Annotated in this window: 43 protein-coding genes and 1 CRISPR repeat array (1 of these 44 cut by a window edge); of the genes, 15 read left to right on the top strand and 28 right to left on the bottom strand. The window is 60.2% G+C overall.

Annotated elements, in window-relative coordinates; genetic code table 11:
* The first annotated feature begins 777 nt into the window (after window positions 1-777).
* Window positions 778-2,618: direct repeats of the CRISPR family, unit length 36 nt; unit sequence GCCTCAATGAAAGTCCCTCCGAAAAGGAAGGGAAAT.
* A gap of 375 nt (window positions 2,619-2,993) precedes the next feature.
* Entirely contained in the window at window positions 2,994-4,049 is a 1,056-nt protein-coding gene (gene zapE, locus RM6536_RS00415; RefSeq protein ID WP_005506346.1) for a cell division protein ZapE, read from the bottom strand.
* 753 nt (window positions 4,050-4,802) lie between these two features.
* On the opposite strand from zapE, the gene RM6536_RS00420 reads away from it, so the two are divergent.
* From RM6536_RS00420 to RM6536_RS00460, 9 genes are all read left to right on the top strand, one after another.
* Window positions 4,803-5,519 carry a DUF6318 family protein gene (locus RM6536_RS00420; RefSeq protein WP_060823597.1) on the top strand — a complete coding sequence of 239 codons (717 nt, stop codon included), beginning with the start codon at window positions 4,803-4,805 and terminating at the stop codon, window positions 5,517-5,519.
* A 534-nt stretch (window positions 5,520-6,053) separates the two neighbouring features.
* Window positions 6,054-6,716, top strand: coding sequence for a hypothetical protein (locus tag RM6536_RS09120; RefSeq protein ID WP_060823598.1), 663 nt, complete (start codon window positions 6,054-6,056; stop codon window positions 6,714-6,716).
* A gap of 180 nt (window positions 6,717-6,896) precedes the next feature.
* Entirely contained in the window at window positions 6,897-7,634 is a 738-nt protein-coding gene (locus tag RM6536_RS00430) for a DUF6318 family protein (RefSeq protein WP_060823599.1), read from the top strand.
* 91 nt (window positions 7,635-7,725) lie between these two features.
* Window positions 7,726-8,436 carry a DUF6318 family protein gene (locus RM6536_RS00435; RefSeq protein WP_060823600.1) on the top strand — a complete coding sequence of 237 codons (711 nt, stop codon included), beginning with the start codon at window positions 7,726-7,728 and terminating at the stop codon, window positions 8,434-8,436.
* 42 nt (window positions 8,437-8,478) lie between these two features.
* Entirely contained in the window at window positions 8,479-9,189 is a 711-nt protein-coding gene (locus RM6536_RS00440) for a DUF6318 family protein (protein ID WP_060823601.1), read from the top strand.
* 199 nt (window positions 9,190-9,388) lie between these two features.
* Complete coding sequence (ybaK, locus tag RM6536_RS00445) at window positions 9,389-9,889, top strand: Cys-tRNA(Pro) deacylase (protein WP_005506356.1); 501 nt, start codon at window positions 9,389-9,391, stop codon at window positions 9,887-9,889.
* Between the two features lie 76 nt (window positions 9,890-9,965).
* Complete coding sequence (gene msrB / locus RM6536_RS00450; RefSeq protein WP_060823602.1) at window positions 9,966-10,427, top strand: peptide-methionine (R)-S-oxide reductase MsrB; 462 nt, start codon at window positions 9,966-9,968, stop codon at window positions 10,425-10,427.
* 213 nt (window positions 10,428-10,640) lie between these two features.
* Complete coding sequence (locus tag RM6536_RS00455; protein ID WP_060823603.1) at window positions 10,641-11,906, top strand: HRDC domain-containing protein; 1,266 nt, start codon at window positions 10,641-10,643, stop codon at window positions 11,904-11,906.
* Between the two features lie 220 nt (window positions 11,907-12,126).
* A complete protein-coding gene (locus RM6536_RS00460; RefSeq protein WP_060823604.1) occupies window positions 12,127-12,681 on the top strand; it encodes a Rieske (2Fe-2S) protein in 555 nt (184 codons plus the stop codon).
* Window positions 12,682-12,829: 148 nt separating this feature from the next.
* Here the strand turns inward: RM6536_RS00460 and dxs are convergent, their stop codons facing one another.
* The 3 genes from dxs to RM6536_RS00475 form a co-directional block, all read right to left on the bottom strand.
* Window positions 12,830-14,902, bottom strand: coding sequence for a 1-deoxy-D-xylulose-5-phosphate synthase (dxs, locus tag RM6536_RS00465; protein ID WP_081094628.1), 2,073 nt, complete (start codon window positions 14,900-14,902; stop codon window positions 12,830-12,832).
* A 225-nt stretch (window positions 14,903-15,127) separates the two neighbouring features.
* Window positions 15,128-16,789, bottom strand: coding sequence for a class I SAM-dependent RNA methyltransferase (locus tag RM6536_RS00470; RefSeq protein WP_060823605.1), 1,662 nt, complete (start codon window positions 16,787-16,789; stop codon window positions 15,128-15,130).
* Window positions 16,790-17,031: 242 nt separating this feature from the next.
* Complete coding sequence (locus tag RM6536_RS00475; protein WP_060823606.1) at window positions 17,032-19,167, bottom strand: APC family permease; 2,136 nt, start codon at window positions 19,165-19,167, stop codon at window positions 17,032-17,034.
* A 193-nt stretch (window positions 19,168-19,360) separates the two neighbouring features.
* Between RM6536_RS00475 and RM6536_RS00480 the strand changes: the two genes are divergently transcribed.
* The gene (locus tag RM6536_RS00480) at window positions 19,361-20,227 is read left to right on the top strand and encodes a potassium channel family protein (protein ID WP_049337398.1); all 867 of its coding nucleotides are present in this window, start codon (window positions 19,361-19,363) and stop codon (window positions 20,225-20,227) included.
* Entirely contained in the window at window positions 20,228-20,881 is a 654-nt protein-coding gene (locus RM6536_RS00485) for a potassium channel family protein (protein ID WP_005506372.1), read from the top strand.
* Window positions 20,882-20,994: 113 nt separating this feature from the next.
* Here RM6536_RS00485 and RM6536_RS00490 read toward each other — a convergent pair whose 3' ends face one another.
* From RM6536_RS00490 to RM6536_RS00510, 5 genes are all read right to left on the bottom strand, one after another.
* Window positions 20,995-21,783, bottom strand: coding sequence for a DUF3159 domain-containing protein (locus RM6536_RS00490; RefSeq protein ID WP_060823607.1), 789 nt, complete (start codon window positions 21,781-21,783; stop codon window positions 20,995-20,997).
* On the bottom strand, window positions 21,773-22,312 hold the full coding sequence (locus RM6536_RS00495) for a hypothetical protein (RefSeq protein WP_012903717.1): 540 nt from the start codon (window positions 22,310-22,312) through the stop codon (window positions 21,773-21,775). Before RM6536_RS00495 ends, RM6536_RS00490 begins: the two co-directional genes overlap by 11 nt.
* Entirely contained in the window at window positions 22,312-23,106 is a 795-nt protein-coding gene (locus RM6536_RS00500; RefSeq protein ID WP_060823608.1) for a DUF3710 domain-containing protein, read from the bottom strand. The genes RM6536_RS00495 and RM6536_RS00500 overlap by 1 nt, the downstream gene beginning before the upstream one ends.
* A gap of 77 nt (window positions 23,107-23,183) precedes the next feature.
* Complete coding sequence (gene dut, locus RM6536_RS00505; RefSeq protein WP_060823609.1) at window positions 23,184-23,630, bottom strand: dUTP diphosphatase; 447 nt, start codon at window positions 23,628-23,630, stop codon at window positions 23,184-23,186.
* Window positions 23,631-23,865: 235 nt separating this feature from the next.
* A complete protein-coding gene (locus tag RM6536_RS00510; protein WP_005506382.1) occupies window positions 23,866-24,165 on the bottom strand; it encodes a DUF4193 domain-containing protein in 300 nt (99 codons plus the stop codon).
* A 327-nt stretch (window positions 24,166-24,492) separates the two neighbouring features.
* On the opposite strand from RM6536_RS00510, the gene sepH reads away from it, so the two are divergent.
* A complete protein-coding gene (gene sepH / locus RM6536_RS00515) occupies window positions 24,493-25,653 on the top strand; it encodes a septation protein SepH (protein ID WP_171840164.1) in 1,161 nt (386 codons plus the stop codon).
* A gap of 171 nt (window positions 25,654-25,824) precedes the next feature.
* On the opposite strand, the gene RM6536_RS00520 is transcribed toward sepH, so the two are convergent.
* Window positions 25,825-27,105 carry an alkaline phosphatase family protein gene (locus RM6536_RS00520; protein ID WP_060823611.1) on the bottom strand — a complete coding sequence of 427 codons (1,281 nt, stop codon included), beginning with the start codon at window positions 27,103-27,105 and terminating at the stop codon, window positions 25,825-25,827.
* Between the two features lie 55 nt (window positions 27,106-27,160).
* On the bottom strand, window positions 27,161-27,754 hold the full coding sequence (locus RM6536_RS00525; RefSeq protein ID WP_005506389.1) for a DUF5998 family protein: 594 nt from the start codon (window positions 27,752-27,754) through the stop codon (window positions 27,161-27,163).
* 285 nt (window positions 27,755-28,039) lie between these two features.
* Between RM6536_RS00525 and RM6536_RS00530 the strand changes: the two genes are divergently transcribed.
* Window positions 28,040-30,565: a DNA gyrase/topoisomerase IV subunit A gene (locus RM6536_RS00530; protein ID WP_060823612.1), complete on the top strand. Its 2,526-nt coding sequence runs from the start codon at window positions 28,040-28,042 to the stop codon at window positions 30,563-30,565.
* Window positions 30,566-30,797: 232 nt separating this feature from the next.
* On the opposite strand, the gene RM6536_RS00535 is transcribed toward RM6536_RS00530, so the two are convergent.
* The 14 genes from RM6536_RS00535 to clpS all read right to left on the bottom strand — a co-directional run bounded on the left by RM6536_RS00535 (window position 30,798) and on the right by clpS (window position 51,256).
* The gene (locus RM6536_RS00535; RefSeq protein WP_231917972.1) at window positions 30,798-34,781 is read right to left on the bottom strand and encodes an ATP-binding cassette domain-containing protein; all 3,984 of its coding nucleotides are present in this window, start codon (window positions 34,779-34,781) and stop codon (window positions 30,798-30,800) included.
* 175 nt (window positions 34,782-34,956) lie between these two features.
* A complete protein-coding gene (locus RM6536_RS00540; protein ID WP_060823614.1) occupies window positions 34,957-37,191 on the bottom strand; it encodes an ATP-binding cassette domain-containing protein in 2,235 nt (744 codons plus the stop codon).
* A complete protein-coding gene (locus RM6536_RS00545; protein ID WP_060823615.1) occupies window positions 37,188-38,315 on the bottom strand; it encodes an efflux RND transporter periplasmic adaptor subunit in 1,128 nt (375 codons plus the stop codon). The genes RM6536_RS00540 and RM6536_RS00545 overlap by 4 nt, the downstream gene beginning before the upstream one ends.
* An 80-nt stretch (window positions 38,316-38,395) precedes the next feature.
* Window positions 38,396-39,328, bottom strand: a complete 933-nt coding sequence (locus tag RM6536_RS00550) for a hypothetical protein (protein ID WP_060823616.1) — start codon at window positions 39,326-39,328, stop codon at window positions 38,396-38,398.
* A gap of 229 nt (window positions 39,329-39,557) precedes the next feature.
* Window positions 39,558-40,628 (bottom strand): cytochrome d ubiquinol oxidase subunit II, encoded by a 1,071-nt coding sequence (gene cydB, locus RM6536_RS00555; protein WP_060823617.1) that lies wholly within the window; start codon window positions 40,626-40,628, stop codon window positions 39,558-39,560.
* Window positions 40,629-40,649: 21 nt separating this feature from the next.
* Window positions 40,650-42,221, bottom strand: coding sequence for a cytochrome ubiquinol oxidase subunit I (locus tag RM6536_RS00560; RefSeq protein ID WP_060823618.1), 1,572 nt, complete (start codon window positions 42,219-42,221; stop codon window positions 40,650-40,652).
* A 490-nt stretch (window positions 42,222-42,711) separates the two neighbouring features.
* Window positions 42,712-44,814 (bottom strand): DNA gyrase/topoisomerase IV subunit B, encoded by a 2,103-nt coding sequence (locus tag RM6536_RS00565; protein WP_060823619.1) that lies wholly within the window; start codon window positions 44,812-44,814, stop codon window positions 42,712-42,714.
* Window positions 44,815-45,142: 328 nt separating this feature from the next.
* Complete coding sequence (locus RM6536_RS00570) at window positions 45,143-46,372, bottom strand: peptidase E (RefSeq protein WP_060823620.1); 1,230 nt, start codon at window positions 46,370-46,372, stop codon at window positions 45,143-45,145.
* Window positions 46,373-46,692: 320 nt separating this feature from the next.
* A complete protein-coding gene (locus RM6536_RS00575; protein ID WP_060823621.1) occupies window positions 46,693-47,349 on the bottom strand; it encodes a non-canonical purine NTP pyrophosphatase in 657 nt (218 codons plus the stop codon).
* A 38-nt stretch (window positions 47,350-47,387) separates the two neighbouring features.
* The gene (gene rph, locus RM6536_RS00580; protein WP_060823622.1) at window positions 47,388-48,119 is read right to left on the bottom strand and encodes a ribonuclease PH; all 732 of its coding nucleotides are present in this window, start codon (window positions 48,117-48,119) and stop codon (window positions 47,388-47,390) included.
* A 90-nt stretch (window positions 48,120-48,209) separates the two neighbouring features.
* Window positions 48,210-49,103 carry an MBL fold metallo-hydrolase gene (locus RM6536_RS00585; protein ID WP_060823623.1) on the bottom strand — a complete coding sequence of 298 codons (894 nt, stop codon included), beginning with the start codon at window positions 49,101-49,103 and terminating at the stop codon, window positions 48,210-48,212.
* On the bottom strand, window positions 49,094-50,164 hold the full coding sequence (gene murI, locus RM6536_RS00590) for a glutamate racemase (protein WP_060823624.1): 1,071 nt from the start codon (window positions 50,162-50,164) through the stop codon (window positions 49,094-49,096). Before murI ends, RM6536_RS00585 begins: the two co-directional genes overlap by 10 nt.
* Before the next feature lie 154 nt (window positions 50,165-50,318).
* Window positions 50,319-50,936 carry a DUF2017 domain-containing protein gene (locus RM6536_RS00595; RefSeq protein ID WP_060823625.1) on the bottom strand — a complete coding sequence of 206 codons (618 nt, stop codon included), beginning with the start codon at window positions 50,934-50,936 and terminating at the stop codon, window positions 50,319-50,321.
* Window positions 50,936-51,256: an ATP-dependent Clp protease adapter ClpS gene (gene clpS / locus RM6536_RS00600; RefSeq protein WP_060823626.1), complete on the bottom strand. Its 321-nt coding sequence runs from the start codon at window positions 51,254-51,256 to the stop codon at window positions 50,936-50,938. The genes RM6536_RS00595 and clpS overlap by 1 nt, the downstream gene beginning before the upstream one ends.
* A gap of 240 nt (window positions 51,257-51,496) precedes the next feature.
* On the opposite strand from clpS, the gene RM6536_RS00605 reads away from it, so the two are divergent.
* Entirely contained in the window at window positions 51,497-52,795 is a 1,299-nt protein-coding gene (locus tag RM6536_RS00605) for a nicotinate phosphoribosyltransferase (protein WP_060823627.1), read from the top strand.
* Between the two features lie 87 nt (window positions 52,796-52,882).
* Window positions 52,883-53,509, top strand: coding sequence for an isochorismatase family protein (locus RM6536_RS00610; protein ID WP_060823628.1), 627 nt, complete (start codon window positions 52,883-52,885; stop codon window positions 53,507-53,509).
* 306 nt (window positions 53,510-53,815) lie between these two features.
* Here RM6536_RS00610 and RM6536_RS00615 read toward each other — a convergent pair whose 3' ends face one another.
* From RM6536_RS00615 to RM6536_RS00625, 3 genes are all read right to left on the bottom strand, one after another.
* Window positions 53,816-55,207, bottom strand: a complete 1,392-nt coding sequence (locus RM6536_RS00615; protein WP_060823629.1) for a hypothetical protein — start codon at window positions 55,205-55,207, stop codon at window positions 53,816-53,818.
* 467 nt (window positions 55,208-55,674) lie between these two features.
* A complete protein-coding gene (locus tag RM6536_RS00620) occupies window positions 55,675-57,108 on the bottom strand; it encodes a glycine-rich protein (protein WP_145974225.1) in 1,434 nt (477 codons plus the stop codon).
* Window positions 57,109-57,427: 319 nt separating this feature from the next.
* On the bottom strand, window positions 57,428-57,671 hold the 3' end of the coding sequence (locus tag RM6536_RS00625; protein WP_060823631.1) for a DEAD/DEAH box helicase. The gene runs 1,544 nt beyond the window's last position; 244 of the gene's 1,788 nt are visible here — the last part of the coding sequence; its start codon lies beyond the right edge, outside the window; its stop codon occupies window positions 57,428-57,430.

Below are 57,671 nucleotides of genomic sequence, written 5' to 3' on the forward strand. Positions count from 1 at the left end.
CTTCCCATAAGGAAGGGAAATGAACGTTGCCTGGGAAAAGGGTAACACCAAAGTGAACGCCTCAATGAAAGCCCTTCCCATAAGGAAGGGAAATCATGGCGGTGGTCTTGCCGCGGCCACTGCGGCCTGCGCCTCAATGAAAGCCCTTCCTAAAAGGAAGGGAAATCCTGTGCTACGCGCGCCGGGTCGCCGGGCTCCTTGCCTCAATGAAAGTCCCTCCCAAAAGGAAGGGAAATTGGTGTCTGAGCGGCCGTCGTTGGGGCCTACGGCGACGCCTCAATGAAAGCCCCTCCGAAAAGGAAGGGAAATCTGCGTTGGCTCGTGAGGGCATGCTCGGCGAATCTGACCCTCAATGAAAGTCCCTCCGAAAAGGAAGGGAAATCGTTGGTGGGGTCGGGGGTGCTGGGGCAGCTGGTGCCTCAATGAAAGCCCTTCCAAAAAGGTAGGGAAATTGATTCGCTGGAAGAATTCAATCGTCACTGCCTGGCCTCAAGGCAAGTCTCTGCTAAAAGGCAGAGAAGTCGTTAGGCAACGGTACGATTGACGAAGGCACCGGCGAGCCTCAATGAAAGTCTCTACAAAACTGTAGGGAAATAACCTGACTGGCGGCTACTTGATACAGAAACATCCGTGCCTCAATAAAAGTCTACACCTCAAGGTGCAGAACAAACGGTCCCACAGTCATCTTGGGGGGATATTGATCTGTCTTATTGAAAGCCCCTACAAAACTGCAGGGAAATTCGGCGCGTTCTTGATAAATTCATCCGGCGGTACAAGGCCTCAATGAAAGCCCTTCCCAAAAGGAAGGGAAATTTAGCACTTTGAATGTACCGCGGATTTTCTCCGCGGCCTCAAAGAAAGTCCCTACGAATAGGTAGGGAAATCTGCGTTGGCTCGTGAGGGCATGCTCGGCGAATCTGACCCTCAATGAAAGTCCCTCCGAAAAGGAAGGGAAATATCACGGCACGCTGAGCAAGCTCTGAATGTTCGTTGCCTCAATGAAAGCCCATCCCAAAAGGAAGGGAAATACCGGTAACATTCTGGAGCCGGCGGTAGCTGACTGGCCTCAATGAAAGTCCCTCCGAAAAGGAAGGGAAATGCTGGCCAGGTTACGACCTACTTGCACATTCCCGGCCTCAATGAAAGTCCCTCCGAAAAGGAAGGGAAATTGTTGCGCGTCATGTGGAGCGAGCACGCCGGAGAAGAGCCTCAATGAAAGTCCCTCCGAAAAGGAAGGGAAATCTAACCCACAAACTCATGGTCCGCACCCCGCAGTGGGGCCTCAATGAAAGTCCCTCCGAAAAGGAAGGGAAATCCACGCGGCGCGCCCAGTCTCCGTCTGAGTAAAGAAGCCTCAATGAAAGTCCCTCCGAAAAGGAAGGGAAATAGTGAAGGACAAGCGGCGCTTGAAGTCGTTGATGCGGGCGCCTCAATGAAAGTCCCTCCGAAAAGGAAGGGAAATTTAGCGAAAGCTTCGGCGATGTCGGCACGCAGAATCTCCACGCCTCAATGAAAGTCCCTCCGAAAAGGAAGGGAAATGAGGGCGAGACGGGCGACGCACACTACGTCATCGAGCCTCAATGAAAGTCCCTCCGAAAAGGAAGGGAAATGTGATTCATGTGGTGCCTTCCGATCAGGGCTACTCGCCTCAATGAAAGTCCCTCCGAAAAGGAAGGGAAATTCCGCTGCGGGCGAGAGGGGGAAGGGGTTGAGAGTGCGCCTCAATGAAAGTCCCTCCGAAAAGGAAGGGAAATGTGCAGATGACGATTCCACGCGATCCATAATGAGAGCCTCAATGAAAGTCCCTCCGAAAAGGAAGGGAAATGATGCCCTTAGATATGCCACTAGATATGCGCTCGGGCCTCAATGAAAGTCCCTCCGAAAAGGAAGGGAAATGTATCCGCGTTCGGCAGCACCGTCGCCTAGCATCAGGGCCTCAATGAAAGTCCCTCCGAAAAGGAAGGGAAATCGCGGATTGTGCGCGGATTGTGCGCATAGTACACCCGCGCCTCAATGAAAGTCCCTCCGAAAAGGAAGGGAAATCGTTTCGGTGGCTGTTTCCGCAGCGACCGCTGGAAAGCCTCAATGAAAGTCCCTCCGAAAAGGAAGGGAAATTCGAAAGCCATAGTCGCCGCGCGGCACGCCGGGGTGCCTCAATGAAAGTCCCTCCGAAAAGGAAGGGAAATTCGCGGAATGCGTCAGTGACACCTACGGTTTCTCGGGCCTCAATGAAAGTCCCTCCGAAAAGGAAGGGAAATGGCTGTTTTCGCGCTCATAGGCGGCGATGCGGGTTAGCCTCAATGAAAGTCCCTCCGAAAAGGAAGGGAAATTCAAAAACCACACACCGGCGGGACACTCCATCTAGGAGCCTCAATGAAAGTCCCTCCGAAAAGGAAGGGAAATACAGCTTAATCTTCTGTCCGTCGTTACCCAAAGTGCCTCAATGAAAGTCCCTCCGAAAAGGAAGGGAAATTTTGACAAAGCGTTAAAAGCTCTGGCATGATATTCACGCCTCAATGAAAGTCCCTCCGAAAAGGAAGGGAAATTGCGCCTGCACCCAGCACCGAAAAGTTCATCTCGGGGCCTCAATGAAAGTCCCTCCGAAAAGGAAGGGAAATCGCTACCCGAAACTAGCCCGCAACCATGCGGCAGAAACGGGTACCCCGCGAGAACCTCGCGGCAGGCCACACAAAAAGTATACCCAAACCAGCCTACACGCACCCAAACATCCGTGACAAGCCAAAACACCACGCGAGCGACACGCCATGTTCCCGTCACGTACCAGGTTCTCGCTCACACAAAGACCCCCGCCGGGTGCTTCCTAAGCGACCCGGCGAGGGTCCTCACGTATGAGAGGGGTTGGCGCGGTTCAGGTAAACCAGACTAACCAAGCTAACCATGCAAACCGGGCGAGCTTCGAGTCTCACGGGACTAGAAAGAACAGCGCATCAAAACCCGAGCCGGCCAAAGCTCGGCCCCAGCGAACAGCGGAACTAGCGCTCCGCCTCCTCACCCAGCATGCCCTCACGAGCCAACGCAGTCAAACGAGACACCGCACGGAAATACTTCTTCTGATAACCACCAGCCAGCATCTCCTCAGTAAACACCTTGTCAAAAGGCACACCCGAAGAAACAATCGGCAAGTCCTTGTCATACAGGCGGTCAGCCAACACCACAAAACGCAACGCCACCGACTGCTCAGTAATCGGGTGAACATCACGCCACGCAATACCATCCAGGCCATCAATCAGCTGACGGTAACGCGACGGGTGCACCTTCGCCAAATGCTCCACCAGGTCAGCGAAGTTATCAACACCAACAGTCTGGCCGCCGAACACTTCCTCAACCTTCGCATCAAACGCATCATCAGCAACAGGCTCCGGCGCAGCAGGCAGGCCACGGTGACGGAAATCCTCACCATCCACACGGTGCACCTCAAACTGCGAAGCAAGCACCTGAATCTCACGCTTAAAATCCTCAGCCGCGAAACGGCCCTCACCCAGCGCACCAGGCAGCGTGTTCGAGGTCGCCACAAGCTTCACGCCAGCATCCGCCAGCTCACGCATCAGACGAGACATGAGCACAGTATCACCCGGATCATCCAGCTCAAACTCGTCAATACACACCAGCTTGTAGCTGCTCAACGCCTCAACCGTCTTACGGAACGTCAACGCACCCACCAGGTTCGTGTACTCCACAAAAGTACCGAACGCCTTCGGGCCATCCACATAATGCCACAGCGACGCCAACAGGTGAGTCTTACCCACACCAAAACCGCCGTCAAGGTACAGGCCAGCCTTCGTCGAATCCTTCTTCTTGCCACCAAACAGGCGACCAAAGAAACCGGCACCAGCGCCGCCACCATTAATCTTGTCGCCAAAATCCTTCAGCTTCTGCACAGCCTCAGCCTGCGACGGCTGATTCGGATCAGGAATGTAGCTATCAAAAGACACTTCACCAAAACGCTCAGAGGGGCGGAAACCCGCCAGCAACTCATCAGCAGAAACGCGAGGGATGCGGTCGGTCAAGTGTACGGTCGTGGTGGGCACAAAAACTCTTTTCTTCAGTGACGGCGATGTGACTTCCGCTTTAAGTGTAGTACTGTCTAACACCCCGCGTGAGCGGCATGAGTTGCCCGCCACATTACGGGCGTGAGGAGGGGTGTATGCGGGGTGGTGGTGGAGTGCGGGGCTGCTCTGTTTTGCGTGGGCTGGGCGGGCCAGTGGCGTCCGAGCACGGAGGCTGAGGTGGTGTGCACCCCGGGCTGGGTCTGTCTTGGGCGGATGCAGTGTTCGATAGGTTAGTGTCTTCGCCGTGGGTTTTAAACCCGCGGAGGAGGCAATAGCCTATCGAATATTCCCTTAACCTATCGGCTATTACTCTGCCCCGCTATCTACTCCCCTAGCTTGCTGTTTATTCTTTTGGCCCGCGGCCCTCTCCCCTGGTCTGCTGCGGGAATTCGATCATGGGTTACGGATTTGTGCCATAGGTTAATGTCTTTGGTCGTAGTTAAAAACCATGGCACAAATTCTGCTGAGGCGGCACCTCCACAAGTGCAGATTATTTGATGTATAAAGCAATGAGGTGTTCATATGGTGATGTTTAGTCACTGTTGCACCCAAAAGAATGCAAATGACCGCAAACATGCGGTAGGGTAGTAACTGTAGTGTTCCATGGCGCATTGATGCGTTTGAGGGGCGCGCTACGGGGCTGTTTTTCTTCCGGCAGTCAATGCAACCTGTGAATAACGGCTTGACATGCACATATGTCACACCATCACCGACGATAGGAGCGCATCTTCTATGGATTCGACCATCTTTACTCGCCGTACCCTGCTGGGTAGCGGCGCGCTTGTGGGCCTTGGCGCCCTGCTTGCGGCGTGTGGCCAGCAGGCAAATAATGAGGCGGCAGCCACCGCATCTGCTACCCCGACTGAAACGACTTCGGCATCCGCGGCGGCATCCGATGCCACTTCTGCTTCCGCTACCCCGAAGCCGGTCGTTACCCGCGGATATTCAGGACAGTCCAAGGCACCCGACGGTGAGTACCGTAAGGCAGACGGATATGGTCCAGCACAGAACGTTCCCAAGCCTCGTAATGAGCCCGCCCAGTACCCTGAGACCGAAGAAGGCCTCCATCATATGATGGAGGATTGGGTCATTGCCCATAACTACGCTATTCAAACTGGCGACTGCTCATATGCATTCAAATATGTAACAGAAGATTCTGAGGAATACGGGTTTTACGTTTACATTGAAGAACTTTACGATAACGGTGGCTGGGTTATAAATGGCCTTGATTCATATCAGGCTGAGAGCGCTCTAATATATGATGATTCCCAAAAAATCTACCGGATGAAAGTTCGTAGGTTCTGGACGACTGCAATGTATGTTGAATCAAATGGAAAAATGACAAGAAAAGCGAACACTAATACCGATGATGATTCATTCTACTTCCTTTTCAATTACTCAAACGGATATTGGAAGATTACTGACACTAAGTATGAAAATGATTTGTAGGAACTTTTCATGAAAAAGATCAATAGCTTCTCTCTAACTTTTTGTGTAGCGCTAACCCTATTTACCCATAATCTACACACTCTACCTTCTTCAGGTAGCGAATGCACTACAAAAAATGACAAAGGTCACTGCATTAAGACTTCTAAGAATAAACGTTACCCAGAGTCAGAACGTAGTGGAGATACCAGTCAACGAAATACTCAAAATACAGTTGCAGTCAGTTCAGACCCCTCAGCATCTGAGGCATCTGTAGCAAAAATGGCTCAGGAATGGGAAAAAGAGCATCCAGAGCAACTCGATGGAGCAAAGCAACAGTACCTTGCAAGTAGTGCCGAAGCTCGAAAAGCTGGAGATGCAGAATGCTACACGAAAGGAGACCGACGTCCTGGTCACTACGTTATAGGATCTCTGCCTCTGGGAGATGAAGCTAACAGAATACCCAACCACGTTGGCGGCCGCTACTGCGTACCCAATGACGCTAAAACCCTCACCTCCAACGACCCCGCACAGCCTAAGGGTCCTTCGCCTGAAGAAATGCTCCAAGAAATCGAGGACCAATTCGCTAAAACCGATATTCAGGCCCCCGTACTGAAGCAGTCCTACAACCTCGGCACCGGTCTGAGCGAAGACAACCCCAACGTCTACAAGGGCGACCAGATTAACTTCTACGTCGACGCACCCACCGCACGATGGGAAGGCGACCTCATGATCGGCCACGTAGAGATGGAATCCTACCCCACCCAGATGACCATCCAGTACGGCAACGGTGACGAGGGCAGCTTCTACACCATGGGCAAGCCAGTCAGCAGGGCACGCGGTAAAGAATCACGCAAGACCGCAACGAGTTACGCCTACCAGCGCTCGGGCAATTTCCACGCCTACGCAACAGTGTCTTATTCTGGCCGTTTCCGGGTGAACGGCGGCGACTGGCAGGCACTGGATGTCGTGTTGACGAAGGAAACTGTCGACCCGCTGCTGGTGCGCGTGTGGTGGACCGACGTGGGCCGCGTCGCAGGTGACTGCAGCTACGACGACACTCGTTGGGGCTGCAAGAACGATCCCACTATGGGTAAGAAGGATAATCCGAACCCGCGCCTGCGCAAGGCCGATATCCGCACCGGTCAGCGCTGGCACCTGAACGATAACGGCGACGGGGATACGGAGTATTCGTTGCACCGCGACTGGCCCGACATGTAAAGCCGTACCCGTGGGTCTTACGTTGAGAAGCCACATGTTCGCCGAGAAGCCACGATAATGGTGGCTTTTCGAAACACATGTGGCTTCTCGATAGCCTGGTCTTGCTTTGTGCTGGTTACTCTTCCGGTTTCTGACCAGCCCCCTATTCACACACCACACCGATACGAGGAATGTATTTCCATGACTTCCGTTTTTCTTACTCGCCGCGCGGTGCTGAGCGGCGGCGCACTCCTGGGCATGAGTGCCCTGCTTGCGGCGTGCGGCCAGCAGGCGGCTAACGAAGCAAGCGTTTCAGCTTCTTCGAGCGCTACGCCGAGCGAGACTGCTTCGGCGTCTGCAACGGCTACTGAATCTGCATCAGCTTCGGCAACTCCGAGCCCGAGAGTAACCCGCGGATATTCGGGCAATTCCAAAGCCCCTGACGGCGAATACCGTAAGGCAGACGGCTACGGCCCCGCACAGAATGTGCCTGAACCTCGTAAGGAACCCGCACAGTACCCTGAGACTGAAGACGGTATCGACCATATGATGCAAGACTGGTTGACTGCCCATAACTATGCTATTCAGACGGGTGATTGCGCTCCGGTTTTCCGGTACGTCGAAAAGACTTCTAAGGAATACCCGTTTTATGAGTACATTGATGATCTTTATAAGCGGGGTGGATGGGTTGTTGATGGGTTGGATGCTTATCGAGCTGAAGGTGACTTGATTTATGACGATCAGCAGAAGTTCTACCGTATGAAGGTTCGTCGTTTCTGGACCACTGTTATGTATGTGGATTCAAATGGAAAAATTACAAAGCAAGCAAACACCAATAAAGATGATGATAAATTCAATTTCTTCTTCAGCTACTCTAATGGTTATTGGAAAATTATTGGTAGCGGTTATTCGGATACCCCTGAGAACAATGAAGAATAAACCAGCATAATGCTGCTCATGCTGGCTAATTTCCGGTTTATAACCAGCCCACCCCATTTACACACAACACCGATATAAGGATTCTATTTCTATGACTTCCGTTTTTCTTACCCGCCGCGCAATGCTGAGCGGCGGCGCGCTTCTGGGGCTTAGTGCCTTGTTTGCGGCGTGCGGCCAGCAGGCAAATAACGAGGCGGCAGCTACTGCATCTGCAGCACCAAGCGAGACCGCTTTGGCTTCTGCGGCGGTATCTGAAGCTGCTACATCTACTCCGAGCCCGGTCATTACCCGCGGCTACTCCGGTGGTTCTAAAGCACCGGATGGGGAATACCGTAAGGCTGACGGCAAAGGCCCTGCGCAGAACGTCCCGGAACCTCGGAAAGAACCTGCTCAGTACCCTGAGACAGAAGAGGGTCTTATGAAGATGATGCAGGACTGGATCGTTGCGCATAACTACGGTATCCAAACGGGAGATTGCTCATACGCTTTCAAATATGTTTCCGAGGAATCTGAAGAATACGGGTTCTACAAATATATTGAAACACTTTACAAAAATGGCGGTTGGGCTGTAAATTCTCTAGATTCGTACCAGAGCGAAAGCACCCTATTCTATGATGAATCTCAGAAAATCTATCGCATGAAAGTCCACAGAATTTGGTCAACTGAAATATATATTGAATCAAATGGAGATATAACAAGAAGAGCAAATACTGATACAAGTGACGATACTTTCTATTTCCTTTACACCTACTCTGACGGATACTGGAAAATTATCAATAGTAAATATGAGCACGAGCTATAAGCACAATTATCTTTAATTTATCGATATGAGGAATACATTTCCATGACTTCTGTTATTTTGACCCGCCGCGCAATGCTGAGCGGCGGCACGCTGCTGGGCCTTGGTGCCCTGTTTGCGGCGTGTGGCCAGCAGGCAAGCAATGAGGCGGCTGCCACCGCCTCCGCGGTGCCGAGCGAAACCACTTCGGCATCTGCAACGGCGTCTGAGTCGCCTTCGGCGAGCGCAACCCCGTCTACTGTCCGCGGTTATTCGGGCGGCTCAAAGGCCCCCGACGGCGAGTATCGCCCGGCTGATAAGTACGGTCCGGCGCAGAATGTACCGAAACCCAGCGCACCTGAAGAGGGCTATAACGAAAAGTCGTTGGAAGGCATGCGCAAGACGATGGATGCCTGGATCTTGTGGGGTAATTACGGTACTCAAACTGGCAATTACTCGATGGCTTTCAAGTTCATGTCCCCTACTTTTGAAGACGAACGTAAGGCTTATACAGGCGTCGAGGACCTTTACAAGAGAGGCGGATGGGTCATTGGCGGTATAAACCACTATCTAGCTGACGGTAACCCCTGGTCCGAAGATGGTGAAACCTACTTCTGGAAAGCCTATCGCGAGTGGGACTACGAGACTTATGTTGAATCCGACGGTAGCTGGCGCAAATGGAGCAATGACGATAAAACCGATGACACCTTCAAATTTGAGCTGAAGCACAACGGTCAGAAATGGGAAATTATGAATTATGAGCCCGTCGATGACTAGCCCCTCCACGCGAGCCTAAAATTTCGCATCCCGCAGACATCGTGCTGACATGCAGAAGGCACATAGGTAGATAGGCGCACAGGTAGGTAGGTATCTGCGCAGGCTTGCCGGGGCACGTGTCCGGGACCCCGCCTCATAACCGGCTGCAGGCCCATAACCCCACCCCACAGCTGATGGTGACTTCCGTAAAATGGTGTCTATGGCTAAGAAAACTAAAGGTAAGAAGAGCGGCGCAGCAACCGCCGCCGTAGCGCTGCTGACCGAGACGAACACCCCCTTCCAGATGCGTGAATACGAGCATGTTGAGGGCGTCACCTCCTTCGGTGAAGAGGCCGCGAAGAACCTTGGCGCCTCCGAGGAGCAGGTGTTCAAGACTCTGCTGATTGTGCACGAGAAGGATTTCGCGGTCGCGATTGTGCCGGTCTCTGGCAAGCTGAACATTAAGGCTGCCGCCGCCGCGCTGGGTTGGAAGAGCGCCTCCATGTGTGACCCGAAGGTCGCTGAGCGCCGCACCGGCTACGTGGTGGGCGGTATTTCTCCGCTGGGTCAGAAGACCCCCTCCCCCACCCTGCTCGATGAGTCTGCGCAGCTTTTTGACACGATCATGGTTTCTGGCGGTAAGCGCGGCCTGGATGTTGAGCTCGCCCCGGACGACCTGCTGAAGCTCACCAACGGCAAGTACGCTGATATCCGCGCGTAGCGGGAATAACCTGCCCGGCCGCGGCGTTATATGAGCTGTAAGAGCCTGGGCATGAGAGCAAAGTGAAGGAGTCATGATGGGCAACTCGCTACCCGGCGTGGGTGCTATCGCCAAGAACTGGCGTGAAGTCCTCAAGCCTGAAGAATACGCTGTTCTGCGTGAGGGCGGCACCGAGCGCGCGTTCACGGGCGAGTATTGGAACACCCACACGGAGGGTGTGTATTCTTGCCGCGCCTGCGGTACGGAGCTGTTCCGTTCCGATCAGAAGTTCGATTCGCATTGTGGCTGGCCGTCGTTTTTCGCGCCGCTGGCTGAGGACCGTGTGCGTTACCTGGAGGATACGACGTTCGGTATGCGCCGTGTGGAGGTGCGTTGTGCCGCCTGCGATTCGCATCTGGGTCACGTGTTTGAGGGTGAGGGTTACCCGACTCCCACGGATTTGCGGTATTGCATTAATTCGGTGTGTCTGACGCTGACCCCCGCTGGTGAAGCACAGCTTGGCGATACCCCGGTTGACGAGGCGGAATCCGCCGAATAGACCCCGCCGATGATCCCGGCGGGCACGCCGGTGAACCCCTTATTGTGAGTCTCTCTAAATTCGAGGCTTTAAGCTCGGACGGGTAGAATGGCGTAGTGCCTTCGCGGGCACGCCACCCCGCCCGGGCTCGTGTTTGCTCGGGCGTACGCCTACCCGGGCATTTGGCGCATCGTATGGCCGCGTCGAACCAGACAGAGGAAAAGGATTGAGTGCATGAGTACCGCAGCTGAACAGAATGCCGCAGGCACCCCTCAGCTGACCCTTCACGGTATCGAAGTTCCGGAGGTTGTTCCTCTGGAGGCCCCTTCCTCACCGATTCCGACTCTCATCACCACTGAGAGTGGTCTGCGTCGTGCCGCTGAGCAGTTGGCGGCGGCGTCCGGCCCGGTGGCTGTTGATACGGAGCGTGCCCAGGGCATCCGCTACGGTGCGCGTGCCTTTTTGGTGCAGCTTAAGCGTGAAGATCAGCTGTACCTGATTGACCCTGAGGCGTTTAAGGATTTGCGCATTATTAACGATGCTTTGGCGGATGCTGAGTGGGTTATTCACGCCGCGATTCAGGACTTCCCGAGCCTGGACATGCTCGGTATGCGCCCGAACCGCCTGTTTGATACGGAGCTTGGTGCGCGTCTTGCCGGTCTGGAGCGTGTGAACCTGGGGGCGACCGTTGAGGAGCTGCTCGGCTATAAACTGGCGAAGAAGCACTCGAAGGAAGACTGGTCGCGCCGCCCCCTGCCGGAGTCCTGGCTGAACTATGCACTGCTGGACGTTGACGTGCTCATTGATTTGCGTGACGCGTTGGAGGATTTGCTCCGCCAGCAGGGTAAGCTGCAGTACGCCCTGGAGGAGTTCGAGTACCTGTGCAAGACCCCGGTGAAGGATCCGACGGATCAGCCGGAGCGTTGGCGTAAGACGAAGGGCCGCACGATGCTGCGTTCGGTCAAGCAGCTGACGGCGCTGCGTAACCTGTGGCATGAGCGTGACTCGCTGGCACGTAAAAAGGACGTTGACGCGAAGCGCCTGCTGCCCGATTCTGCGATTGTGGAGGCGGCACGCACCATGCCCCGTAACGTGCCCGCCATCATGTCGATTCCCGGTTTTCAGACGCGCGGTCTGCGTCGTGAGGGCCCGCGCTGGGTGCGTGCTATTGCCGCGGCGGCACGCGGTGAGAACGCCGTACCGTTCACTTTGCCGTCGACTGCCCCGCCGCCGTTGAAGGCGTGGGAGTCCAAGCGCCCCGAAAACTTGGCGCTGTTCACCGAGGTTCGCCAGGCAATTGATGAGCTCTCTGAGAAGCTGACCATTCCGGCGCAGAACCTGATCACGACCGATTATGTTCGCCGCCTCTGCTGGGAGCCGCCGGCTCGTTTTGACGAGCAGACCCTGCGGGATGCGCTCGCCGAGTACGGTGCGCGTTCGTGGCAGACGGGTCTGGTTGCCCCCGTGATTGCGCCGATTTTTGCCCGCCACCTGGGGTAGATTTCACTAACGCTAAATAGACGTGTGCCGGTTGGGTGTGTTGCTGATGCAACCACCCGACCGGCATTTTGTGTGCGGCGGGTTTTTGCTTCGGGTTTTTGTCTCTGCTTTTTCTAGAGAGTTTGCCTTGAGAGCAAACGCGAACAAAGCTTAGCCTGCTCTCATTCGATTTTTATCTCAAACCGGCATAGGGTGGAGAGAGTACACGAAAGGAACCACCATGCCCGCACCCAACGGATGCTGCCGCTCTCAGAAGGCATGCACCTCCCCCACTGCATCTGCAGCAGTCAAATCTAACGCTACCGAATCTAATGCCGTCGACACCGCAGTCGATACCGCAGAGATTGAATCTGCTTCGCGCGTCTTCTCCCGCCGCGCAACCCTTATCACCGGTGCCGTCGCATCCGGTGCGTTGCTCGCCTCCTGCGCTGAAGGTGACTCCAACGTCACCGTGCCCGAAGGCAGCGTAGAGATGGGCGCCGCCTCCGCAGTGGGCGTAGGTAAGGCGGCTAAGCTGACCCACGGCTCCACGACCGTTATCGTCTCCCAGCCCTCTTCGGGCGAATACAAGGCGTTCAGCACCGTCTGCACCCACCAGGGCTGCCAGGTGCAGGTGCAGGACTCCAACCGTATCGTGTGCCCCTGCCACGGCTCCGAATACGCCGTAGCTGATGGCTCGGTCATTCACGGCCCCGCTGAGGAGGCGCTGACCAGCTACCCGGTGCAGGTGAAGGGTGGCAAGATTTTCGTCGCCCACACCAATAAGGACTCCTAAAACCCGTAGTTCAGAAGACGTACGGCAAAGCCCCGCCCATCACAATGGGCGGGGCTTCTGTCTGCCTATACTGTACTTGTCATTGAGCACCTGCTATTGCGGCGCGCTACTGAGAGAAGCTCAGGCGGCACATTTCAGGTACGACCGCTTAGCGGGTGTGGCGCGGCTTCTGGCCCTCTTCACGAGCGAACGGCACCTTATCGCCAGCCAGCTGCGCACGCAGATCCGCGATAATGGTTTCCGCGGTCAGGCCGACCTCCTCAAGAATCTGCTCGCGGGAAGCGTGCGGAATGAACTCCGCAGGAAGACCCAGCTCGCTCAGCGCGGTATCCACGCCAGCCGCACGCATTTCCTGGCGGATGCGCGAACCCACGCCGCCGGAACGCACGCCGTCCTCAATGGTCACCACAATGCGGTGATCACGAGCCAACTCAATAACCGAAGACGGCACCGGCATCACCCAGCGCGGGTCAACCACGGTGGACTGGATACCCTCGGCGGCAAGCACCTTCGAAGCTTCCAGAGCCACACGAGCCATCGCGCCCACGGCAACGAACAATACGTCACGCTGACCGGTCTCCGGGTGGGGCTCACCGGTGCGTGCCAGCACGTCCACACCGTCGCTGCGACGCTCCAGGGCGGGAATGTCCTCGCCCACGGAGCCCTTCGGGTAGCGAATCACGGTCGGTGCGTCGTTGATAGCTACAGCCTCACGCAGCTCTTCGCGCAGGGTCGCGCCATCACGCGGAGCCGCCAGGTGCAGACCCGGGATGAACTGCAGCATCGCCAAATCCCACATGCCGTGGTGGCTTGCGCCGTCCGGGCCGGTAATGCCGGAGCGGTCCAGCACCACGGTCACGCCCGCCTTGTGCAAGGCAACGTCCATGAGCAGCTGGTCAAAGCCGCGGTTCAGGAAGGTTGCGTAGAGGGCAACCACCGGGTGCATGCCGCCGTACGCCAGGCCGGCACTCATCGCCACGGCGTGCTGCTCAGCGATACCCACGTCAATAACGCGCTCGGGGTGGCGCTTCTGGAATTCGCGCAGACCCACGGGAATGAGCATCGCGCCGGTAATACCGACGACGTTCTCCTGCTCATCCGCAATATCTGCGATTTCGCGGCCAAAGACACCGGTCCACGACTCGGAGGTGCTGGTCGAAACGTCCTCACCAGTCAGCGGGTCAATCTGGCCCACCGCGTGGAACTGGTCGTCCTCATTCGCGCGGGCGGGCGCGTAGCCGTGGCCCTTCTCGGTAATAGCGTGCACAATCACCGGGCCGGCGTAGTTCTTCGCCGCGGTCAGTGCGTTCTCCACAGCCTGCTGGTCGTGGCCGTCAATGGGGCCCACGTACTTCATGCCCAGGTCTTCAAAAATGCCCTTGGGTACGACGACGTCCTTAATGCCCGCCTTCATGCCGTGCAGGCCGCGGTACACCATCTGACCGACGGGGCCGCCACGCTGCAGACCGATGCGCACCGCATCCAGGGCGTGGTCGTAGCGGTGGTCGAGGCGCACACGATCCACCTGCTGCTGCACACCGTGCTTCAGCTCAGAAAGCTGGTTCGCGAAACCGCCAATGGTCGGCGCGTAGGAGCGGCCGTTATCGTTGACCACAATCACGACCTTGCGGGTGCGGTCGGCAGCAATATTGTTCACAGCCTCCCACGCCATGCCGCCGGTCAGCGCACCGTCGCCAATGAGAACCACGGTGTAGCGGTCATTTTCACCGTTGAGCTTGTGCGCGCGAGAAATACCGTCAGCCCAAGAAATCGAGCTGGAGGCGTGCGAAGAAGCAATAATGTCGTGCTCAGACTCGCCGCGATCCGGGTAACCCGACAGGCCACCCTTCTGACGCAGAGTCTTAAACGCGTGACGACCAGTCACCAGCTTATGCACATAGGACTGGTGGCCGGTGTCGAAAAGAATGTTGTCCTTGGGAGATTCGAAGACACGGTGAATGCCGAGGGTCAGCTCCACAACGCCCAGGTTCGGGCCCAGGTGACCGCCGGTCGCCGACACATTCGTCACGATGAACTGGCGGATCTCCTTAGAGAGCTCCTCCAGCTGCTCGTAGCTGAGGTTCTGCAGGTCCGCCGGAGACTGAATACCCGGGAGCAACTTGGCAGTGGCACCATCGCCAATGCTGTAGTCTGCGGTGGGTGCGCCACCGGCGGCGCTATTCGGGGTCTCCTCCTGCGGCAATGCGTTTTCAGCGGGCATACACCCACACTCCTCAAGGTTGGGGCACGGCTCATTCCGTGCGTTGGTTCTTCAATGATTCTACCGTTTACGGTGCTAAAAAGCAGATTTATGCGCCCGCAGAGCAAGACGCACCGGGTTGAGCGAAAACGGCCTGAAATAACCCCTAGTGGGCAGGCTGGTGAACAGCCCAACCCGCCCAACGCTGCGATTATTTGCTTCTTTGTTACGGCAGCTAGCTGCGCGCTACGTGGTGCGGCGGCGGCGCGGACGAGGCTTCGCCGGGGCACGCTCAAAAAGCGCCACCGACTCCACATGATGCGTATTCGGGTACATATCAAACGCCCGAAGCTGCACCATGTCCCAACCCAACTCACGCAAAATACCGGTGTCACGACCCAGGGATGCCGGGTCGCACGCCACGTACAGAATACGCTTGGGGTCCAGCGCATCCAGGCGTTCCAGGGTGGTTCGGTTCGCACCCTCACGGGACGGGTCGAGGACCACCGCATCAATGGCGGGGATTTCACCAAACTCAAGGGCGGTCTTCAAATCCACCAGGTGGCGTGCCACGTCGCCGCGAATCACCTCAATGCGGGTGTTCGCCGAGTTCTCGGTGCGGGAGCAGCCATCCGGCGCGAAGTTCGAGCGCGCATCCTTATGGGTCACCGGGGAACCCTCAATGCTGACGACGGTACCCGTTGCACCCACAGCATCCGCGAGCGCGGCGGTGAACAGGCCCGCGCCGGCGTACAGGTCGAGGGTACATTCGCCTTCCTGGGGGCGGAGCATGGTGAGCATGGTTCCGACCATGGTGGAGGGGGCGGCGCGGTGAATCTGCCAGAAACCGCCGGCAGACACCTGGTAGCTGAATCGGCGGGAGCCGAAGGTGACTTCTTCGGTGACGGAGCGCAGGCCCGCGCCGAGTAGCTGGTCGCCTTCGGGTACGCGGCGGTAGGGGCTGTGGGAGGAGCCGGGGCGGCCGCGCTTGGGCTTGCCGTTGGAAGTGGGCTGCGGGGTGAAGAAGAGGGAAATCTTGCGCTTGGCGAGCAGTCCCCAGGCGTCGGATGCCTGCTGTTCGATGTCCTTGGCGACCTCTTCGATGGAGAAGCGCGGGTCGATAATGAACTGCAAGAGGACCCTGCCGCGGGAGGAGACGGTTGCCTCGACTTCGCGTACGCCGCGCAGGTTCAGCTTCTCAAGCTCTAGGTTGCGCAGTTCGGTGGCGGCGAGGGGAAAGTCGATGACCGGTACGGGCTGGGAGGCGCGGTAGGGGTGCATACCGATGCGCCAGGTGACGGCGGAGTTCTCCTTGCCGCTGCTCTTCTGGTTACTGGGCTCGTTACTGGGCTCGTCGCCGGGCTGGGTGCGGACCTTGGTCACGTTGTAGCGCACGCGGGTACGCCAGGACAGGCCCTCGTTGTTATCGCGCAGGGGCAGCTCTTCAACGATGAGGTTGGTCAGCAGCGGCGATTCGAGGGGCAGGCCGCCCAGTCGGTTGATTTGGGTGCGGACGATATCGGTCTTGTAGCGTCGCTGCTCAGCCAGGCTGATGTGGCCGTATTCCATACCGCCGAGCAGTTCGGGTACGCCGGTTGCTGCGGCGCGTTCCTCTTCGGTGGCGAGCGCATCCGCCTGGATCCAGGGGTGGGGGCGGCGCGCCAGGGAGGGTACGGGTACGGAGATGACGTCTGCGAAGTAGAAGCGGCGCTTGGGGCCGATTGCGGTGATGCGCACTTCTGCCTGTTCGCCGACGATGCCGTGACGCACGAAGATGACGCCCTGTTCGGTGCGCGCTACGAAGGCGCCACCGTGCGCGGGTGCCTCACAGGTGACGGTGAGGGTCTGCCCGACGCTGTATCCGTCTACGTTGTTGGAGGCGGCAGGCGTGGTAGCAGTGTGAGTCACAGCATTGTCTCCTAAAGAATCACTTAATGTGAACTATTTTACACCGGATTGTACCTTTACTCCGGTTCCGACGCCCCACAAGGGGCGCCTCATCAGTCGCAAAAGGCAAAGTCCAGGCGCTATGCGGGGTGCTCAAGCAAAGTTGCAGGGCAATTGACCGGGCTGGGCACCGAGCAATTATTTCTGGGCGCTAGGCAATTTTTCTGGGTACCGGGCAATTATTTCTAGGTACCAGGCGATTATTACGGCTGGCGTTTCTTCTCGCGCGCCACAGCGTCCGCCTCGTGCAGGCGACCGCGGTACACCGCGTGGCGGTTGCTCTGAATCAGCTCGCGGCCACCACCGGCTGAACGAGTAATCTTCGGGGCGACAGCTTCCGTTGGGCCTTCTGCTTCTACCGTTGATTCTTCGCTTTGTAAACGCTGATCAAAAATCTCATCATACACCTCATCCTCGTGCATCGCCCAGGGCACGGTCGCCGTCATGACGCCAGGCTCGTGCAAAAGCGCCTGCTTGAGGCGGCGCACCGTGCGGCGGTGCAGAATACGCTGCCACCAGTGCTTCACCACAAACTCCGGGAGGTACACCACCAAAATATCGCGCGGTGACTTCTTGCGGCGGCGGCGAACATACGAAACGAGAGCCTCCACCGTGTCACGGTACGGCGAATCAATCACCGACAGCGGCACCGGAATGCCCAGGGCATACCAGCGCTTCTTCACGACTTCCAGAGCGGCGCGGTCATTGTTGACCGTTAGCGCCTCAATCGTGGAGGGGCGGCCGGCACGCGCATACGAGAGGGCACGAACCGCCGGGCGGCGCACACGCTCCACGTACACGATGGCGTGCACACGCGAAGGCAGGGCCGCCACATCCGCAACGGATTCAGCGTTCAGGGGGATGTCCAGGGCGGCATCCACAGCATCGTAGTGGCGGCGAGTCACAACCATACCTCCAACCATCAGGGCAATCATTCCAAGGGAGAGCCACGCACCGGCGGCGAACTTCGTCACCACGACGATGACCAGCACCGCGGCGGTCACCATCACGCCCACCGCAGAGACCGCAATATCGCGCAGCAGGGCGCGGCGCGGCATCTGCGCCAGGGTAATGCGCAGCAGACGCATGCGGTAGCGCACCACCGCCAGCTGAACCAGCACCATCGACAGGCACATGCCCACGATGTACAGCTGAATCAGTGAGTACACGTCCGAGTTGAAAACGGTGGTGAGGAAAATTGAGAATGCCGACAGCGCCAGCACACCGTTCGCGTACAGGCCGCGCGAATCCACGCTGCGGAAGAACACCGGCAGGTACTGGTAGTCGGCCAGCGACGAAGCAATCACCGGGAAGCCCGTAAACGCCGTCAGCGAGGCAATAATCAGCACGCCCACCGTGGCGAATACCAGCAGCTGCGCGAAGAACGGCACGCCCTGATAAATTGCCAACGCCACCTGGTACAGCGCAGGTTTCTGGTGGAAGTACTCCCCCGGCGTGTGCCCGTCAATGAACAAGAAACGGGTCGTATCGTGCACCATGTGCACGCGGGTTGCCGCCGCAAAACCGAGCAGGCTCACCAGCAGGACCGAGGTGATCAGGCCCATCAGCATCATGGTGACCGCCGCGTTATATTTCTTCGGGCGGCGGAAATACTTCACCGAATTAGAAATCGTAGAAACACCCGAGAACGCCACCAAGCCGGCAGAGAAAGAACGCGCCAGAAGCAGCATCAGCGCCAGACCCTCCAGCGAATGGGTCTCGAGCTCGGGGGCAATCACGTAGGTCGCAGACTCAGCCAGTGGCAGAGTACCCGTGGCGGCACGAATCCAACCCACAATGAGGGTCGCTCCCAACAGTGCCAAGAAAACATACAGCGGCCAGTACGCAATCTTGCCCAGCAACTGCACGCCACGTAGCGCAAACAACGTCAGCGCAACAATGAGTAGCACCGCAATGTGCGTGCGCCAATCCTGAATCTGCGGATACAACGCCACCAAAAACGAGGACGCCGAAGACATAGACACCGCCACCGTGAGCATATAGTCCATCAGCGAGGATGCACCCATCACAATCGACGGCAGCGCACCCAGTTTGCGGTGCACCAGCTGAATATCGCCTTCAGAAGCAATCTGGTTGATGTTGTAGCGGTACGTGCCAATCACCAGCAGACCCACCATCGCCACACCCAAACCAATCCAGGGTGAAAAAGCGAGCGCAGATGCACCCGCAGCGGCAAGGGTCAGGATCATCTGGTCGGCTGCGTAGGCGACCGAAGAGATGCCGTCGGCACCGAAAAGAGGCAGGGCGTAGCGCTTCGGCAGCGCGACTGCCGAAAGATTTCGCGTGCTGACCGGCTGACCGGTCAGGGCGATGCGCATCCTATCCCAACGATTCCTCACGCTGTTAAGGCTATCGGTCGCGGCTTCAAAGCTCAATTTTATTCAGCCGAATAGTGGGCATTGCGAGCGGAATATCACGGGGCATCGGCGTGGAGGCTCACCCGCCCATTACACTGGTAGAGGTAGGCGGTAACGCCTTATCACCGTAAAACATCAACACTCGGAGGGATGTATGCCTCACTTCGTCATTATGGGTGCCGGACGCGTGGGCGTCATGTTGGCGCGCACTCTGGAAGCTTCGGGGCATACGGTCGCCGTCATTGACCAGGACGAACGTGCTTTCCAGCCGCTGCGTAAGGGCTTTGAGGGCCGCCTGGTTACCGGTGTTGGTTTTGATGAGGACACCCTCAAGCGTGCCGGTATTACCGAGGCGTACGCTTTTGCCGCGGTCTCTTCGGGCGATAACTCGAATATTATTGCCGCCCGTGTGGCGCGTGAAATGTTCAAGGTGAAGAACGTTGTGGCGCGTGTGTACGACCCGAACCGCGCCGAGTTCTTCCAGCGCATGGGTATTCCTACGGTGGCGTCGGTGCGTTGGTCCACCGACCAGGTGCTGCGCCGTCTGCTACCCGAGCAGGCGCTCAAGGGCGACTTCCGCGAACCCTCGGGCCGCCTCATGCTCACCGAAATTCCGCTCGACGACGGTTGGGCGGGTCACGCCCTGACCAGTATCGAACGTGCCGCCGGGGTGCGCATCGCCTACATCACCCGCTTTGGTGAGGGCATGCTCCCCCGCCCGGATTCCGCCTACCAGCAGGGCGATAGTGTGCACGTCATGATGCGCACCGACGACGTTGCGGACGTAACCCGTATTCTCTCCCGCCCGCCGCGCGTTGAAGACGAAGAAGTGGAGGCGAACTACGCCCCCGCCTCGGGCCACCGCAAGCACCCCCACGCCCCGAAGAAACCCGCCGAGCAGGCGCACAACGACGGCCCCGTTATCGAGCATGAATTCCACCTCGGTGACACTCCCCCGGAGCTGCCCGACCCCCTCGAACTCATCGGCCGCCATCGTGATTCCTCGAAAGGTGAGAAGTAAGTGAAGGTCCTCATTGTTGGTGCCGGTTCCGTGGGTGCCTCCATCGCTAAAGAGCTCATGATGAACGGCCACGACGTGACCATCATCGATTCCAAGCCCGAAGTCAAGAAGCGCGCCGATCTGCCCGGCGTGCGCTGGCATATTGGTGACGCCTGCGAACTGTCCGTACTGCGCCAGGTGCACCCGAACAAGGCGGACGTGGTCGTTGCCGCAACCGGTGACGATAAGGCAAACCTGATGGTCTCCCTGCTGGTGCGCAGTGAGTTTGGTGTGCCGCGCACCGTGGCGCGCGTGAACAACCCGCGTAATGAGTGGCTCTTTGATGATTCCTGGGGCGTGGACGTTGCCGTGTCCACCCCGCGTCTGATGACCGCCCTCGTTGAGGAAGCCGTGGAAGTCGGCGACGTGGTGCGCCTGCTGACCCTGCAGGCTGGCGGCGCGACCCTCGCCGAGTACACCGTGCCGGATGACCACCCCGTCATCGGTTACCGCGTGGATCACGTGCAGTGGCCCGTTGATACGGTGCTCACCGCGATCCTGCGTGACGGCGCGCCAATCCCGCCCAGTGCCGACGTGGCGATTGAGGGCGGCGACGAGCTGTTCTTCATCACGACCATTGCCGGTGAGGATCAGATCCGCGCACTGTTTGCATAGCACTGTTCGCATAGCGTTTATACGTAAGTTTTTGAGGAGGCGAAAGCCCCGGTCACGGGTACCGGGGCTTTCGCGTACTTCTATGAAGTTCTTCTACGTATGAAGTTGTGGAGTTAGCGGCTTTCTGAACCGTCAACTTCGGCAGTTTCGGCAGCCTCGGGGTCCTCGCTCACCAGCGCCTCCTCGGGAGCCGACACACGCCACGCCAGCCACACGCCCAAAGCGTACAGCGGCAGACCCATAATCAGGCGGGTCGCACCCAGCGCCTCCACATTATTCGCAAAATACAGGGGCACCTGCACGGCAAGGCGCAGCATCATCAGCACGGTAATAATCCAGGTCGCCAGCATGTACTGGCGCAGGCGCACCGGGTTCTGGCGCCAGCTCAGCGCCTCACCGCGAATCACCGCGAAAATCAGACCCATCAGCGGCCAACGCACCAGCATCGACAGCAGATACGCCAGAATGTACACGCCGTTCGTCCAGAAGCCCACCACAAAGTAGTCGCTCGCATTACCGGTACGGTACGCGGCAAACGCACAAATTGCCACGCCCACCAGGCCGGTCAGCGCACTCACCAGCTTAGAGCCCTGCACCAGGCGAATCAGCGTGAACACACCCGCCGCAGCCAACGCCGCAATCAGGGACAGGTTCAGTTCCTTCGTCACGGTGAACAACACCAGGAACGCCACAGCGGGCAGGGAGGATTCCACCAGGCCGCGCCAGCCGCCGATAGCGTGCAGAATATCCACATCACCGTTGGCAGTGCGGCGCATATTCGCACCCATGGAGGCGCTCAGGCTCTGCGCCAGCTGATTCTCCTCCTGCGCCGGGTCAGCAACCGGGCTAGATGCGGGGTTAGCGTTCGGATCGGGCTGGGTCGAAGACTGCTCAGCGCTCATGTTTTCCCTTCTCAGCAAAGAATTGCGGCACAATCTCATAGCGCGGGTTATAAATCACCGGCTGATGTGCCCTCACAGACACCACCCCGGAACAGCGTAACAACGCACCGGCAAGCACGCCGGGCACCATCCGCTGCCCCTGCCACTTCAGCAGCACCCTATCCCCCGGGTTGAACGGCGCATACGGCGGGAAAGACACCTCGTGAGGCTCCTGCACCGCCACGGTCGCCAAAGACGCCGTGTTCAGGTGGTGCTGCTTCTCGGGGTCCTCGGATTCCTCCTCGAAATCCTCACCGGGCGGCTCCACAATCGGCATACCAATCAGCGCCAGCGGACTCGACCACTGCAGGGGCTTCGACTTAGCCACCACCAGCTCGGCACGGTACATCGGCTTATCCTGCAGCGCAGGCAGCCATACCTGCTCCACGCGTCCGGCAAGGCGTACGCGAAAGCGCTCGGGGTACCCGGGAGCAAGAATCTGCTCCTCAGGAACCGCGAGCGCACTCGGGTAGTTCGAAAACTCAGGCATTAGCCAATCTCGGTAATCTCAGGGCCGCGGCGAGGCATCGGGCGCAGCTTGCTGTGCTCGTTCTCGGTTTCTTCCTCCACGGCGGGCTCTTCCTCAGCCGCAACGACCAGGTCGGCGGGCAGAGTCATGGGCAGCAGCTCGCGCGGCGGGCGCGGGTCGTCGCCACGGTCCACCACGACGGTGCGGAAGACTTCCTCCACGGAGGCGGCAGCCTTATCGTCACCGAGCACAGCCGCGCCAGAGATGACGCCGCGCAGGAACCAGCGGGGGCCGTCCACACCCACGAAGCGGGCGATGCGCTCGCCGGGCTGACCGTCCGGGGTGACGGCGGGCAGGCGGGTCAGCATCTCGGCACCGAATACGCCGGCGTAGATTTCGACGATGCCGCCCTGGGATGCGACGGACTCGGTCAGATCGTGACGGATGTCGTCCCAGATGCCGGTGGTGCGCGGTGCGGCGAATGCCTGCACCTGCAGGGTCGCGCCGTCGCGGGTGATGGTTGCGGCGATAACCGCGCCGGTTGCGTCGTCAGTTTCGAGGCGCAGGTTCATGCCGTCGAGCAGCTTGATACGCAGTGCACCCAGGTCGACGTAGTCTTCGAGGTCTTCGGCGGTGACTTCTTCAATGTCGTGCGGGCCGTTGACGCGGTCGTACTTGATGACCTCGGGAGAGTTCTCCTCTTCCTTCAGCTCCTCAACCTCGACGTTGGTCTCCTCAATCTCTTCGGCGACAGCCTTGTCGATGGCGGCCTTTTCAGCCTCCTCGGCGCGCTTCTTCTTACCAAATCCGAACATGGTATTCCTACTTTCACCGCACGCGGGGTGCGGGGGTTTCTTCTCTTCTCTCGTGCAGTTTTCGCGGTGAGAGCAGACTAGTGGATTCCGCTGGAGCCGAAGCCGCTGGAGCCGCGTTCGGTCTGATCCAGTTCGTCCACCACGGTAAAGGTTGCGTGCTCGTACTTCTGAATGATCAGCTGGGCAATGCGGTCGCCGCGCTGCACGTGGAAGGACTTGGTCTTGTCAGTGTTGAGCAGGGTGACCATCAGCTCGCCGCGGTAGCCGGAATCAACGGTGCCGGGTGCGTTAACAATGGTGATACCGTTCTTGGTTGCCAGGCCGGAGCGCGGGTGCACCAGACCAACGTAACCTTCGGGCAGGGCGATTGCCACGCCGGTGGGGACGAGGGCGCGTTCGCCCGGTTCCAGCTCGAAGTCGACGCGGGAGCGCAGGTCAGCGCCGGCGTCGCCGGGCTTTGCGTAGGCGGGTGCGGGCAGCTCGGGGTCGAGCAGCTTAATGTGGACGTTTACGGGGGTCATCATGGTCAATACTCTAACCTTTCGCGGGTGTCTGTGCCATTACCTCGCGCTGTGTTGAGGCTCTACTGCGGGGTGTTTTCGTTGTGTGTTCGCGTTCAGCACGCGCTGTGCCGCGTTGGATGCGACGCGGCGCTATTCTTGCGTGCGCGGCTTTCACATACTCAACGGGGCGGGTGCACTCGGCACTCGCCCCGTCATGAGGTGTATGTCGGGTGGGTGTTATCCCTTCCCTAAAGTTTTAGCCCTCGCACTCGATGCAGTAGGACAGGCCGCCCTCTTCGCGCGCAATCTGCGAGCGGTGGCGCACCAGGAAGCAGGATGCGCAGGTGAACTCGTCGTCCTGAGCGGGCAGAACAACAACGTTCAGCTCCTCGTTGGAGAGGTCAGCACCGGGCAGCTCGAAGCTTTCTGCTGCGCTGTTCTCGTCTTCATCCACCGCACCGGACTGCATCTCGGAACGGCGGGCGTTCAGCTCCTCGTAGGACTCTTCGTTCTGCTCTTCGTCCTGCTTGCGAGGTGCATCGTAATCAGTTGCCAAACTTTCACGCTCCGTTGGTTCTGTGGCTGTGTGTTGGGACTAGGCCACGCTGGTTTATTGAGTGCTCTAGGTGCCGCTGGTGTGTAATTAACCCTGACGGCATGCCAGGTATTGTTCACCATTGGCACCCTATTTGTCTAATCCTGGGTAGGCTTTGGACTGTTTAGGCGTCACATTCTAGCTTTTTCGGTGCGAAAAGTACATCTTTTTTTGGTGAAAATCCCGCCTCCGCTACTGATTTACCGCGCTTTCACGGTACCCTGGTAGGTAGTTTGCGTTCCGTGCAACACATTCACGAACGCGTCCGGTTCACCTATGGAGGTTCTCATGCTTGAACTGCGTCTGATTGGCGTTCACGATGACGGCGAAAATCTGGTGCTTGAGTCTGCTGACGGCACCCGCTTTTTGTTGCCGATTGACGCGAACCTGCGCACGAGCATCACCAAGGCTCGCCGTATTCAGCCCGCCCGCGGTCTGGGCGCTAAGGGCACCTACGGTCCGCGCGATATTCAGACCCGTTTCCGTCAGGGTGCCTCCGTTGAGGAAATCGCTGAAGAGTCCGGTTGGGAGCCGGAGCGCGTGCGCCGCTACGAGTGGCCGATTGTTGCTGAGCGTGCCCACATTATTCGTGCCGCTCAGAGCGTGAAGATTGGTCGCCGCAGCTCCGCTTCGGGTACCGCACAGATTCCCGTGACCCTGAGCGCCCGCATTGAGGAAGTCTCCGAGCGTTACGGTTTTGAGGACGCAACCCAGGACTGGACCACCCGCCAGCAGGAGAACGGCCAGTGGCGCGTTGAGGTTGATATTGCGCTGAAGGATTCGGTGCGTCAGAACCTGCCCGCGCAGGTCGTCTTCCCCGCACGTTGGGTGTACAACCCGGCGAACCAGGGCCTGTACGCGTCGAATGAGGCGGCGTACTTCCTGATGGGCAATAGTGAGGACGCTGTCGCCGCCGCCGCGAAGAAGGCTCCCGTGGAGGTTCCTCCCGCCCGCCTGCCCAAGGCACCCGAGCCCGCACCGGCACCCCTTACTTCCTCTGAGAGCGCTGACGAGCGTAAGCTCAAGGAGCTTCTGGAGCGCGCCCGCTCGGTGCGCCCGGCACAGGTTGAGGAGCCCGAGGTGTTCGTGCACCGCGAGCCCACTGAGCCTGTAGCACCGGCTGCGCCTGCGGCACCTGTTGCGTCTGCCCCGGTAGCACCTGCTGCACCCGAGCCCACCGTAGAAACCACCGACTCGCTGGCTGTGGATTCGGAAGCACCCGTTGACTCCGTTCCGGTCGAGTCCTTCACCCTGCCGGCACCCATCGAGGACGCACCCGCTGCTGAGGTTGCTGAGGCACCCGTTACTGAGGCGCCCGCTACTGAAGCACAGGCCGAGCCCCCCTCCGCCGCGCCTGCATCTGAGGAGAAGCCCAAGCCTTCCTCCTCGAAGAAGCAGCGCGTGAGCGTTCCGGCATGGGATGACATCATCTTCGGTAGCCGCAAGTAAGCGAGCGCCCTCGCGCGGCCCGATAGGGGCATCTAGGCGAGAGCATTTAGACAGTGCCATTTAGACATACGAAAACCGCTGGTTATTCACCCGAATAACCAGCGGTTTTCTGTATCTTCTCAGTCTGATCTTCTCAGCCTATGCCCTCTGACGCTTTAGAAGACTAGTACTTTAGAAAGTCTTGAGCATGCGCAACGGCACCAGACGCTCAGCGTCCGTCAGCGAACCGTGCTGACCAACCATGTGCAGGGCACGCTCCTGATAGTGGCGCATATCGTACAGCGCCCAGTCGTCGCGAGCGCACACCATCAAATCGCCGATGCGGCCGCGCGCCGCATCCGTAATGACCGGGCCAAAGTAGCCGGCACGCATCAGTTCGCGAGAGTCAATCACCCAGGCGCGCTCGCCCCAGTACTGCGCCCAACGCTGGGCGGTGGCGGTGCGTGCCGCCTCCGAAGTGTCTTCGAGGTACAGGTGCACGGCGCGCGGTTCACCGGCGGTCATTGCGATGTTGCGGGTCAGCTCCTCCACACCCGAGTAGTCGATGCGCTGATGCTCGGGCACGTTCACCATGCCGTGATCGGCGGTCACGAAGAGTGCCGCCCACGCCGGGGCGCGCTCCGCCAGACGCTTCAGCGCCGAGTTCAGCTCCTCCAGCTGCTGCAGCCATTCGTCACTGCCCACGCCGTAGCGATGGCCCGCCGCGTCAATCTCGCCCCAGTACAGGTACACGGTGGTCGGGGTGCGGCTGGAGAGCGCCTCCAGGGCGTAAGTGACGCGGGCGTTATAGCCGACGGCATCCACGAAGTCGCCGCCGCGCAACGCCGCCTCAGTCAGGCCGGTACCGCGGTACTTACCCAGCGAAATGGTGAGCACGCGGCGGTTCGTGTGGTGGCGTTCCAGCACGGTCGGCAGCGGCTGCCAGGCGTGCGGGTCCACCGACTGGTCCCAACCGGACAGGTGGTTCATGACCGAGCCCGCTCCCCCATTGCCCGCCGGGTTGCGCACCTCGTAACCGGCGATGCCGTGCGCGCCCGGTGCCGTACCGGTACCCAGCGAGGTCAAGGAGGCGGCGGTCGTGGTGGGGAACGCGGCGTCCAGCGGGCCCAGGTTCAGGGTCTTACGCAGGGCGGGCGCGTAGCCGCCGTAGCTGTTGATGAGCTGCTCGCCCAGACCGTCCACCATGACCACGCAGGCGTGACGGAAAGACGCCGGGTCAACATCCTGCTCCGCGAGGCGACCGGCAAGGTTCAGCGGGTCGGCAACGGAGTTGAACGCCGGGTCGGAGTCCAGGGCGTGCGCGGGGCGCGCCAGGCTTCGCTGAGCCACCAGAGAGGAGGCGGACTCCAGCACATCGGCGATGCTATTGCTGCCGTAGGCGGGTGCGGGAGGCAACGGCGCACCCAGAACATCGTGCAGAGTGGGCTGTTCGGTGCGGGACGGGGCCGTCATAGGTTCCTCTCGGGTCTCTCTCGGGGTGTTTATCGCCGGTGCTTATCGGTGCTGTTTATCGGCGGGTTGCGTACATGCGGGCACGGTGCAGAGCACGCGCAAAATGCTGCGCACGCTGAACCGACTCCGGGCCGTCAGCAGTCGCAGAAACACGCACCGCAATGTCCTCGCGGCGCGCATCGCCGGTGAAGCCGTGGTCGGCATTGCACTGCGGATCCTGGCAACCGGCAGGAGCCAACTCCATGTGCAGCGAACCGGTCCACGCAATCTGGAAGGAAATCTCAGTCGGGGCGGTGCTACCGGCGTTGTACGCCTGCGGCTGGCTGAAACCGTAGCTGATGGTGACCGCGTTCAGGGCGCTCAGGTGCACCGCCTCCACGCTCACATGCGCCACGGTACCCTGCGCGTCACCTTCAAGGTGCTGGTCGTCCAGGTGCGCAAAGATGACGTGCTCACCGCAGAGCACCATCACGGTGATGTGGCGGTGAAAATCATCGCGTGAGAAGTGGGTTTCATGCTGTACGAAGTGCGCGTCCGGGTTCATGCCCGCCAGCGCGTCATCCACCACTTCCAGCACGAGGTCGGGGTAGAAACCGGCATGCTTAATGTCTGCGACCAGTTGCTCGCGTTCGGGGGTGGTGGCGTACATCGTACCTCTTTCATGCGGTGCCTTCATGAGGCGACGTCGGTCGGCGCACACGATGAAGGCGGTTAGGTGTTACTCCCCTCTACCTTAGAGGGTTCCAGCCGGGCTATGCTACTTGACCACGCTAATACATGCGCATATGACGGCGTGCGCTCCCCCGGTACGCTTCGGTTACTGCCTGCAACTGCCTTGGCACACCCCATAGATGACGCTGACCCGCCAGCCCGTCTGACCCGCTCCCACCCGCTAAAATAGGAGGAGCGAAAACACACCGACACGAGGAGATATATGGCTCGCCGATCCAAATCCGCCGTCAGCGACTACCCGGTGGATGTGGTAGAGAATATCGTCGACATCGACGTATCCGCCGAGATGGAATCCAGCTTCCTGGAATACTCCTACTCGGTGATTTATTCGCGCGCCCTCCCCGACGCCCGCGACGGCCTCAAGCCCGTACAGCGCCGCATCCTCTACATGATGCAGCAGATGGGTCTGCGCCCCGACAAGGGCCACGTCAAGAGCGCCCGCGTGACCGGCGAGGTCATGGGTAAGCTCCACCCGCACGGCGACGCCGCCATCTACGACGCCATGGTGCGCCTCGCCCAGCCCTTCGCACTGCGTCTGCCCCTCGTTGACGGTCACGGTAACTTCGGCTCCCTCGACGACGGCCCGGCAGCCGCTCGATACACCGAAGCACGCATGGCACCCGCCGCGCAGGCGCTCACCGCGGACCTCGAAGAAGACGTGGTTGACTTCGTACCGAACTACGATAACCAGTTCATGCAGCCCGCCGTGCTACCCGCCGCGTTCCCGAACCTGCTCGTCAACGGCACCACCGGCATCGCGGTCGGCATGGCAACCAACATGGCGCCGCACAACCTGCGTGAGGTCATCGCCGGTACCCGCCACCTCATCGCCCACCCCGAGGCGAGCCTCAAAGACATCATGAAGTTCATTCCCGGCCCCGACCTGCCCACCGGCGGCACCATCGTGGGTCTGGGAGGCATCCGTGACGCCTACGAAACCGGCCGCGGCACTTTCAAGACCCGCGCAAAGGTCGCCATCGAGCAGGTCAGCCCCCGCAAGCAGGGCATTGTTGTCACCGAACTGCCGTACATGGTCGGCCCCGAAAAGGTCATCGAAAAGATCAAGGACGGCGTCAACTCCAAGAAGCTCACCGGCATCTCCGACGTGGTCGACCTGACCGACCGCACCAACGGTCTGCGCCTCGTCATCGAAATCAAGAACGGCTTCAACCCGGAGGCGGTGCTCGCCGCCCTCTACAAGCACACCCCGCTCGAGGATTCCTTCGGCATTAACAACGTGGCGCTCGTGGACGGTCAGCCGCAGACCCTCGGCCTGCTCGACCTGATGCGCGTGTACATTGACCACCGCCTGAACGTGGTCCGCCGCCGCACCGAATTCCGCCTGGGCAAGCGCACCGACCGCCTGCACCTGGTGGAAGGTCTGCTCGTGGCGATCCTCGACATTGACGAGGTCATCCAGATCATTCGTGAGTCTGATGAGACCGCCCAGGCACGCGAAAAGCTGAAGGCCGTCTTCGACCTGACCGACACCCAGGCGAACCACATTCTGGAGCTGCGCCTGCGCCAGCTGACCAAGTACTCCCGCCTGGAACTGGAAGCAGAACGCGACACCCTGCAGCAGGAAATCGCGGAATTGCAGCGCATCCTCGGCTCCGATGCGGCGCTGCGCGAACTGGTTTCTGACGAGCTCGCCGAGGTCGCCGAACGCTACGGCACCGACCGCCGCACCCAGCTCAAAACCAAGGACGACATGCAGGTCGCCATTGAGGCAGTCACCGCGCAGTCCAAGGCGAAGAAGAGCCTGGGCCTCGCCCTCGAAATCGCGGACGAGCCCTGCTGGGTGCTGCTCTCCGCCTCCGGCATGATGGGACGAACCCCCGGCAAACCCATCCGCGAGGCGCTCGTGGATCCCGGCAAACGTTTCAAGCACGACGTGTTCGCCTCGATTGTGCCGACCACCGCGCGCGGTGAGATCGGTGCCGTGACCTCCGCAGGACGCATGGTGCGTCTGTCCGTCATGGACATTGCGGTGCTGGACGAGAACGGCGGCACCCCCTCCATGGCCTCAGCTGTGAAGGCAACCGAGCTGGTTCAGCTCGCCAAGGATGAGAAGCTGGTCGCCCTCGTACCGCTGAACACGGTGCTGGCACTGGCGACCGCGGGCGGCGTGATCAAGCGCCTGAACCCGGATTACCCGCTGAACCAGACCGAGTGGGACATCATGAAACTCAAGGACGGCGACGAAATCGTAGCCGCCGCCCCCTGCCCCACCGACGATGCGGTGCTCACCTTCGTCACTCGCGACGCGAAGCTGCTGACCTTCGACGCGGCAAAGGTCCGCCCGCAGGGACGCACCGGCGGCGGTATCGCGGGCATCAAGCTTGCCGACAGCGACCGCCTCATCGCCCTGGGTGTGACCGCGCCCGGCGACGCGGCGGAGGTCGTGACCGTCACCAACGGCAAGGACGGCCTGGCGAGCGCCAAGGTCACCGCCCTGAGCGAGTACCCGCAGAAGGGCCGCGCAACCGGCGGTGTGCGTGCGCACCGCTTCCTCACCGGTGAGAGCCAGCTGGCTCTGGCGTGGGTGGGCGTGGGCCCGGCGAAGGCGGCGTCCTCCGGCGGTGTGGCTCGTTCCCTGCCGACCGAGCACGGTGCCCGTGACGGTTCCGGTGTGATGCTCACTCAGAGCATCGGCATTGTGGGCCCGAACTATGCGGCTGTTTCTGCTGCAATGGCGGTTAGCCCGGAGGGTGAGAAGCTCTTCTAGGCGCGCGGTTCGTGGCCTTTCGACCCTAGGTTATACGAATCCGGGGATGACGAGGCCGCGAGGAACCTGCGCACATATAACGCGCAGAGATATAAGCGCTCAGAACTATCCGAGCAGAGACATCCGAGCAGAGATATGAACGCACAGAAAGGCCCCGGTACTGATGTACCGGGGCCTTTCTTCATGTGCAATCCGCACGTGGCGCCTGCGCCAGATGCGTTTAGAGGCGCGTTTAGAGGCGAACCACCTCATCACAGCGAGAAATATCCTCGGGACGGTGCGACACCAGAACCGTAGCCACGGAGCTGGAGCGGGTCGCCGCATCCAAGTCAGCCATCAGCGCGCGGGCAGAATCAGCGTCCAGGTGCGCGGTCGGCTCATCCAGCAGCAGCACCGGCGAGTTCACCAGCAGGGCACGAGCCACCGCCAGACGCTGACGCTGACCACCGGAGAGGAAGGAACCGCCAGCACCCACCGGGGTGCGCAGGCCCTGAGGCAGAGCGTCAAACCACTCGCCCAGACCCACACGGCGCAGAACCTCAATCAGCTCTTCCTCGCTCGGGCGATCCGAACGGTCACGAGCCAGCATCAGGTTACCCTCAAGGGTCGACTCGAAAATGTGAGCCGCCTGCGGGCACCACGCCGCGTAGCCGCGCAGCTGCTCACCCTCCAGGACCTCACCGGAAGCCAGCACGCGGCCGGACTCCAGCGGCAAGAAGCCCAGAACGGTTGCAAGCACGGTAGACTTACCGGAACCGGAGGGGCCGGTCACCGCAGTCCAGGAGCCCGCGCGGGCGTTCATGTTCAGGTCAGTGAAGACCGGGTGATCCATGCCGGGCCAGCGGGCGGCAGCGTCCTGCAGGCTCAGTGCCGGGGCGGGGTCGGTGACCTTCACGCCGAGTTCCTGCGGGGTTCCGCAGCTGACCAGGGTGGGTTCGCCGGGCTTCGGCGGGCGCACAGAGCCAGACTTAGAGCCAGCCTTAGAATCCGCCTGAGCATCAGCCGCAGATACGGGGCGGTCAAAGCGGTGGGCGCGCTGACGGTCAGCTTCCAGCAGCTCCTCCATCTCGGCCTCCGCGCGGGCACGCAGACGCTCAGCACGACGCGGCAGAACGTGGGTGTCCACCTCAGCCTCGGTCGGTACGGAACGCTTCAGGGTCGAGACGGCAACAATACCCTCCAGGGATACGTCGCGCACGCTCGGAGCAATCGTCGCGAGCAGGCGGCTGAACGCGGGCCAGGAGCGGACCGCCTCAACATGGCCCAGGGAGCTTTCCAGCATGCCGGTGCACAGTAGCACCACGATCGCTGCTTCGGGGGCACGCACGGTGCCGTCAACAGCCAGCGGATACGCAATGACTGCGCTCGCCAGAGCCGCACCGAACCAGCTGAGGGTCACGAGGGTACGACCCACGCCCTGAGCGGTCGAGCCCTTCTGCAGGGCGGACAGGTTCTCGGCGTCCAGTGCGCCGTTAGCCTTCTCAGCGGTGGTTGCCACCCCGTTAGCGCGCAGATCCTCAGCAGCCGAAAGCATGCCGGTACCCAGGCGTAGCATCTGCGCGGTGGAGCGGCGAGCCAGCGCCTCCGCACGGGCATCGGCGCGGAGCACAATCCACGGGGCCACGAAGGTGCTGACCAGCACGGCAAGCAGGACCGGAATCAGAGCCTGCGGCAGGATGCACGCGGTCGTAATCAGCGCCGCGGTCATGACCAGCAGGTGCGCAGCCGGCGGGATAATAACGCGCGGCACGCCGTCACGCAGCTCATCAATACCGCCCACGAGGCGTTCGAGCAGCGCGTCACCACGCAGCAGGGCACGCACGCTGCTCACGCTCTGCCATGCGCCAACCCAGGCGCGCAGACGCAGAATATTTGCGGCGGCAAGAACCTTCGAGTGGGTCATCAGACGCTCAGCGTAACGGGCGCAGGCACGACCCAGACCGAAGAAACGCACGCCCACAATGGCGACCATCAGGTACATCATTGCCGGGCCCTCGGCGGCGCGAACAATCAGCCAGCCGGACAGCGCGGTCAGTGCCGCAGCCATCAGGGACGTAATCGCAGCCATAATCACCGGGCCGGTTGCGGCGCGAACACCAATACCGGTCAGCTCCTTCAGGGTGCGCAGGCTTGCGAACAGGCCGGCAGGCTCGGCTTCCTCGGCCTCGGCAGCTGCGGAGGCGCCCGCCGGGGCGGTGCTTTCAGCCTCGTACTCTTCCCGATCCTTGAGCAGGTGCGCGGGGGCTTGCGCGGGAACCGCAACGCGGGCGGTGTTCGCCTCGGCGGTCCAGGTGTAGCCCCGAGCGGTCTGCACGGCACGAACGAGGGTGTCGCAGCCAGCGGCAAGCTCCTGCTCGTGGGTCACAATCAGCACGGTTGCGCCAAGTTCCGCCAGGCGGTGCAGGGCGCGGGTCACCAGGTATGCCGAGTAGGCGTCCAGGTGCGCGGTCGGCTCATCCACCAGGACCGTCAGCACGGTCTGCTCACCGCCCGCACGGTAGATAGCCTCGGCACGAGCCAGGGTTCGCGCCACGGCGAGGCGACGCGCCTGACCCGCGCTGAGAGCACCGGGCTCAAGGGCGGTGAGCTTCTCCATGCCCAGCTGAGCCAGTGGGCCAACCAGCAGCGCGGACTCGGCATCGGTGACGGACAGCTTCTTGGAGTCCATCGCTTCACCGAGTAGAGCAGCTGCACGCTCACGCTCCGCCTCGGTGGCGCTCAGCGCGTAGAGAGCCATTTCGGTCTGCACGGTGGGTGCAGTGAAGACCGGCGACTGCGGAATAACCAGAGTGGTTCCCAGACCGGTCACGCTACCGGTCACGTGCACGGGCTCCTCCGAGCCGGTGGGCACCAGACCCTCACGCACAGCACCGGAGAACACGTTCAGCAGGGTGGACTTACCGCAGCCGGACTCACCCATCACGCCGATCACCGCACCGCGCTCACCCTGGGCAGTAGTAACGCGACGGTCCAGGTTCAGGGACAGGTTAGTCAGCACGGCAGGACGCGCTGGGTAGCTCACCGACAGGTCCTTAACCTCAATGGTGGAAGGCTGAGCCTCTTCACTCTCAGGTGTAGCACTGTCCGCGGCGGCGGCGGGCAGGGGCGCATCGATAATCTTCTGGGCGCTACGCAGGGCGGCAACGCCGTCCTCCGACTGGTGGTAGGCGGCACCCACATCACGCAGCGGCTGGTAGCACTCGGGAGCCAGCAACAGCACAAGAATTGCGGTGTCCAGGCCCAGGGTGCCGTTGACCAGGCGCACACCAATCAGCACAGCAATCAGCGCCACCGAGATGGTGGTGATGAGCTCCAGCGCCAGCGAAGACATGAAGGCGCTACGCAGGGTCTGCATGGTGCGTTCGCGGTAACGCTGGCCGAGCGCGTTCATGGCGCGGGTCTGTGCACGCTCACGGCCCAGACCGATAATGACGGGCAGGCCGCGCACCAGCTCCAGAATATGGTCGGAGAGGCGGTGCAGTTCAGCCTGAGCTTCTGCGGTTTCGTCGCGAGTGTTCTTACCAATCAGGATCATGAACACCGGAATGAGCGGCAAGGTGCAGGCAAGCACCATGGCGCTCATCCAGTCCAGGGACGCCACAACGACCCAGAGGATGAACGGCACAACCGCAGTGGAAACGAACGCGGTCAGGGTCTTGGTGTAGTAGTCATCCAGGGCGTTCAGGCCACGGGACAGCAGCACAGCGGTCGCGCCGGTACCTTCGGGGGTGTCTGCGCCACCGGTGGCAAGCACACGCTTGAGCAGCGAGGAACGAATCTGAGACTTCGCTCCGGAGGCGGCACGCTGCGCGCTCACAGCCAGCAGGTAATCGGTGCCCGAGCGGACGAGCAGGGCAATGACGGCGACCGCAATCAGGCCGGGGGTAATGGTGTCTACGTCCCCGAAGAGCCCGCCGAGGCCGAGCAGCCAGCCGCCGTGCGCCTCCAGCTGCGCCTGCGCGGAGCCCGAGAACTCAATGTAGGCGCGGTACACGTCCGGGGCGCTGGTCTCTTTGAGGCGCGCATGCTCGGCGGCGACAGCGGCGAAACCGGCGTGTGCCGCGCGGGCAATGATTACAGCCAGGGCGGCACTGAAAAGCACCGTTGCGAGGGTGTGCACGGCGGTGATGACGCCGAACGTGCTGAGGGTTTTACGGGCGTCAGGGCCCAGGGGCGGGCGACGGTCAGCGCGGTCGTTGCGCTTTCCTTCGGTCACCTCTGGCGCCTCGGTATTCTGATGTTTGTCAGCATGACGCGGTGTGTGCGTTCGACTCACGTGTTGTCCTTAGTCTTCTGCTGTTTTTACCTCCCATTAGTTTAAGGCTTGGGCTATCTAATACCTATTTGACCAGTCAGGTTTCAGCTAATTGGCTGGTTCCCCAGCATCATCTCTAGCCGCGCATCGCGTCGGCGGGGCTCTTGCGGGACGCCACCCACGCCGGGTACGCCGAAGACACCAGGCCGGTGAGGGCGCCTACCCCCACGCCGAGCACCACGAATCCCGGGGAGAGAACCGCCTGCCAGCCCTGCACGAGCGAAAGAATAATGGTCGCAATCATGCCGGAGCAGGCACCAATGGAACCGCCGAGCACACCGAGCATGACGCCCTCCATGAGGAAGATGCGGGCAATCAGCCATTTACTCGATCCGATGGCGCGGCGCAACGCAATTTCTGCGGTGCGCGATTGCACGGACAGGTACATGGCGGTTGCCGCCGAGAGGGAAGCGAGCACCAGCAGAATCCCGGAGAGCACACCCACGTACAGACCCAGGTCCGAGGCGATGGACGCGCGTAGGCTCTGCAGGTCGGAGGGGGTTTCCACGTTGATTTGGCTGGGTTCAGCGGGTTTGAGGGCCAGCGGAATGGCCTTGGCGACCGCCTTGCCGTAGCCTCGTTCGGTTTCGGCGATGTAGGTCACCTGGCCGCGTCCGGTGCGCTGAAGTGCACCCGGCGAGACAATGACCGAGTTCCTGAATTCGTAGCCGCTATTGCCGGGGTCGAAGAGGCCGATGACCGGCATCAGCTGACCGTCCACCCAGATGCTCACGCCGGGTGCCACCTGCGGCAGCCCACCGAGTTTAATGCCGTACTCGACGGTGGGTAGCTCGCCGGGCCTGGGCTCGGTTGTGGCGTTATCTGCCGCCTTATCTTCGGGAATAATGCCGAGGGCGCGGGCAGCAGAAACCGAAACGATAGCGCCGGAGAGCTGCTCGGAGCGTTCACGGTCGGCAACGTTCTGATGGGTGAGGGTCGAGTTCATCTGTTCGAGCGCACGCAGGGTTTCGGGGTTCATGCGGGCACCGATTTGCTCGAGCCGGGTCTTCGAGGTGGAGCTGAGGCTAATCGCCGTTTTGGGTTCGTCCTCGTAGGGGCTGAATCGGGTGATTCGCACGTCGGCGGGTGCCACGCTACTGACGAATCCGGTGTTCTTCACGTAGTCCAGCGCGCTAATACGGTCGGCTACATTCTGCGCGGATTCGCCCTGCCGGTAGGTTCCGAGCACGTTCTGGTCATTGTCCCGGTCGCTGATGTAGAGCGTGGATTGTTCGGATCCGAGCAGGCGCTGGTTCACCTGGTAGCTGGCGGATTCGCTCATGCCGGAGGCGCTGATGAGTCCGCCCACGCCCAGTGCGAAGGACAGACCCAGTAGCAGGGTGCGTAGCGGTCGTGAGGTGAGCGCGGAAATTGCCTCGATGCTGTCGTCGGTGAGGAAGCTTCCGCGGCGATGCGTAGCGGGCTTCTCCCCCGGTGCGAGGCTGGCGGAGGCGTCTACCGGGGCACCTACCGTGGCTTCTGCCGGGGTGTCCGTTGCAGCCGGCACAGCCTCGGCAACCGGCACCGTAGCCAAGTCGGCGCGGCTCTGCTCGTGCAGCCGCCCATCCTCAATGCGGATCACGCGGCGGGCGGCGGCGGCAACCTCCGGGTCGTGGGTAATCACCAGCACAGTACAGCCGGTCGCGTTAATGCGCTGAAGAATCTCAATGACCTTGGCGCTATTGTGGCTGTCCAGGTTGCCGGTCGGCTCGTCAGCAAGAATCAGCGGCGGACGCGTGGCGAGAGCACGAGCAATGGCACAGCGCTGCTTCTCGCCACCGGAAAGGTAGCGGGTACGGATGCTGGCGCGGTCACTCAACCCCAGAAATTCTAGGGTTTCTTCGGTGCGTTGCAGGCGCTCGCTGTAGGGTACGCCCTGCACGCGCAGACCCATGGAGGCATTGGTCGTGCTGGTTTCGTCCAGCAGCATGTTTGAGGATTGGAAGATGAAGCCGAGGTGGTCTCGGCGCATTTCGTCGCGTTCTCTGTCGCTGAGTCCTTCCGTGTTTTTGCCGAAGAGGCTGTAGGTTCCGCTGGTGGGCGTGTCGAGCAGGCCAATGGCGTTGAGCAGGGTGGATTTACCGGAGCCCGACGGACCAATAATGGCGAGGAATTCGCCGCGTTCGACCACCAGGTCGAGACGATCGAGGACGGGTCGTTCGCTCCCCTCGAAGATGCGGGTAATGCCGTGCATTTCGATAGCGGGCGCGGTACCGAGCCCGGCGGCAGGTGTAGCTGCGGACGCTACGTTGGGCGCAATTGTAGGCGCACGTCCTGGGCTTGTGTCTGGGGTTATCTTACGGCGGCTCATGAGACAAGCACCTTCTGTCCCGCGCTGAGGTTCGCGTTGATTGCGGCGTATCCGCCGGCGGTGCGCAGAACCTCAACGTTGACTCGTTCGGTGGCGGGCGCATCCTTGCTGGTCGAGGTGGAGCTTCCGCCCTTTTCAACGAGCACGTAGGTGCCCTGGGAGTCCTGGCGTACCGCGGTAGTCGGCACGGCGAGGGTGGTTGAGGTGTTGCCCTTACTGGTGATGGATGCGCTCTGCCCCGGAGTGAGCTTGCTCGGGTCGTCGGCGCTGAATCGCACGCTCTTTGCCGCACCCTTGGAGGGGTCGTTCTGCAGCTCACCAATGCTGGTGATGGTGCCCTCCACACTGCCGGTGGAGGTGCGCAGGCTAACGCGGTCGCCGACCTTGAGCTTGTTGGCGACGGCGAGTTCAACGCTGGATTCCACGTAGGGTTCGCTGGTTTCTACACTCGCGATGGGGTTGCCGTCGCTGATGAGCTGGCCGACCGCCGCAACTGCGGTGACGGTGTGGCTTCCGCCGGGCAGAATCGCGTAGTTGTTGCGGGCAATGCTGGTGACCCCTTCGCTGGGCACGCCGGTCAGGTGCGCGCGGTGCAGGCGCGTGACGGCGTCGAGGGTGTCTTCGGTGACGGTGCCGCTCTGAGCGGTGGCGTACCCGGCGGAGTTCAGTGCCTTCTGGAAGGCGAGCACGTCGTCGCCGTTATCGCCCAGGTTGAGGTCGCGGTACAGCGGTAGCGGCCCTTCCAGCACGAAGACGGGGTCGGCGCCAATAATGCCGATGAAGTCACCGGCCTTGAGCACGTTGCCGGGCTTCTGGTTCTGGTAGACGAGCACCGGTTCACCGTTGGTGCGCGCGCTAATCGGGGCGGTCTCTCCAGCCTTGGTGGTTCCGGCGATGGCGAGGCCCTCGCTGACGGTGCGTTCTTCGACCTTCGCCCAGACCGGGATCACGGTTTTCGCCTGCACGGCCGGGTCGGGGCCCGTGGCGGCGTAGCGGGTGCCCAGGTAGAAGGACAGCATGAGCGAACCGATGGCGAGAATAGCCAGCAGCAGGAGCACGCGGGGTCGGGCGATGCGCTCGCTAAAGCGGTGCCCGCTGTTTTGGTTTTTCGTGTGAGTGGTCATGGCGGTGTCTTTCTGAACTGTGTCAGCGCTGTCTATTTCTCTGCGCTATATTTCGTTGCGCTGTCTTTTAGCGCCCCGGTTTACTGGTGCTCCAGAACGTACTGCTTGAACTTCTCGTCACGCTCACGTTCTGCCTTGCGTTCCTGCTCAAGCTGCGCCTGGTACTTGCGGATGAGCGGCATCTGGTATTGTGCCTCCAGGTCGTAGAGCTGCTTGCTCATGCCGACCTGCTGGTTACATTCGGCCTGGATGGTGGCGATGCGAATTTCCTCTTCGGAGGCGGGCTCGTTGAAACCGCCGTTCTTGCTCAGCTGCTCAGCCAGCGGGGTTTCCTCGGCGACGGAGCCGGCCGAGCGAGGGGTGAGGCCGCGGTCTGAGACGCACTGCTTCCACTTCTCTTCGAGCTCGCGGTGTAGCGTGCTACCGTAAACGGCATTGCCCGCCTCGGTGGAGATACGAATGTACGTGGCCTGATCTTCCTTCTCGGGCCTCTTACCTTCGGGCACCGCGGCGTCCAGGGCCTCGCGGGCCTTGGGGTAGCATTCGGTGCGAAGCTTGTCCTCGGGGCTCATGCTCTCCCCCGAGTTATAGGAGATGGGGGCGGCTGCGTTGTTGGGGTCTCGCTTCTGAGAACCGTACTTCTGGGCGTACTCGACGTTCCAGGGACCGTACTTTCGTCCCAAATCACCGCGGGGTGCGTTTTCAGAATAGGGAGCCTGGATGGTGTAGTTCTGCCCGTGTTCGGCAAAGCACTGCTTCATGGCAATCTGAAAGGCCGTGTATTCGTAGTGAGTGCGCTCGTAGTAGGTGTAATCGTCCAGGGGCATCTTCACGATGTCCTGCTCCGCGTCGAAGACGGCGTGGACGCTTTCGTCGCGTTCCAGCGGCGGGTTGAAGAGCGAGCATGCGCTCAGAGGCATGATGCCGACACAGAGCAGGGCACCCGTGGCGAGCAGGCGGCGGCGCGTGCCGGTACGAGGGGCGGTTCCGGTGCGGCGGTTGAGAGATTTCATCGTTGATCACCTTTCATAAGAGTGAGTTGTTCACCACATTACACGTTCCGCTCCCTGTCGCGCTCGAATTTCGGGGGGGGGTGTGCATCAAAAATTTTTTCGCCCCTCCCACTTTCTGAGGGCCGACCTCCCTCCCGGCACAAAAATCTAGGCGCAGAAATCCGGGCATAGAAAAATCCCCCGAACTTCTCAGAAGAGAAATCCGGGGGATCCTTCAATCAGCTACAGGCTACTTGGTCGGCAGTTCAGCCAGTTCGGTAGCGTCGTGAGCCTCGGGGATGTGATCCACGTGCAGACGCTTACGGAAGACCCAGTAGGTCCAAGCCTGGTAGACGAAGACGACCGGCAGACCAAGGCAGGTCACGAAGGTCATAACGCCCAGGGTGTACTCGGAGCTGGATGCGTTCGCAATGGTGAGCGAGTATGCCGGGTCCAGGGTGGAGGGCAGAACGTTCGGGTACATTGCGGTGAAGATTGCCAGCGCGCCGAATGCGAGGAACACGGACATACCAGCGAAAGCGCGACCCTCACGGCCACCCTTTGCGGAGATCCAAGCAATCAGAACAGCAACCACAGCCAGGATGGTGCACAGCCAGGAGACGCCGTTACCGGTGGTGAAGTCCAGTGCCAGAACCCATGCAACGATCGGCAGCAGCAGGACGGGAGACCAGCGTACCAGGGTGTTGCGGGCACGGTCGCGGATATCACCGTCGGTCTTCAGGGCGATGAAGGCAAGACCCTGAACCAGAGCGAAGCCCACGAAGCCCAGGCCGCCGAGCAGAACCGGCAGGGAGACCCATGCGAAGGCGCCGCCGACGCGGTCACCATTGTCGTTGATGGGCAGACCCATGGAGGTCAGGCCCAGCAGAGCACCGACGAGCAACGCGATGAAGAAGGAAGAAACAGACAGAGCGATGTTCCAGTTACGGATCCACTTCTCGTCGTTCTTCTTACCGCGGTATTCAATTGCGACCACGCGCAGAATCAGGAAGACCAGCGCGAGGGTCAGAGGAATGTACAGAGCCGAGAAGAGGGCTGCGTACCAGATGGGGAATGCTGCGAAGATAGCAGCACCGCCGGACACAATCCACACCTCGTTACCGTCCCAGACGGGGCCGATGATGTTCAGCAGCAGACGACGTTCCTTCTCGTTCTTAGTGAACTTGGAACCCATCAGCATACCGACGCCCAGGTCGAAGCCGTCAAGAATCAGGTACATGATGAGGAAGACGCCAATGGCGACAAACCAGAGGGTGGGCAGGCCAGGCTGACCGGCAAAGATATTGAAATCAAAGTTCATGGTGAATCAATCCTTACCCGCCTAGTAGGCGAACTCCAGCACATCGCGCTTGGACTTGTCGTTGGACTCGCCCTCGTGGTGCGACTGAACCAGCTCGGGCATTGCTGCCACAACACCGGCCTTGACGTACTTAATGAGCAGGTAAACCTCAACCACCATCAGCACACCGTAGAGCAGGCCCAGGGTGAGCAGGGAGAAGAGGATTTCTTCACCGGAAACACCCGGGGAGATAGCTGCTGCGGTGAACAGGTGAATCGAGGGATCACCCTGAAGGTTCGGAGCCACAACGAAGGGCTGGCGGCCCATTTCGGTGAAGATCCAGCCCAGTGCGATGCCAAAGAAGGGAGCCAGGATAGACCAGACAGCAACGTTCTTGAGCAGCTTGGACTCGGGGACGGTGCCTACGCCCTTCTTACGGGTTACCCACAGTGCGTAGAGGTAGAAGGGCAGTACGATTCCGCCGAGGCCCATCATGCCGCGGAAGCCCCAGTAGGAGACCTCAAGGGAGGGCAGGTAGTCAATCTTCTGACCTGCACGCTCACCGTAGAGCGGGTTGTTGGGCAGGTTGGTGCCGAACTTAGCTTCGTACTCGGGCAGCAGGGTCTGGATGCCCTTCACCGGGGTGTCGAAGTTGTCGTGTGCCAGGAAGGACAGCACGCCGGGAACCTCGATGACGGGGGTGATCTTGTCACAGCTCTGAGCGCCGAGCTCACCGACGGTCAGAACGGAGAAGGAGGTGCCGTCGTGGCACGCAGCTTCTGCAGCAGCCATCTTCATGGGCTGCTCGTGGATCATCATCTGTGCCTGAATGTGACCGGACGCGCCGATACCTGCGAAGGCGAGGAGGCCCACAACAGCGCCCAGGCGCAGGGACTTGAACCAAACCTGGAAGTCAGCCTTGTCGCGTGCGCCCTTGTCGGACTCACCAACAACAACCTTGCCGTCAACGACCTTGTCGATGCCGTCCTTGCGGCGGCGCCACAGCTTGTACCATGCGATACCAACCAGGAAGCCACCAGCAACCTGGATAGCCGAGGTGATGACGTGCGAGAAGGTCACCCATGCGAGGGGGTTCAGCAGCACAGCGCCGATGTCGGTCATTCGGGGACGACCGTCAATCATTTCTGCGCCAACGGGGTGCTGCATCCAGGAGTTTGCAACCAGAATGAAGAATGCAGAAATCCAGGAGCCGAGAACTGCCATGAACAGCGAGAATGCGTGTACAGCAGGCTTGAGGCGGTCCCAACCGAAGATCCACAGACCCAGGAAGGTCGACTCAACGAAGAAGGCGAAGAGGCCTTCCATTGCCAGCGGAGCGCCGAAGACGTCGCCGACGAAGCGGGAGTATTCACTCCACGCCATGCCGAACTGGAATTCCTGAACCAGACCGGTGGCCACACCCATTGCGAAGTTAATGAGGTACAGCTTGCCCCAGAACTTCGTCATGCGCTTGTATTCGTCCTTCTTGGTACGAACGTAGCGAATGTACAGGTAGGTCACAACAAGGCCCAGACCCAGAGTCAGCGGAACCATGAAGAAGTGGTAGACGGTGGTAATACCGAACTGCCACCTACCAAAATCAAGGGGATCCATTGATAGGTCCTTACTATGTGTGTACTTAATGTGTGTTTGTGCCAGATTTCGGGTAGTCCACCATCGATGGAGGGCATACGAGAGTTACTGACACACTGTCTCTCATGCTTCTAAGGTACAGGGTTTTCCCGAGGAGCTGTGAGTACGCTGTGCATAGTATGGACGTTTATTGTTTGACGTTTCGCTAAAGGTACGTTGAACGTTATCCCCCGGCGTGCGGGTGGATTGAGGGGCGAAACGCTGTGGCGCATTGCGGGGTTACGGGGTAGTTTCGGAACTACGGTGAAACTTTGCATTTTTATATTATTTCTGCAAAATTTTGGTGACAGATTCCCGGAATATGACAGGCGGTTCAAGTAGTGCTCAAAGCTTAAATTTGCCTAAATTATGCCGATTTTACTGAGATTTCCAAGAAATAGTGTGACTATTATCACGGAAAAATCATGGAATGTGACACGCCAAGCACCGCTCCCCCGCAAAGTGCCGCAAGCTACATATCGATGCTCTCAGTATCCAGCTGATGAGCACCCGCAATGATGAACTCCTTACGCGGAGCCACCTCAGAACCCATCAACAAGGAGAACGCACGCTCGGCAGCCTCCGCATCCTCAATGCGAATACGGCGCAACATACGATGGCGCGGATCCATCGTGGTCTCAGCCAGCTGGTCAGCGTCCATCTCACCCAGACCCTTATAGCGCTGAATGGGTTCCTTATAGGACACACTCTGCTCCTGCAAAGAATCCAGAAGCTCATGCAGCTGCTTCTCCGAGTAGGTGTACACCATCTCGTTCGGCTTACCGCGGCGCACCACCTCCACGCGATGCAGAGGCGGAACCGCAGCGTACACGCGACCTGCCTCAATCAGCGGACGCATGTAACGGTAGAACAGAGTCAGCAGCAGGGTACGAATGTGGGCGCCATCCACGTCCGCATCGGTCATCATAATGACCTTGCCGTAGCGAGCAGAGTCCAGATCAAAAGTACGACCCGAGCCTGCACCAATGACCTGAATCAGCGCCGCACACTCAGCATTCGCGAGCACATCAGTCACCGAAGCACGCTGAGTGTTCAGAATCTTACCGCGAATCGGCAGCAGAGCCTGATACGAAGAAGAACGCGCCAGACGCGCAGTACCCAGCGCCGAGTCACCCTCCACAATGAACAGCTCAGAATGCTCAACATTGGTCGAACGGCAATCCACCAGCTTAGTGGGCATGGACGAAGACTCCAACGCGGTCTTACGGCGCTGAGTTTCCTTATGGATGCGAGCCGAGACGCGGGTCTTCATCTCAGAGACGACCTTCTCGCACAGAGCGGTCGCCTGAGCCTTCTCCGCACGGGCGGTCGACTCCAGGCGAGCCTTCAGGGCGTCTCCCACGACCTTCGACACGATCTGGCGAACCGCCGGGGTACCCAGAATCTCCTTGGTCTGACCCTCAAACTGCGGCTCGGCAAGACGCACGGTCAGCACGGCGGTTAGGCCGGCGAGCACATCGTCCTTCTCAATTTTGTCGTTACCCACCTTGTACTTGCGGGCGTTATCGGCAAGATGCTTGCGCATCACGCGCAGCAGGCCCTGCTCAAAACCGGTAGTGTGGGTACCGCCCTTGGGGGTGGCAATAATGTTCACAAAGCTACGAACCGTCGTCTCGTAGCCAATACCCCAGCGCAGCGCAACGTCCACTTCACAATCGCGCTCCACATCGGTCAGCTGCGAGCGGCCGTCCTCACCCAGCACGGGCACGGTCTCGGTGAAAGAGCCGCTGCCGCTAAAACGCCAGGTGTCGGTAATACGCTCATCGTGCGCCAAGAAATCGACGAACTCGCTAATGCCGCCGTCGTACTGGAAAACTTCCTCGTGGGGATCCAACTCACCGGGGGTGCCGGGCAGTCGGCGCTCATCGCGGATGCAAATACGCAGACCCGGAATGAGGAACGCGGTCTGGCGCGCACGAGCAGCCAAGTCCTCGTAGCTGAACTTGGCGTCGGGGGTGAAAATCTGCGGGTCAGCCCAATAGCGCACACGGGTGCCGGTCACGCCGCGCTTAGCGCGACCCACAATCTGCAGGGCGTCCGTGCCCTCGGTTGCGGGAGTGAACGGATCATCGGGCTTGGGGGTGCGGCCGGACTCGAAGTGGCCGGGAATGCCGTGGCGGAAAGACATCTGGTAGGTCTTCGAGCCGCGGTCCACCTGCACGTCCAGGCGGGAAGACAGCGCGTTCACCACGGAAGCGCCCACACCGTGCAAACCACCGGAGGCGTTATAGGAGCCGCCGCCAAACTTACCGCCGGCGTGCAGCTTGGTGAACACGACCTCCACACCGGACAGGCCGGTGCGCGGCTCAATATCGGTGGGGATACCGCGGCCATCATCGCGTACCTCAACCGAACCATCACGGTACAGGATGACCTGAATAGACTGACCGAAACCGGCGAGCGCCTCATCCACCGAGTTGTCAATAATCTCCCAGAGGCAGTGCATCAGGCCGCGGGAGTCGGTGGAGCCAATGTACATACCCGGGCGTTTGCGTACAGCTTCCAGACCTTCCAACACGGAGAGGTGACGGGCGGTGTAGTTCGAAGACGCCACGGGAATCCTTTCGGCATTTGATGACTGTGTGCAAGTGATGACTGTGTGTTTAGCGCGGCAAGGTAACGGAGGCTAATCAGAAACGCCCCGGCTTGCGCTCATAGTGCTCTAAGTTTCTATTCTATCGTGGCTTGTTGCCCGCTTCTGTCTGCATCGTCATTAGGTGCGGTCGAGAGAATGGAACAGCAGAAAAGCACCGGCTGCCACTCCCCCATGGAGTAGCAGCCGGCGTGTAAGTATCTGTGGGTATCTGAATTTTTAGGGTGCGCTTGCGAGGTATCCACTCTGGGTACCTCACAGCTGAGGCGTTCCCCTAGTGTGCATCACCCTAGTGCATATCACCCGAGGCGCGCGAGGAGCTCTCGTGACGGTTCGTGACCATGATATTGGATTTGAAGTAGAACTCTTCGGGAAGCTCATTCGTGACCGGGCCGTGCGGGAACTCGCTGAGCTTGGGCACAAAGTACCAGTCCATCAGCTCGCCGCTGCTCTGCTTGAGCACGCGGCGTTCCCTCATGGCGTGGTGTACCTTGCGGCGCAGGCGCGGGCTGTCTTTCAGGGTGCTGGTGAAGACCCACGGAGTCTCGTAGCCCTCGGTCATCATGCCGAAGGTGATGCGCAGGTTGCCCTTCTCATCGGCGTCCATCGTGAAGTCGCCGTCCGCGATATCGGTGAAGGCGAGCATCCAGCTGTGTCGGCGTTCGTAGCTTTCGCGGGTGGTCTGCAGCGCCGCAATGATGCGGTGGTCAACCAGCAGCTCCACCTTACGTTCGGTAATCTCACCCAGACGAGCGTAGGAGCCGAAGGCGCGGTTCGCGCCACTGCGGCGAGGCCACTTCGTCACCGCACCGTGCGGCACCTCCCCCGCAAAGGTGAAGGGGCCCGTAATAGTGCCGGGCAGTCGCAGACGCTCAAACGGAGCCGTCGGCAGGAAGGTCGTCAGCAGCTGATCGGAGCTCACCGACTTACCCCAGCGCGCCATCTCAAAGATGGTCGGTTCGGGGCCCACCGGGTAGAGGCGCGGCATCTTGCGACCGAACTCGTCAAAGCCCTCAATAAACTCACCGTTGGAACTGTACCCAGGCATGGTCGCACCGAGCGGGCGAGTCCACGACCCCGAATACGGCTTGGTCAGGTGCGGGTTCTCCACCGGCAGGATGCTGGTGCGAGCGCCCAGGTAGGCGGGCATACGCGAGAGGTTACGCCAGGCGAACTTAGCGGCAACCGCCTCGCGCCACCACATCGGGCGCTTGCCGGGGGTCTGCCCGCCCAGGCAGTGCATGAGCAGCCAGAATCCAGCCCAGCCGAGGCAACCTACGGCAACCACCCAGAGACTAATCGTTAGCACGGTATGCAGGGTTCCGGTCGCCCAGATATTCGTGGCGATTAGACCCATGAACGCCACCCACGCCACCATGACGTACGGGCCGAGCGTAATCATCGGGTCGACCACCTTCACGGCGGCAATGACGCGGCGGTTCAGCCCGCGCCACACGTAGGAGTACGCCCAGCATCCGGCGGCAAGGGCGAATGCCATCAGCAGAAGAAGGATGAGCATCGGTGTGTCTCTTTCGCTGCAGGTTTTATACCGCGGTCGGTGACGGGCGGGCATCGGGCGGATGCCCCACTGAAAGGCTTTTCAATAGCAAAACTCGTCTGCCGAAGGTACCTTCAGCAGACGAGTTTCTTGGGTGTCACTAACCTTGAGGTAAAGCTTCTCACACTATTGTGCCTTTAATTGGTATCTCTGTGGGGGATTTTAGGGGGATGCGCGAAAAAATCGCACCCAACCCCGCGTTTTCACCCATCAGACCGGCGCAGTGAGACAGGCACAGCGAGTATGCTCTGGCGCCTCAGCGACGGTTTTAGACAGAGGTTTTAGGAGGTCAGCGCGGCAGCAATCTGAGGAATCAGCGCCTCAAAAGCACGCGCACGGTGGCTAATCGAGTTCTTAATCTCGGCGGGAATCTCAGCGCACGACTTGCCAGCGTACTGGCCCTCGTACAGGGCGTTCTCACCGTTCAGCTCCACGGGGCGCAGAATCGGGTCGTAACCGAAGCCGCCCTCCCCCGCCGGTGCGGTCAGCAGCTCGCCGGGCAGCTCGCCGTACTCGACCGCCTCAAAACCGTTCGGGGAGGCAACCGACGCCGCGCAGCAGAACTTCGCGCCGCGGTGCTCGGCAGGAATATCGCTCAGCTGAGCCAGCAGCAGGTTCAGGTTCGCGGTGTCATCACCGTGGCTACCCGCCCAGCGCGCCGAGAAAATACCGGGAGCACCGTTGAGCACATCTACCGACAGGCCGGAATCGTCAGCAATAGCGACCAGGCCGGTTGCCTCGGCAACAGCGCGAGCCTTCAGCAGGGAGTTCTCAGCGAAGGTCACGCCGGTCTCGGGAACATCGGGTGCGTTCACGCTGGAGGCGTCAACCACCTGGGTATCAACGTCCAGGCCGTCAATGCGTCCGCGCAGAATCTCGCGCAGTTCCTTGAGCTTGCCCTTATTGTGGCTCGCCAAAACAATCTTTGCGTCTGCCATAGTTTCTCCTTGTCGACGGAACTAGTTACTGAGACGGGTTAGTGTGCCAGTGCTTCACGCTGAATCTGAGCCAGCTCTGCGGTGCCTTCCAGAGCCAGGTCGAGCAGGCTGTTGAGCTCGTCGCGGTCGAAAGGCGCACCCTCTGCGGTGCCCTGAACCTCAACGAACTTGCCGCTGCCGGTGACGACCACGTTCATGTCGGTCTCTGCGCGTACGTCCTCGGTGTAGGGCAAATCCAGCATGGGGGTGCCGTCAATAATGCCCACCGAAATTGCGGACACCGAATCGATTAGCGGGTTCGCCTTAGCGGGCAGAATCTTCTGCTCCTTCGCCCAGGTAATAGCGTCAGCCAACGCCACGTACGCGCCGGTAATGGAAGCGGTGCGGGTGCCGCCGTCAGCCTGCAGAACGTCGCAGTCGAGCACGATGGTGTTCTCGCCCAGCTCGTCCATGTTGATGACGGCGCGCAGGGAGCGACCAATCAGGCGGGAAATCTCGTGGGTGCGGCCACCCACGCGGCCCTTGAGCGACTCGCGAGAAGAACGGGTGTTGGTGGCGCGCGGCAACATCGCGTACTCAGCGGTCACCCAGCCCTTACCCTCGCCCTTGAGCCAGCGCGGCACGCCCTCGGTGAAGGATGCGGTGCACAGCACGCGGGTGTTGCCGAACTCGATAAGGGCAGAACCCTCAGCGTTGCGGGACCAGCCGCGGGTAATGGTGATGGGGCGCAGTTCGTTGAGGGCGCGCCCGTCTTCGCGGGGTGCAGTCATGGGTTCTCCTTGGGTCTGTCTGCGGGGTCTGTGTCTGTCTGTTGAATCTGTGTTAGCTGGCGCAAAAGGCGTGTACCGGGGTTGTTGTACCTAGTCCAGCTCGGGCTTCGGCAAGGCAATCGCGGTGTTCAGCGGCGGGTCGAGCACCTCCACCACATTCAGGGTGGACGTGACCGGGTGAGCCTCCGTCGGGCGCGGGTAGATGCGGTAGCTTGCCGCCATTTCGGCAATGCCGACCGGGCCGGAGAAGGCACTACGCGCCTCCTCACGGGCAATGTCCGGGTCGTTCCACACGGGCAGGTGGGTCAGCAGCAGGTTACGCACGCCCGCCTCCGTGGCTGCCTCGCCGGCACGCTTGCCGGTCAGGTGAATACCGCGCAGGGCGTCATCGCGGCCCTCCTGGTATGCAGCCTCGCAGAGGAACAGGTCAGCGCCGCGAGCAGCCTTAACCAGGCCCTCGCACAGGTCGGTATCGCCCGAGTATGCGAACACGGTGTGGCCCTCACGGTCATTGCAGGTGATGCGCAGCGCGTACGGATCCTTCGAGGGGTGAACCACTCGGAACGGCTCCACGCGGAAGGGACCAATCTGCACGGGCTCACCCTCGGTCCAGGTGTGGTACTCGAACTCGGTGCTCATGCCCGGCTCCGGGTCCAGGCCGTGAGTCGCCGAAAGGTACTCGTTAATCGCGGCGGGACCGTACAGCGGAATGCGGCCCTTGGGCCAGCCGCGCGGATCCCACTTGACCGCCACGTGCAGACCGGACAGGTCGATGCAGTGGTCCGGGTGCAGGTGCGAAATCAGAATCGCGTCGATATCGCTCAGGTCGATATGGCGCTGGAGCATGCCGAGTGAGCCGTTGCCCATGTCCATAATGATGCGCCAGGTGCGACCCGCAAAGTCCGTGGCGGTGAGCATATAGCAACTAGCCGGTGAGACGGGGCCGGGAAAGGAGCCCGTGCAACCGATAACGGTTAGACGCATGAGGTGTCGTCCTTAGGGGTGGTGCCGGAAAATTCGGTGCCCGCGGAGGTGTGTGCTACCTCTGCAAGATCTGCCGATTCGTCGAGGGTGATGTTTTCGTCGATGTTGATGTTGCGGTGTGCCGCAAGCATTTCGGGGGTGAGCGCCGCCAGCGAGCCGGTCGGGTAGCGTTCCGCCACGGAGCTGGTGTGGCGCACGTTGGTGACCTCGGGGCCGAGGAAGCGGCGCGCCAGCTGTGAGAACGTCTCAGATTCGCCGGTGGCGAGGAATTCGTGGCGCGGGTTTTCCTCGGGGACCGGGCTTTCAATGGCATGGTTGAGCAGTTCGCGGTACACGTCCTTCGCGGTCTCATCCGCGGAGGAAACCAGGGTGACATCCTCACCCATAATGTAGGAAATTACGCCGGCCAGCAGCGGGTAGTGGGTACAGCCGAGCACGAGGGTGTCCACGCCGGCGTCCTTGAGCGGCTGCAGGTACTCGCGGGCGGTCTCCAGCAGCTCGGGACCGGAGGTAATGCCCTTCTCCACGAACTCCACGAAGCGCGGGCACGCCACCGAGTGCACCTCAAGGTTCGGGGTAATCGCGAAAGTGTCCTCGTAGGCGCGGGAGGTGACGGTCGCCTCCGTTGCAATCACGCCGATCTTGCGGTTGCGGGTTGCGGCGAGCGCACGGCGGGCGGCGGGCTGAATCACCTCAATGACGGGGATGCCGTACTGGCGGGTGTAGCGTTCGCGGGCGTCGCGGAGCACCGCCGCGGAGGCGGTGTTGCAGGCGATGACGAGCATTTTCACGCCAGAGTCGACGAGTTCGTCCATAATGCGTAGCGCGTTGGCGCGTACTTCTGCGATTTTGAGGGGGCCGTAGGGGCCGTGGGCGGTGTCGCCGACGTAGATGATGCGTTCGTGAGGCAGCTGGTCCATGATGGCGCGTGCCACGGTGAGTCCGCCGACTCCGGAGTCGAAGACGCCGATGGGTGCCGCGGCGGTGGGGCCTACGGGCGCGGGGCTACCCCAGGGGGTGCGGGCACGGTAGGGATTGGTTGCGTCGATACTGTCACTCATGTGTCACCTACACTTTGTTATCGGTCGGGTACCACGTTCTATGCTAACTCGCTAAGGTTACCCATTTATTCCATAGAGCGGCTAGATGAGTCGAGAACCACCATTATGTGGTTGTATATGACAATAGTTTGAGGGGTAATTCGAAAAATTCGTTCTATTCTTGCTCGTTTGCCCCGCCAAATGCTCCGCCGGGTGTTTCTTCTTCGTCGTCCAGTCCGTCGAGCATGGCGAGCATGAGCGAGTCCTGAACCCAGGAGACGAAGTTGTACACCACAGCCATGTACTCTTCCTGGGTCTCAATCTCGGAAGGGTCGGTGAACGCCGCAATATCTTCTGCGGTGTCTTCGTCCACGATGTAGAGGCGGTCGGCGAGCACCAGGCGAATATCGCCGAGCGCGGCAGCCCAGGCGCGGGCGTGCTCCTCGTTCAGGCGCAGGTCGCTGGATTCAATGTCGAAGGCGAGCATGGCGAGGTTTGCGCGTTTGGTTTCTCGCAGGTCGCGTTCGGTGTAGCGGCGGTATTCGGTGGCGGCCTCGTCGTCGCTGCTTGCGGCGGGTAGCAGGCGTGCTACGGCACTGTCGGCGGGGACGGTGGGGTTTTCGGTGATGCCGACCAGCGCCTCCAGCGGGTCGACGGTGCCGCCGTCAGCGGTGGTGTCTGCCGGGCGCAGCAGCGCGCGCACGTCTTCGGCGAGTTCGCGAATCAGGTCGCGTTCGGCGGGTTCGAAGGAGGCGGTGTAGCCTCCGGGGGTGCGGCGGAAGGGTCGCGCCATTAGTTTTCTACTTTCTCGAAGGTTGCCAGCAGACCCCAGGCGTGCATTGCCTGGGTGTGTTTTTCGGCGTCTTCGCGCGAGCCGGTGAAGACGATTGCTTTGCCGTTGTTGTGCACCTGCAGCATGAGCTCTTCGGCGCGGGCGCGGGAGTAGCCAAAGTGACTGCGGAAGACGTAGGACACGTAGGTCATGAGGTTGACGGGGTCGTTCCAGACGATGACTTTCCAGGGGGTTTCTGTGGCGAGGATGTTCTCCAGTGCGGTGTCGAGGTCGGTGTCCTCGAGGGTTCCGGTGGAGAGGGTCACGGCGGTAGTGTTCATTGGTTTCCTTTGCGGCCGGTTCCCTTTGATTATACGGGCGGGTATGTGTTGCCCCTGTGTTGTCCCCAGAGTTGCCGCTGTGTTCATCCTGTGCCGCTGCGGTGGTTATCCTGCGTTGTTCCCGCTCAGAGTGCTGGTAATTTGTCATACTACAGTACTTAGAGTCAAGAATACTTTATGTAGTGATTGACACGCCGACTTAAGAGGAAAAATACCCTAATCCCCCACTACAATAAACATATGGCTACTACCTCTCTTCTCACCGACCACTACGAACTGACCATGCTCCAGGCGGCACTCGCCTCCGGCGCAGCCAACCGCAAGTGCACCTTCGAAGTCTTCACCCGCCGCCTGCCCGCAGGCCGCCGCTACGGCATCCTCGCAGGCACCGGCCGATTCCTCGAAGGCCTCGCAGACTTCCGCTTCAACGACGAAGAACTCTCCTTCCTCTCCTCCCGCAACATCGTCAACAAAGAAACCCTCTCCTACCTCGAATCCTTCACCTTCAGCGGCAACATCCGCGGCTATGCAGAAGGCGAAGCGTTCTTCCCCCACTCCCCCGTCATGCAGGTCGAAGGCACCTTCGCCGAAGCGTGCGTCCTCGAAACCTACCTGCTGTCCATCCTGAACTTTGACTCCGCCGTGGCGAGCGCCGCCTCCCGCATGAGCGCAGCCGCAGGCAACCGACCCTGCCTCGAAATGGGTTCGCGCCGCGCCCACGAACGCGCCGCCGTCTCCGCTGCACGCGCCGCCGTTATCGCCGGCTTCGCGGGCACCTCCAACCTGGAGGCTGGCCTGCGCTACGGTCTGCACACCATCGGCACCAGCGCCCACGCCTTCACCCTGCTGCACGACAGCGAACGTGAAGCGTTCGAGGCTCAGTTGCGTTCCCTCGGTGCTCGCACCACCCTGCTCGTCGACACCTATGATGTGGACGAGGCAGTCCGCCTCGGCGTGGAACTCGCGGGCGAAGAGCTCGGCGGCGTACGCCTGGACTCCGGCGACCTGGTCGCCACCGCGGCTCACGTGCGTGAACTGCTCGACTCGCTCGGTAACACTAACACCAAGATCACCGTCACCAGCGACCTGGACGAGTACGCTATCGCATCCCTGGCGGCAGCCCCCGTGGACTCCTACGGCGTGGGCACCAAGCTGGTCACCGGTTCCGGTGCGCCGACTTCCTCCATGGTGTACAAGGTTGTTGAGCGTGAGAACGCCGCTGGCGAAATGCAGCCGGTCGCTAAGGCGTCGGCTGGCAAGGCGTCCATTGGTGGCGCCAAGCGTGCGGCCCGCCGTCTCAACGGCATGGGCATTGCGACCGCCGAGGTTCTGGGCACCCACGAGGACCCGAGCCTGCTCGAAGACACCCGCCCGCTCATGGTGGACTTCGTCCGCAACGGCGAACTGCTCCCCGGCTTCACCGGCGAGGAAGGCGTGCGCCGCGCAACCGCCCGCCACGCCGCATCCCTGGCTGAGCTTCCCGAAGTTGCCCGCCGCCTCTCGGAGGGTGAGCCGATTATTCCGACCGAGTTCATCTAAACCACCCTTCTGAGATACTGTTTTCACTCGGCGAATTTCACTCGGCGAATCAGAGTGAAAACTCATTCCTACTTGTAAAGGACAGACATGTCTAAGGCACTAATTATTGTTGACGTGCAGAACGATTTCTGCGCCGGCGGCGCCCTCGCCACCGAGCGCGGTGCGGACGTTGCCGCGCTGATTAGCGAATACGTGGAGAACAACCACCACCGCTACGACGCGATTGTTGCCACCCAGGACTGGCACATCGAGCCGGGCTCGCACTTCTCTGACACCCCCGACTATGTTGACTCCTGGCCGGTGCACTGCGTCGCCAAGAGCGAAGGCGCGCAGATTCACGAGAACCTGGACACCGACTACATTGAGGCGTACTTCCGTAAGGGCCGCTTCGAGGCAGCGTACTCGGGTTTTGAGGGTCTTCTGGCACCCGAGGATGAGGTCGCAACCGGCGAGCACGAGCTCGGTGTGGATGCGTCCGAGGACGGCCCGCAGACTCCTCTGTCGGAGTGGCTGGATGAGCGCGGCATCGAGTTCGTCGATGTTGTTGGTATCGCCACCGATTATTGCGTGGCGGCAACCGCTCGCGATGCGGTTGATGCAGGCTACGAGACTCGCGTACTGCTTGACCTGACCGCGCCCGTGCACGAGGACAAGCTCGACGAAACCACTGAGGCACTGGAAGCCGACGGCGTTGAGGTGGTTGAGGTTCTCTGACCTTGACCTTGAATATACAGAGGCGGGGAGCCCGGGATGTACTATCGGATGTACTATCCCGGGCTCCTCGCCTCTTGCTGTACCGATAACTTAGCGCGCCGATAACTTACTGCGCCGATGATTTAGCGTGCCTACGACTCATCGTGTAATACCCCCGAATAGCCGAGGCCACTTAGTCAGCCGAGCCGCTTACTTGAAGCGAACCTCCGCCATGACCTCGCTCACCCAGGCATTTCTGGGCGCGAAAAAGCCCGCGAGCGCATACACTCGCGGGCTTCTACCACTCACGTTCAGAAGGCGCTAAGACTAACCCTTTGTCTCGCAGAGGTACACCTTGGCTTCGCCATCATGGACGTTAATGCCGGTCCTCATCGCGTTCATAGAGTTAGAGATTTCACCCTCAATAACGCGCGGCGACAGGTACGAACCACCCGCACCACCGGCACCGGAGAACTGCAGGTAGCTCACGCTCTGGCGAATACCATCAGGGTTGTTATTCCACTTCTGGATAGTCGTAATAGCAGACAGCGCCAGTGCAGCACCCGAACCGCCACCACCGTAGCCGCCGCCACCGCCTCCGGACATTGCGAACTGGTAGCCGTTGAACTCTGCGGCAATCTCCTCAGCAGAGAATTCGATGCGCTCGCCGCCGGGCAGGGTCAGCACTTCAAGGTTCTTCGGGTCGTTATTGTCGAGCTGGTAGCTATAAGCGACAGCACCGTTACCACCCTTAGCCTTAAAGCCGGAGCCGCCCGCGTTACCTGCGGTCGAAGAGCTGTACAGCACCTGGTTATTCTGGCTGTCGTAGCTAAAGATATGGTTGGGGCTACCAGTCGGCACCTCGGGCTTAGCACCACCCGCTCCACCGGCGCCATTGTTTCCACCCTTACCGCCGTCAACAGATACCTTAGTGTTCAGGCTGTGGGTGTAGAACTGGGTGCCCGTGGTGGCATCTCCACCGCGAGTGCTCAAACCGCTACCCGCAAAGCTGCGAATGGGCGGATTAGTCGGGTGGTAAAAATTCGTCACGCTCGCATCAAGAACAGCGGGGAAATGCTTAGCATGAGGCGCTGAGGTATAGGAGTACGTGACGCCACCGCCACCACCACCGCCTGCAACAGCGATGACTTCGCCGTCAATCAGTAGTGCCGAGGCGCCGCCTCCGGGGTGTCCATAAACCTCAACGGTACCCTTGGGACCCCTTTTAAGTTCCCTCCAGTTGAGGGCGCCCGGGTAGCGTTTGGTCACTTCAGCCACCACTTCGGCAGGCATGGTGAATCGGGGTGCGTCGCCGCCGTCGCCGTAGCCACGACCGCCTCGTCCGGGCCCGTCAGTCGTAAGCCTGCCCCGGCGGTGGTAGTTTCCTCCAGAACCGCCGCCCGCAATGATACGAACCGTCTGTCCCGGCTTCACTTCAACGATTCCGGTGGTTCGGGCGCCCGAGCCGCTTTCGTGGCCGGTGTCGCTGACTCCGCCACCACCAAAAATATCGAAGCGAAGCTTACTCACGTTAGCGGGGACAGTGAATTCCTCTTCTACACGATAGTCACTATATCCCCTCAAGAACTTGTGGGGGCTGTCAGCAAAGACGCAGTCCAGGGATGCAGCGAACGCGGGAACAGCAGCCGAGGTGGCAATGACGGGGGCGGCCCACGCGGCACCCGCAACGACCCTGCGGCGAGAAATATGAGTAGACATCAGTGTCCTTCGGTGTGGTTAGTTCAGGTGCTCGCTCCCCTACCGCGCGCGGGGCGGCAGACTGTGCCGGGCTGATACTTCCCCGGAGGCGGGGATCATCAGGTGCTACGCTACCGCCTCGGATGCGAAGCGGAAAATGTGGTGCTTCAGGTGTGCGTGGTTGGGAAACGGTGACCTGGTGTTTCTCTATATGTGCACCGCTCATGCACTCAGCACTGCCCTTTTATTCATACTGGCCGGTGTCTAAGAACGGGGAGGTATCCGTGCCGAAGATTGCGTTCGGTACCGGATATCGCATCCTCTTCTACCCTACAGGTATAAGGCTCTAGTTGAGGGTCATCTATGCTTATGCGACCAAATATTACGGCACGCGAAAAGCCCCGCGAGCGCATACACACTCGCGGGGCTTCAAGCCAAGAACTACTACCGGTAGTAGCTAGTTCAACATGCGCCTAAGCAATATCAAATTACTTTCCGGTCTGGCAGAGGAATACCTTCACGATACCATTATGAGAGTACGTTGCGCCGCTGAATGCTTCGCTGGAAGTGACGTTATTGGAGTTAGAAATCTCCCCCTCCATCACCTGCGGTGCCAGGTAGGAACCACCTGCACCACCAGAGCCTGCCAACTGCACATAGCTGATGCTCTGGCGAATACCCTTCGGATTGTTATTCCACTTCTGTGCAATCGTGATAGATGACTGCGAGAGCGCCGCACCAGAGCCGCCACCACCGTAGCCGCCACCGCCGCCACCGGATACCATAATCTGCGCACCATTGAAGAAGGGCGCTACATCGTAGTAGCCGATTTCTTCTCGGGTTCCATCGGGGAATTCAAGAACTTCTACGTCGTCCTGACGCCACCATGCCTTATTATTGTCCAATTGGTAGCTCATGGACATTACGCCATCGCCGCCCTTACCGTTCAGACCATTAGTGCCGGGATTACCAGCGGTCAAGGAACTATAGATAATCTGATTATTCTGGCTGTCAAAGCTAAAGATGCTCTTGGGAGTACCGGTCAGAACAGTCGGCTTAGCGCCGCCGGCACCACCAATGCCTCCGCCACCACCTTTACCACCTTCAACAGTCAGCTCAAGGTTGAGATCCTGAGCATAGTATCCGTGGCCCGCACTGGCGTCACCACCACGAGCCCCACCAGCAACACCAGCTGCGCTGTATACGGGCGCGTGGGTCGGGTGCTCGGGCCCAGTCATACGAACATCCACAATGCCGGGGAAATGGCGCCTATAGGGCTTTGCAGTGTATGGTTTGCCAACATTAGCCGCTCCACCACCGCCACCAGCAACAGCAATGACCTCACCGTCAATCAACAGTGCTGAGGACCCGCCACCAGAGCATCCATAGATTTCTTCCATCGGCATCGGTTGAGGAAGTGGACCATTGTCCCAATAGCTTCCCCAAATCCAGCGCTCATAAACATTATCTAGAACCTCTTTGGGAATTTTAACCTCGGGGATTGACCCTCCGTCACCAAACCCGTATCCGCCCTTTGCAGGACCGAGTCGGTATCCCTCACCTACAGGATAAGGTTGAGGTTCAATACGGCCTTCACCGCCTGCAATAATTTTGACGGTCTGGTGGGGTTTCACTTCAACGATTCCGCTAACTTTGGCGCCGGACCCTCCAGGAAGATTGGTGTCGTAGGTTCCACCTGCACCGCCGGTCAGCTCAAAACGTAGCTTATGAGTGCCCTCAGGGATTGTGAATTCTTTTTCAGCGCGTTCAAAATTGTTCATACCCCGAGCGGAGACATAGGCGTTCTCTGCAAAAGTACAGTCCACAGAAGAGGCGAAGGTCGGAACGACCGAAGAAGCCGCAATCACGGGGGGCGCCCAGGCGGCACCCTTCACGACCTTACGGCGAGAAATATGAGACATCACTGTCCTTCAATGGTTGGTGCAACCGTCCCAGTGCACGCTATCCGGGTGCGCACAAGCCTGGGGTTGGTTGCATGGTGTTTCTTAGAGTTTTGATGCCCCAGCATAGACCTATATGCTGCGCATCAATGGAAAATTCCCTAAGCCCGGCGGCCATGCCGTGTTTGCTAAAGAACTTACCCACACTAGGCTACACGTTCTATCTCCGCGCTGTCATGATTATCGCGCCTCAGACCCAATATTTTTGCATTTTATGCATACAGAAGCCCCGCGAGCGCATACACACTCGCGGGGCTTTTCTCTACGTTCTATCTACGTTCTAGCGTCGGCCAACGAACCAATCCGACAGCTTATCGATACGCGCCTGAATCTGCTCAGCCGAAGCCTGCGCGACCGCCGGGCCGCCACAAATCTTACGCAGCTCATTATGAATCACACCGTGCGGCTGACCCGAACGAATCGACCACGCCGCCACATTCTTCGCCAGCTTATTGCGCAAATCCTTCAACTGGCGGTGATCCACCACCGAAGGTGCCGCAGTCGCCGGGCGGCGTGCCGCATGC

This window comes from Rothia mucilaginosa (assembly GCF_001548235.1).
Lineage (GTDB): Bacteria > Actinomycetota > Actinomycetes > Actinomycetales > Micrococcaceae > Rothia > Rothia mucilaginosa_B.

Excerpts from the sequence above, each read along its gene's own strand:
- RM6536_RS00560 (WP_060823618.1), bottom strand. The coding sequence starts at position 42,221 with ATGGATCCCCTTGATTTTGGTAGGTGGCAGTTCGGTATTACCACCGTC.
- RM6536_RS00525 (WP_005506389.1), bottom strand. The coding sequence starts at position 27,754 with ATGTACGCCACCACCCCCGAACGCGAGCAACTGGTCGCAGACATTAAG.
- RM6536_RS00440 (WP_060823601.1), top strand. The coding sequence starts at position 8,479 with ATGACTTCTGTTATTTTGACCCGCCGCGCAATGCTGAGCGGCGGCACG.
- RM6536_RS00610 (WP_060823628.1), top strand. The coding sequence starts at position 52,883 with ATGTCTAAGGCACTAATTATTGTTGACGTGCAGAACGATTTCTGCGCC.
- ybaK (WP_005506356.1), top strand. The coding sequence starts at position 9,389 with ATGGCTAAGAAAACTAAAGGTAAGAAGAGCGGCGCAGCAACCGCCGCC.
- RM6536_RS00585 (WP_060823623.1), bottom strand. The coding sequence starts at position 49,103 with ATGCGTCTAACCGTTATCGGTTGCACGGGCTCCTTTCCCGGCCCCGTC.
- RM6536_RS00530 (WP_060823612.1), top strand. The coding sequence starts at position 28,040 with ATGGCTCGCCGATCCAAATCCGCCGTCAGCGACTACCCGGTGGATGTG.
- RM6536_RS00420 (WP_060823597.1), top strand. The coding sequence starts at position 4,803 with ATGGATTCGACCATCTTTACTCGCCGTACCCTGCTGGGTAGCGGCGCG.
- RM6536_RS00500 (WP_060823608.1), bottom strand. The coding sequence starts at position 23,106 with ATGTTCGGATTTGGTAAGAAGAAGCGCGCCGAGGAGGCTGAAAAGGCC.
- RM6536_RS00520 (WP_060823611.1), bottom strand. The coding sequence starts at position 27,105 with ATGACGGCCCCGTCCCGCACCGAACAGCCCACTCTGCACGATGTTCTG.
- RM6536_RS00430 (WP_060823599.1), top strand. The coding sequence starts at position 6,897 with ATGACTTCCGTTTTTCTTACTCGCCGCGCGGTGCTGAGCGGCGGCGCA.
- RM6536_RS00475 (WP_060823606.1), bottom strand. The coding sequence starts at position 19,167 with ATGCGCATCGCCCTGACCGGTCAGCCGGTCAGCACGCGAAATCTTTCG.
- RM6536_RS00605 (WP_060823627.1), top strand. The coding sequence starts at position 51,497 with ATGGCTACTACCTCTCTTCTCACCGACCACTACGAACTGACCATGCTC.
- clpS (WP_060823626.1), bottom strand. The coding sequence starts at position 51,256 with ATGAACACTACCGCCGTGACCCTCTCCACCGGAACCCTCGAGGACACC.
- RM6536_RS00490 (WP_060823607.1), bottom strand. The coding sequence starts at position 21,783 with ATGAGCGCTGAGCAGTCTTCGACCCAGCCCGATCCGAACGCTAACCCC.
- RM6536_RS00495 (WP_012903717.1), bottom strand. The coding sequence starts at position 22,312 with ATGCCTGAGTTTTCGAACTACCCGAGTGCGCTCGCGGTTCCTGAGGAG.
- msrB (WP_060823602.1), top strand. The coding sequence starts at position 9,966 with ATGGGCAACTCGCTACCCGGCGTGGGTGCTATCGCCAAGAACTGGCGT.
- RM6536_RS00595 (WP_060823625.1), bottom strand. The coding sequence starts at position 50,936 with ATGGCGCGACCCTTCCGCCGCACCCCCGGAGGCTACACCGCCTCCTTC.
- RM6536_RS00615 (WP_060823629.1), bottom strand. The coding sequence starts at position 55,207 with ATGTCTACTCATATTTCTCGCCGCAGGGTCGTTGCGGGTGCCGCGTGG.
- RM6536_RS00570 (WP_060823620.1), bottom strand. The coding sequence starts at position 46,372 with ATGCTCATCCTTCTTCTGCTGATGGCATTCGCCCTTGCCGCCGGATGC.
- murI (WP_060823624.1), bottom strand. The coding sequence starts at position 50,164 with ATGAGTGACAGTATCGACGCAACCAATCCCTACCGTGCCCGCACCCCC.
- RM6536_RS00455 (WP_060823603.1), top strand. The coding sequence starts at position 10,641 with ATGAGTACCGCAGCTGAACAGAATGCCGCAGGCACCCCTCAGCTGACC.
- RM6536_RS00545 (WP_060823615.1), bottom strand. The coding sequence starts at position 38,315 with ATGACCACTCACACGAAAAACCAAAACAGCGGGCACCGCTTTAGCGAG.
- RM6536_RS00575 (WP_060823621.1), bottom strand. The coding sequence starts at position 47,349 with ATGGCAGACGCAAAGATTGTTTTGGCGAGCCACAATAAGGGCAAGCTC.
- RM6536_RS09120 (WP_060823598.1), top strand. The coding sequence starts at position 6,054 with ATGCTCCAAGAAATCGAGGACCAATTCGCTAAAACCGATATTCAGGCC.
- rph (WP_060823622.1), bottom strand. The coding sequence starts at position 48,119 with ATGACTGCACCCCGCGAAGACGGGCGCGCCCTCAACGAACTGCGCCCC.
- RM6536_RS00460 (WP_060823604.1), top strand. The coding sequence starts at position 12,127 with ATGCCCGCACCCAACGGATGCTGCCGCTCTCAGAAGGCATGCACCTCC.
- RM6536_RS00540 (WP_060823614.1), bottom strand. The coding sequence starts at position 37,191 with ATGAGCCGCCGTAAGATAACCCCAGACACAAGCCCAGGACGTGCGCCT.
- RM6536_RS00550 (WP_060823616.1), bottom strand. The coding sequence starts at position 39,328 with ATGAAATCTCTCAACCGCCGCACCGGAACCGCCCCTCGTACCGGCACG.
- dut (WP_060823609.1), bottom strand. The coding sequence starts at position 23,630 with ATGATGACCCCCGTAAACGTCCACATTAAGCTGCTCGACCCCGAGCTG.
- dxs (WP_081094628.1), bottom strand. The coding sequence starts at position 14,902 with ATGCCCGCTGAAAACGCATTGCCGCAGGAGGAGACCCCGAATAGCGCC.
- cydB (WP_060823617.1), bottom strand. The coding sequence starts at position 40,628 with ATGAACTTTGATTTCAATATCTTTGCCGGTCAGCCTGGCCTGCCCACC.
- sepH (WP_171840164.1), top strand. The coding sequence starts at position 24,493 with ATGCTTGAACTGCGTCTGATTGGCGTTCACGATGACGGCGAAAATCTG.
- RM6536_RS00620 (WP_145974225.1), bottom strand. The coding sequence starts at position 57,108 with ATGTCTCATATTTCTCGCCGTAAGGTCGTGAAGGGTGCCGCCTGGGCG.
- RM6536_RS00480 (WP_049337398.1), top strand. The coding sequence starts at position 19,361 with ATGCCTCACTTCGTCATTATGGGTGCCGGACGCGTGGGCGTCATGTTG.
- RM6536_RS00435 (WP_060823600.1), top strand. The coding sequence starts at position 7,726 with ATGACTTCCGTTTTTCTTACCCGCCGCGCAATGCTGAGCGGCGGCGCG.